This window comes from Paenibacillus endophyticus (assembly GCF_014192395.1).
GTDB lineage: Bacteria > Bacillota > Bacilli > Paenibacillales > Paenibacillaceae > Pristimantibacillus > Pristimantibacillus endophyticus.
Genome location: NZ_JACHXW010000006.1, coordinates 1 through 57,671 on the forward strand (window position 1 = coordinate 1; position 57,671 = coordinate 57,671).

The 57,671-nt window shown below is 49.7% G+C and carries 36 protein-coding genes, 5 tRNA genes, 1 rRNA gene and 1 riboswitch (1 of these 43 running past the window's edge); of the genes, 35 read left to right on the plus strand and 7 right to left on the minus strand.

Features of this window, described 5'->3' with window-relative positions:
- The 14 genes from FHS16_RS11615 to FHS16_RS11680 all read left to right on the plus strand — a co-directional run.
- Nucleotides 1–91, plus strand: a 23S ribosomal RNA gene (locus FHS16_RS11615); the annotation flags it as partial.
- A 174-nt stretch (nucleotides 92–265) separates the two neighbouring features.
- Nucleotides 266–342 (plus strand) — tRNA-Met (locus tag FHS16_RS11620).
- 41 nt (nucleotides 343–383) lie between these two features.
- A tRNA-Asp gene (locus FHS16_RS11625) sits at nucleotides 384–460 on the plus strand.
- A gap of 30 nt (nucleotides 461–490) precedes the next feature.
- Nucleotides 491–565, plus strand: a tRNA-Gln gene (locus FHS16_RS11630).
- Nucleotides 566–597: 32 nt separating this feature from the next.
- Nucleotides 598–677, plus strand: a tRNA-Leu gene (locus FHS16_RS11635).
- Nucleotides 678–1,030: 353 nt separating this feature from the next.
- Nucleotides 1,031–5,173 (plus strand): fibronectin type III domain-containing protein, encoded by a 4,143-nt coding sequence (locus FHS16_RS32830; protein WP_183562177.1) that lies wholly within the window; start codon nucleotides 1,031–1,033, stop codon nucleotides 5,171–5,173.
- A 179-nt stretch (nucleotides 5,174–5,352) separates the two neighbouring features.
- Entirely contained in the window at nucleotides 5,353–7,389 is a 2,037-nt protein-coding gene (locus tag FHS16_RS11645; RefSeq protein ID WP_183562179.1) for a beta-galactosidase, read from the plus strand.
- Nucleotides 7,390–7,548: 159 nt separating this feature from the next.
- Entirely contained in the window at nucleotides 7,549–8,514 is a 966-nt protein-coding gene (locus FHS16_RS11650; RefSeq protein WP_183562181.1) for an ABC transporter permease, read from the plus strand.
- 39 nt (nucleotides 8,515–8,553) lie between these two features.
- The gene (locus tag FHS16_RS11655) at nucleotides 8,554–9,438 is read left to right on the plus strand and encodes a carbohydrate ABC transporter permease (RefSeq protein WP_183562183.1); all 885 of its coding nucleotides are present in this window, start codon (nucleotides 8,554–8,556) and stop codon (nucleotides 9,436–9,438) included.
- Nucleotides 9,439–9,507: 69 nt separating this feature from the next.
- Complete coding sequence (locus FHS16_RS11660; protein ID WP_183562185.1) at nucleotides 9,508–11,241, plus strand: extracellular solute-binding protein; 1,734 nt, start codon at nucleotides 9,508–9,510, stop codon at nucleotides 11,239–11,241.
- Nucleotides 11,242–11,353: 112 nt separating this feature from the next.
- Entirely contained in the window at nucleotides 11,354–13,138 is a 1,785-nt protein-coding gene (locus FHS16_RS11665) for a sensor histidine kinase (RefSeq protein WP_183562187.1), read from the plus strand.
- Nucleotides 13,131–14,729, plus strand: coding sequence for a response regulator (locus FHS16_RS11670; RefSeq protein ID WP_183562189.1), 1,599 nt, complete (start codon nucleotides 13,131–13,133; stop codon nucleotides 14,727–14,729). The genes FHS16_RS11665 and FHS16_RS11670 overlap by 8 nt, the downstream gene beginning before the upstream one ends.
- A 145-nt stretch (nucleotides 14,730–14,874) precedes the next feature.
- Nucleotides 14,875–14,949: transfer RNA gene (locus tag FHS16_RS11675), tRNA-Gly, on the plus strand.
- Nucleotides 14,950–15,019: 70 nt separating this feature from the next.
- The gene (locus tag FHS16_RS11680; protein WP_183562191.1) at nucleotides 15,020–15,619 is read left to right on the plus strand and encodes a P-loop nucleotide/nucleoside kinase family protein; all 600 of its coding nucleotides are present in this window, start codon (nucleotides 15,020–15,022) and stop codon (nucleotides 15,617–15,619) included.
- Nucleotides 15,620–15,626: 7 nt separating this feature from the next.
- Here the strand turns inward: FHS16_RS11680 and FHS16_RS11685 are convergent, their stop codons facing one another.
- Both FHS16_RS11685 and FHS16_RS11690 read right to left on the minus strand, forming a co-directional pair.
- Nucleotides 15,627–17,012: a DUF5808 domain-containing protein gene (locus FHS16_RS11685; RefSeq protein WP_183562193.1), complete on the minus strand. Its 1,386-nt coding sequence runs from the start codon at nucleotides 17,010–17,012 to the stop codon at nucleotides 15,627–15,629.
- A 10-nt stretch (nucleotides 17,013–17,022) separates the two neighbouring features.
- Nucleotides 17,023–17,418: a GntR family transcriptional regulator gene (locus tag FHS16_RS11690; protein WP_183562195.1), complete on the minus strand. Its 396-nt coding sequence runs from the start codon at nucleotides 17,416–17,418 to the stop codon at nucleotides 17,023–17,025.
- 189 nt (nucleotides 17,419–17,607) lie between these two features.
- Here FHS16_RS11690 and FHS16_RS11695 point away from each other — a divergent pair, with 189 nt between their 5' ends.
- From FHS16_RS11695 to FHS16_RS11710, 4 genes are all read left to right on the plus strand, one after another.
- Nucleotides 17,608–18,594 (plus strand): Gfo/Idh/MocA family protein, encoded by a 987-nt coding sequence (locus FHS16_RS11695; RefSeq protein WP_183562197.1) that lies wholly within the window; start codon nucleotides 17,608–17,610, stop codon nucleotides 18,592–18,594.
- A gap of 102 nt (nucleotides 18,595–18,696) precedes the next feature.
- Nucleotides 18,697–19,461, plus strand: a complete 765-nt coding sequence (locus tag FHS16_RS11700) for an NUDIX hydrolase (RefSeq protein WP_183562199.1) — start codon at nucleotides 18,697–18,699, stop codon at nucleotides 19,459–19,461.
- Nucleotides 19,462–19,484: 23 nt separating this feature from the next.
- Nucleotides 19,485–20,294, plus strand: a complete 810-nt coding sequence (locus FHS16_RS11705) for a phosphoribosyltransferase family protein (RefSeq protein ID WP_183562201.1) — start codon at nucleotides 19,485–19,487, stop codon at nucleotides 20,292–20,294.
- A gap of 1 nt (nucleotide 20,295) precedes the next feature.
- Nucleotides 20,296–21,780: a nicotinate phosphoribosyltransferase gene (locus FHS16_RS11710; protein ID WP_183562203.1), complete on the plus strand. Its 1,485-nt coding sequence runs from the start codon at nucleotides 20,296–20,298 to the stop codon at nucleotides 21,778–21,780.
- 144 nt (nucleotides 21,781–21,924) lie between these two features.
- Here FHS16_RS11710 and FHS16_RS11715 read toward each other — a convergent pair whose 3' ends face one another.
- Nucleotides 21,925–22,281, minus strand: a complete 357-nt coding sequence (locus FHS16_RS11715) for a VOC family protein (RefSeq protein WP_183562697.1) — start codon at nucleotides 22,279–22,281, stop codon at nucleotides 21,925–21,927.
- 414 nt (nucleotides 22,282–22,695) lie between these two features.
- On the opposite strand from FHS16_RS11715, the gene FHS16_RS11720 reads away from it, so the two are divergent.
- The 7 genes from FHS16_RS11720 to FHS16_RS11750 all read left to right on the plus strand — a co-directional run bounded on the left by FHS16_RS11720 (nucleotide 22,696) and on the right by FHS16_RS11750 (nucleotide 34,354).
- A complete protein-coding gene (locus FHS16_RS11720) occupies nucleotides 22,696–24,114 on the plus strand; it encodes an RtcB family protein (RefSeq protein WP_183562205.1) in 1,419 nt (472 codons plus the stop codon).
- Between the two features lie 457 nt (nucleotides 24,115–24,571).
- The gene (locus FHS16_RS11725) at nucleotides 24,572–25,354 is read left to right on the plus strand and encodes a nucleotidyltransferase domain-containing protein (protein WP_183562207.1); all 783 of its coding nucleotides are present in this window, start codon (nucleotides 24,572–24,574) and stop codon (nucleotides 25,352–25,354) included.
- A 45-nt stretch (nucleotides 25,355–25,399) separates the two neighbouring features.
- Complete coding sequence (locus FHS16_RS11730) at nucleotides 25,400–26,665, plus strand: class I SAM-dependent methyltransferase (protein ID WP_183562209.1); 1,266 nt, start codon at nucleotides 25,400–25,402, stop codon at nucleotides 26,663–26,665.
- A 5-nt stretch (nucleotides 26,666–26,670) separates the two neighbouring features.
- A complete protein-coding gene (locus tag FHS16_RS11735; RefSeq protein WP_183562211.1) occupies nucleotides 26,671–29,256 on the plus strand; it encodes a metallophosphoesterase in 2,586 nt (861 codons plus the stop codon).
- A gap of 207 nt (nucleotides 29,257–29,463) precedes the next feature.
- A riboswitch (cyclic di-GMP riboswitch) is annotated at nucleotides 29,464–29,549 on the plus strand.
- 82 nt (nucleotides 29,550–29,631) lie between these two features.
- Nucleotides 29,632–32,535: an EAL domain-containing protein gene (locus tag FHS16_RS11740; protein WP_183562213.1), complete on the plus strand. Its 2,904-nt coding sequence runs from the start codon at nucleotides 29,632–29,634 to the stop codon at nucleotides 32,533–32,535.
- Nucleotides 32,536–32,668: 133 nt separating this feature from the next.
- Nucleotides 32,669–33,478, plus strand: a complete 810-nt coding sequence (gene speD / locus FHS16_RS11745; protein WP_183562215.1) for an adenosylmethionine decarboxylase — start codon at nucleotides 32,669–32,671, stop codon at nucleotides 33,476–33,478.
- A gap of 6 nt (nucleotides 33,479–33,484) precedes the next feature.
- The gene (locus FHS16_RS11750; RefSeq protein ID WP_183562217.1) at nucleotides 33,485–34,354 is read left to right on the plus strand and encodes an SDR family oxidoreductase; all 870 of its coding nucleotides are present in this window, start codon (nucleotides 33,485–33,487) and stop codon (nucleotides 34,352–34,354) included.
- A 7-nt stretch (nucleotides 34,355–34,361) separates the two neighbouring features.
- Here FHS16_RS11750 and FHS16_RS11755 read toward each other — a convergent pair whose 3' ends face one another.
- Nucleotides 34,362–35,246, minus strand: coding sequence for an SDR family oxidoreductase (locus FHS16_RS11755; RefSeq protein WP_183562219.1), 885 nt, complete (start codon nucleotides 35,244–35,246; stop codon nucleotides 34,362–34,364).
- Between the two features lie 146 nt (nucleotides 35,247–35,392).
- Between FHS16_RS11755 and FHS16_RS11760 the strand changes: the two genes are divergently transcribed.
- The gene (locus FHS16_RS11760) at nucleotides 35,393–36,376 is read left to right on the plus strand and encodes a helix-turn-helix transcriptional regulator (protein ID WP_183562222.1); all 984 of its coding nucleotides are present in this window, start codon (nucleotides 35,393–35,395) and stop codon (nucleotides 36,374–36,376) included.
- Here FHS16_RS11760 and FHS16_RS11765 read toward each other — a convergent pair.
- Nucleotides 36,373–38,634 carry a helix-turn-helix domain-containing protein gene (locus FHS16_RS11765; RefSeq protein WP_183562224.1) on the minus strand — a complete coding sequence of 754 codons (2,262 nt, stop codon included), beginning with the start codon at nucleotides 38,632–38,634 and terminating at the stop codon, nucleotides 36,373–36,375. The two genes, FHS16_RS11760 and FHS16_RS11765, sit on opposite strands and share 4 nt — an antisense overlap.
- 300 nt (nucleotides 38,635–38,934) lie before the next feature.
- On the opposite strand from FHS16_RS11765, the gene FHS16_RS11770 reads away from it, so the two are divergent.
- The 7 genes from FHS16_RS11770 (at nucleotide 38,935) to FHS16_RS11800 (ending at nucleotide 53,361) form a co-directional block, all read left to right on the plus strand.
- Nucleotides 38,935–40,539, plus strand: a complete 1,605-nt coding sequence (locus FHS16_RS11770) for an extracellular solute-binding protein (RefSeq protein WP_183562226.1) — start codon at nucleotides 38,935–38,937, stop codon at nucleotides 40,537–40,539.
- A gap of 35 nt (nucleotides 40,540–40,574) precedes the next feature.
- A complete protein-coding gene (locus tag FHS16_RS32435; protein ID WP_183562228.1) occupies nucleotides 40,575–47,081 on the plus strand; it encodes an S-layer homology domain-containing protein in 6,507 nt (2,168 codons plus the stop codon).
- Nucleotides 47,082–47,236: 155 nt separating this feature from the next.
- Complete coding sequence (locus FHS16_RS11780; RefSeq protein WP_183562230.1) at nucleotides 47,237–48,466, plus strand: aminopeptidase; 1,230 nt, start codon at nucleotides 47,237–47,239, stop codon at nucleotides 48,464–48,466.
- Between the two features lie 244 nt (nucleotides 48,467–48,710).
- A complete protein-coding gene (gene desA / locus FHS16_RS11785; RefSeq protein WP_183562232.1) occupies nucleotides 48,711–49,766 on the plus strand; it encodes a Delta(5) desaturase DesA in 1,056 nt (351 codons plus the stop codon).
- Nucleotides 49,767–49,927: 161 nt separating this feature from the next.
- Nucleotides 49,928–51,046, plus strand: coding sequence for a sensor histidine kinase (locus FHS16_RS11790; protein ID WP_183562234.1), 1,119 nt, complete (start codon nucleotides 49,928–49,930; stop codon nucleotides 51,044–51,046).
- Between the two features lie 27 nt (nucleotides 51,047–51,073).
- Nucleotides 51,074–51,673 (plus strand): response regulator transcription factor, encoded by a 600-nt coding sequence (locus FHS16_RS11795; RefSeq protein WP_183562236.1) that lies wholly within the window; start codon nucleotides 51,074–51,076, stop codon nucleotides 51,671–51,673.
- 245 nt (nucleotides 51,674–51,918) lie between these two features.
- On the plus strand, nucleotides 51,919–53,361 hold the full coding sequence (locus FHS16_RS11800; protein WP_183562239.1) for a nicotinate phosphoribosyltransferase: 1,443 nt from the start codon (nucleotides 51,919–51,921) through the stop codon (nucleotides 53,359–53,361).
- A 363-nt stretch (nucleotides 53,362–53,724) separates the two neighbouring features.
- Here the strand turns inward: FHS16_RS11800 and FHS16_RS11805 are convergent, their stop codons facing one another.
- Nucleotides 53,725–54,582 (minus strand): SDR family NAD(P)-dependent oxidoreductase, encoded by an 858-nt coding sequence (locus FHS16_RS11805; protein ID WP_183562241.1) that lies wholly within the window; start codon nucleotides 54,580–54,582, stop codon nucleotides 53,725–53,727.
- 175 nt (nucleotides 54,583–54,757) lie between these two features.
- On the opposite strand from FHS16_RS11805, the gene FHS16_RS11810 reads away from it, so the two are divergent.
- Nucleotides 54,758–55,246 (plus strand): MerR family transcriptional regulator, encoded by a 489-nt coding sequence (locus FHS16_RS11810; protein ID WP_183562243.1) that lies wholly within the window; start codon nucleotides 54,758–54,760, stop codon nucleotides 55,244–55,246.
- A gap of 968 nt (nucleotides 55,247–56,214) precedes the next feature.
- On the opposite strand, the gene FHS16_RS11815 is transcribed toward FHS16_RS11810, so the two are convergent.
- On the minus strand, nucleotides 56,215–56,526 hold the full coding sequence (locus tag FHS16_RS11815) for a hypothetical protein (RefSeq protein ID WP_183562245.1): 312 nt from the start codon (nucleotides 56,524–56,526) through the stop codon (nucleotides 56,215–56,217).
- 238 nt (nucleotides 56,527–56,764) lie between these two features.
- Here FHS16_RS11815 and FHS16_RS11820 point away from each other — a divergent pair, with 238 nt between their 5' ends.
- Nucleotides 56,765–57,671 carry the 5' portion of an S-layer homology domain-containing protein gene (locus FHS16_RS11820; protein WP_183562247.1) on the plus strand. Its footprint extends 119 nt past the window's final position, so only the first 907 of its 1,026 coding nucleotides appear in the window; its start codon is at nucleotides 56,765–56,767; its stop codon lies off the right edge, out of view.

Here is a 57,671-nt window from a genome sequence, read left to right on the forward strand (position 1 = left end):
CCCCTTGAAGACGACGAGGTTGATAGGTTCGGGGTGGAAGCACAGCAATGTGTGTAGCTGACGAATACTAATCGGTCGAGGGCTTATCCTAAACACGTTTACTCGGGCCCATACATCCGGTAGACAGCAGCAGTAAAGGTTCAGCAACCTTATCTTTCGTATCCAGTTTTCAGGGCGCAAACACCTTGAAGGAATTTACTTGGATCCATGTTGAGGAAACTCAGGAATTAGATGCAGCGTAAATTCAAATATATGCAACAATTGACGCGGGGTGGAGCAGCCCGGTAGCTCGTCGGGCTCATAACCCGAAGGCCGCAGGTTCAAATCCTGCCCCCGCAACCAATCCTTGGTTTCACTTTCGGATTTTATCCGAGCTTACATATGGAGCTGTGGTGTAGTGGCCCAACATGCCTGCCTGTCACGCAGGAGACCGCGGGTTCGAATCCCGTCAGCTCCGCCATTTTAACAAAAGTGAACGAAAAATAGATGTTGGGGATTAGCCAAGCGGTAAGGCAACGGACTTTGACTCCGTCATTCTCAGGTTCGATCCCTGAATCCCCAGCCACTTTCTTTAAAGCGGCTGGTATTTGTAATTGCGCGCGTATGGCGGAATTGGCAGACGCACTAGACTTAGGATCTAACGGGCGACCGTGGGGGTTCAAGTCCCTCTACGCGCATCATACGATGGAAAAGTCCTTGCTGAGCAAGGGCTTTTTTTTTGCTTTTAACCATACACATTGAATGCGCTCGGGATGGTTCTTTAGCGTTTTTTTGCGTTATACGGAGCTATCTTCGATTAGTAGGGCTGAAAAATGAGGTTAGTCAGGTTGTTTTGCCCTCTCATTTACGTGATTATGAAAGCATCAGCTTAGACTTACAGACGGAATATTGGCAAGGCAAGCTGCGCTTAAACGGAAAAGAATAGAGGTGAATTAATGACGGGAACCTAAACGGTTATTCGGTAGTCTCGAAATGACAGCGCATACATTGCAGCAATCGTTTACAACCACTATAGCTATGGGAGGATATCATGAAAACGAACTTTACAAGCAAGCGGTATTTGCTCTTATGTTTTATGTCATTAATGCTATTCGTAACCATTCTGCCAGCAGGATTAGGATTGAATGCGACGACCGTTGCCGCTGCAACGGCCTTTTCGAATGTTTCAGTCAATACGACTACGCCTGCCGTATATGGAAAGTACGAAATCCAGTTTGATTTGAGCAGCACGTATTCCAATCCTTTTAACCCGGATGAGGTGGATGTCAAAGCTTATTTTACGACGCCTACCGGTCAGACGGAGGTTATGCCAGGCTTTTATAACAAAGCGTCCTCACCGAAATGGGCGGTTCGTTACTCGCCGAGACAGATGGGCTCGCACAGCGTCGTCATTCAAGTGACTGACGGGAGCGGAACGGGACAGTCGAGCGTTCTTACGTTCACTGCGGGCAGCGCTGGCACGAATCGCGGCTTCATGGGTACGAGCGGAAGCCGCTTCGTTGACAGCTATGGCAAGCAGTTGACGCTGCTTGGCAGCAACTATGCCTGGAACGCGAATACGATCCTGGATGAGCTGCCTAGGTATAAGGATGCGAAAATGAACATTATGCGTGTATGGTATACGTGCTGGTGGAACAACTATGCGCCGGAATGGGGACCGATCACGACAACACAAAACGGGATTACGATGTCCTATGACGGGATTGGCAAATATCAGCTAGAGAATCAGGCTCGCATGGACGAATTGATTGAGGAAGCCGCAGACAATGACGTGTACATCATGTTGACGCTGAACAGCTTCGGCGATTTCTACTATGATTGGCCGATGAATGCTTACAGCACGGCTAACGGCGGTCCATCGTATTGGACAGAGAACAATACGGACTTTTGGACGAACGCTACGGCAATCAGTTACCAGAAGAAGCTGCTTCGCTATGTGTTCGCAAGATGGGGCTACAGCAGAAGCCTCGGCATGATGGAGTATTGGAATGAGTCGGACAATCGCGTGGATACGAGCGCCGCGAACCGCAGCAGCTGGCATAGCTCCGTCGACACGTATTGGAAGAGCCTCGACTTCTACAATCGTCCGACAACAACGAGCTTTGCATGGAAGGATCATGAGGAGTTCAACCAACCAACCTGGGAAACCTTGAATACGCTGGATACGACAAACTTTCATATGTATGACGGCTCCTCATCGGCGCTGAACAAATGGGAGGCGGAGCTGAAGCATTTTATTGAAGATTTTGACGAAAGACCAGCCTTTGTCGGCGAATACGGCAGTACGCATTCCGATAATTCCTCGGACCCGAATTTGCCTCGCTTTATGCATGACGGCTTATGGGGGCCGATATTCAGAGCCGGAGCCGCAGGGGGCAACCTTTGGTGGATTTTTGAGAACGGCTTCGATATTCCGGCAAGCTACAAAACAATCTATACGGCTTTGGCAAATTTCATCCAACCCGAGGAGCAGCATCTGATCAATATGCCGCATGTGGATTACGGCGCGCAGTCCAACTCCACAAAGGTCGGTGGATATAAAAATGGTGATCGAGCGCTGCTTTGGATAAATGACTCGACCGCTAACCACACGGTAAGCAGTCCGCGAACGGTAAGCGGCATGTCGTTCAATGTACCGGCTATGAATCCGGGTACTTACGATATTTTGTATTACAACACGGTAACAGGTGCCACTATCTCGACGACGACGGCAACCGTGGTGAGCGGAGTAGGCAACCTTGCCTTAAGCGCGATCCCGTCCTTTAACCGCGACATTGCGGTTAAGGCAGTCCGCCAAGGCAGCGAGGTGCCGGATACACAGGCTCCGACGGCTCCCTCAGCTCTTGCCGTACAGGTGAAAACAGACACGACTGTCAGCTTGTCGTGGACGGGTTCGACGGACAACGTAGCCGTGACCGGTTACGACGTTTATAGGGGCGGTGTACTGACAGGCTCTACTTCAGGCGCAACGAGCTTCGTCGTAACAGGCTTGACGGCAAGCACGGCCTATAGCTTCACGGTGAAAGCGAAGGATTTCGCAGGCAATCAATCGGCAGCGAGCAGCGCGCTGAGCGTGACGACAAACGCGCCGCCTCCGCCGGACACGCAAACGCCTACTGTTCCAGGGAGCTTAGCTTCCCCAACAAAGACGGATAAGACCGTCAGCTTAACCTGGAGTGCTTCAAGCGATAATGTAGGCGTTACCGCCTATGACATTTTCCGGGGAGGAACACTCGCTGGCTCCTCAAGCGCAGGGGTGCTAGCTTTCACGGATACAGGATTAACGCCATTAACTTCCTATGTATATACGGTTAAAGCAAGGGATGCGGCAGGGAACAGCTCGGCGGCGAGCAGTGCGCTCACCATTACGACGCTTCCGCTTATCGCTCCAAATTTGCTGCAGAACCCAGGTTTTGATCAGGATGACGGCTGGGGAAGGCCGAACCAATGGACTTGCGAGCAAACCTTTTACTGTACGCGGGATACCTCCGTTAAACGTAACGGTTCAGGCTCCTTCAAGCTAAGCGGCAATTCAGGCGCATGGTTCGGTGTCTATCAGGACGTTGCTGCGAGCGCGGGCAATACCTACACCTTTGAGGGCTATTTGAATATCGCAAGCGCAACGAAAGCAGAAGCAACCATCCGCTTCATGAATAGTACTGGTACGGAATTGTCCAGCCACTCCGTTGCCAATTATAACGGGACAGCGACGACTACTGGATTCGTGCCGATGAGCGGGGCGTTCACGGCACCGGCGAATACGGCTACTGCAAGAGTATACGTATATTTGCGCGACTTAAACGGAACGGTTTATCTGGATGACTTTTATTTGTCGAGCAGTGCAGATGGAGGCTCAGGCGGCGGTGACACGGTTGCGCCTACCGCACCGGCAGGGTTGACTTCACCTTCGAAGACAGCAACTTCCGTAAATTTAAGCTGGACGGCTTCGACAGACAATGTTGGCGTAACGGGTTATGAGGTGTATCGCGGTTCAACGCTTGCCGGCACGACAACGGGCGCTACGACGCTGCAGGTGACGGGCTTAACGGCAAATACCGCTTATAGCTTCACGGTGAAAGCGAAGGACGCGGCAGGCAACCTGTCTGCGGCAAGCAATACGCTTAGCGTGACAACGAATGCGGCCGCGGATACGCAGGCACCAACCGCACCAACAGGGTTAACGTCGCCATCGAAGACGGCAACTTCCGTAAACTTAAGCTGGACCGCATCGACGGACAATGTAGCCGTTACGGGTTATGAGGTGTATCGCGGTTCAACGCTTACCGGCACGACAACGGGCGCCACAACGCTGCAGGTGACGGGATTGACGGCAAATACCGCTTATAGCTTTACGGTGAAAGCGAATGATGCGGCAGGCAACCTGTCTGCGGCAAGCAATACGCTCAGCGTGACAACGAATGCGGCTGCGGATACGCAAGCGCCAAGCGCGCCAACTGGACTGACGGCGCCTTCGAAGACTGACACGACCGTCAATTTAAGCTGGACGGCATCAACGGACAACGTAGGCGTTACGGGCTATGAAGTCTATCGCGGAGCGACGCTCGCCGGTACAACAACAGGTGCCACGACGCTGCAAGTAACCGGCCTAACGGCAAATACCGCTTATAGCTTCACGGTGAAAGCGAAAGATGCGGCAGGCAACCTGTCTGCGGCAAGCAGTGCGCTGAGCATCACGACAAACGCTGCGACAGCGGGCAATCTGCTCATAAATCCAGGCTTTGAGACAGATGACGGCTCAGGGAAGCCTGCGACATGGGTTTATGAGCAGCCTTATTATGTGTCCCGTGACACGAGCGTTAAACAATCAGGAGCGGCATCATTGCGCTTAGACGGATCAACGGGTCCATGGCATGCTTGGTACCAGGATGTAAATGCATCCGCGGGCAGCACGTATGCTTTTAGCGGATCGGTCAATATTGCGGCTAATAACGGATCATCGCTTTATTTCAAGCTGCAATTCCTGAATTCGGCTGGCTCAGTCCTCAGCGAGAGCACGTTAGCAACATACTCGGGTACGACAACCAGCGGCTTCGAGAATGTGAGCGGTACGGCAACGGCTCCAGCGAGCACAGCTAAGGTTAGAGTATATACGTATTTCACGGACATGAGAGGAACGTTCTATTTTGATAACTATTCCTTAACAAGCTCATAGGAAAGAAGCGCCCGGCGAGCCTGTCTCGCTGGGCGCTTTTTAGGTTGCATGCTTTGGTACAAAAGGATGTCTAGTTTGACGGGTCATATTAGCGTTTTCGACGCTTACAACGGTCAAGATCATCCGATATACTGGTCGGTGCGAGCGATAAGAGCAAGGACTTTAAGGAGGATGCAGGCATGTTATTCGGCGCATGTTATTACCCCGAGCATTGGGAGCAGGAGCGTTGGGAGACCGACGCCAGGCTTATGAAGGAGGCAGGCTTTAACGTTGTCCGATTGGCGGAGTTTGCCTGGATTCGCATGGAGCCCGAAGAGGGCAGGTATGAATTCGAATGGCTGGACCAGGCAATCGCGCTATTCGGTCATTATGATATTCAGGTCATCCTCGGAACGCCGACGGCAGGCCCGCCTAAATGGCTGATGGATAAGCATCCCGATATGTATCAGCAGGACTACCAAGGCCATGTCCGCGGGTTCGGAACAAGACGTCATTACTGCGCCAACAATCTGAATTACCAAGGATATACGAACAAGATCGTAACGCGAATGGCAGAGCAATACCGGGAGCATCCAAACGTAATCGGCTGGCAAATCGACAACGAGCTGGGAGCGATTGACACGGCCCGCTGTTACTGCGGCAATTGCAGGTTGGCTTTCATCGCTTGGCTGCAGCAAAGGTATGGGTCATTAGAGCAGTTAAATGAAGAGTGGGGAACGATCTTCTCCAGTCAATCCTATACGAGCTGGGAGCAGCTGCATCTGCCCGCTTATTCGGTGCATCAAGGGCATAATCCGGGCCTGGCGCTTGATTTCAGGCGCTTCAGCTCCGATTCCGTCGTGAAGTATCAGCAGCTGCAGTTGGATATTTTGCGCAGCCTGTGCCCGTCCACGCAGCCGATTACGACGAATATGATGGGCAGCTTCAACGATTTGGATTATTATGATCTCGCCGCTCCGCTGGATATCGTATCGCTGGATATTTATCCGATTATGAAGCGAGTGCCGGAAGAAAGAGCTTTCCGGACGGGGCTTAATCATGACACGATGCGCGGGCTGAAGGGTCAAAACTTTTGGGTGCTGGAGCATCAGAGCGGCGCACCCTGCACCTATGCGATGTCCTCCACGCCAAGGCCGGGCGAGCTTAGAAGATGGACCTACCAGTCCATTGCCCGCGGTGCGGATGCTATCGTTTATTTCCGCTGGCGTACGCTGACGTATGCCTTGGAGGAATTCTGGCATGGCATTCTGCAGCATCACGGAGAGCCCGGCAGACGGTTCGAGGAGGTTAAGCAAGTTGGGCAGGAGCTTCGTGCTATCTCGCCGCTGCTAGCGGGAACGACCGTGAAAGCAAAGGTTGCCATGCTCAAATGCTTCCACAACGAATGGGCATTCGAGCTGCAGCCTCATGCGAGCGGCTATGAATACAAGGAGCATCAGGCACAATATTACCGTTATTTTCATGAGCGGAACATACAGGTGGATATTATTTCGCCAGACGCAAGCTTTGACGGGTATGAGCTGCTCATTATACCGAATCTCATGATGGCACGGGAGGAGGCGACGAAGCGAATCCATGCGTTCACCGAGCGCGGCGGGACGATTGTCATGGACTTCCGGGCAGGTGCCAAGGAATGGAACAACCGGATGCTGCCTCAAAGGCTGCCGGGGTTATATGCTGATTTGCTAGGCATATCCATTGACGATTATGGCATTATCGAGGAGGACCTATCCATTGGCCTGCTTGAATCGGAAGCGGAAGCGGCTGCAGCAAGCGATTCGGCAGCCTATCCGGGCGAAGCGGCGACTTGGTACGACGTTATCGAGCTTAAGGGCGCTGAGCCGCTGCTGCTGTTTGCCAATGATTATTTTGCCGGTCAGCCAGCGGTAACTCGCAATCGTTACGGGCAAGGGACGGCCTATTATCTAGCAACGGAGCTTGATCCTGCTTCCTTGCATGGCTTGTTTCAATCGATATGCGCAGACCTTAACCTCGAACCAGTGCTGCCAGGATTGCCGAGCGGCGTAGAAGCGATTTGCCGTATGCGGGAAGAGGGCGAGCAGAGGTCGGAAGTCATTTTCGTGATCAACCATAGCCGCGTTGACGCTGCTTTTACGCTTGACCGTAGCTATGCAGACGCAATGACGGGTACGGAAATCTCAGGCGTGGTAGTACTGGAGCCGAATGGCGTGCTCGTGCTGTGTTCTACCGGTTAATGGGCTTGAAAAGGGCAGACGCTTGGTTGGTTAACCGTGCGGCTGCTCTTTTTTGTAGGGTGAGGAGAACGTGTTTCTAAGGTTGTTGGGTGGAGGCTCTGCTTGCATAATAAAGATAGATTCACTTCGAAAACGGTTACAAGGAAGGTGCAAAAAAAGATGTCCAAAGCAACCGAGCAGATTAAGCTCGCCTCTTATTTACCTCAAGCAAAGCGGCGCGGCTTCTTCGGAAAGCTAATCAAACAACAGCAGCTGCTCATCATGTCAGTGCCCTTTGTGCTGATCGCGCTCGTATTTTCCTACGGTCCGCTGTGGGGATGGATTATGGCATTCCAGGATTACAAGATTGGCAAAGGGGTGTTAGGCAGCTCTTTCGTAGGCTTCGACAATTTCGTCAAAATTTTTCAAGATGAGCAATTTTATTTCGTGATGCGAAACACGCTGGCGATGAGCTTTATGGGATTGATCGCAAGCTTTGTCGGTTCCATTGTGCTGGCGCTGCTCCTGAATGAGGTAAGGAAAACATTTTTCAAAAGAGCGATCCAAACGATTACGTATATTCCCCATTTCGTATCCTGGGTCGTTATCGCAAACGTCGTGACGTTTTTTCTTTCGCCGGATGGCGGCTTGCTTAACGTGATCATGATGAAGCTTAAGCTGATTAACGAGCCGATCTACTTCATGATCAAGGGGGAGTGGTTCTGGATTATCCATACGCTGGCGAGTTTGTGGAAGGAGCTGGGGTGGAGCACCATTATCTACCTGGCGGTGCTTATGGGACTTAATCCGGAGCATTACGAGGCAGCCGAGATGGATGGCGCCAGCCGGTTCCGCAAAATGTGGCATATCTCGATTCCAGGGCTGATGCCCACGGCGATCCTGCTGCTGACGATGTCTATAGGCTGGGCGATTAACAGCGGATTCGAATCCCAGTTCGTGCTTGGCAATCCGGCAGTCATAGAATATTCGGATGTCATCGATCTTTACGCGCTGCGGTATTCCACCCAGCTAAGCGACTATTCGTACGGCATGGCCATTAATATGTTCAAGTCCGTCATTAGCGTCCTGATGGTTCTGTCGGTTACCTATCTGGCGAAGAAGACGCAGCAGAGCCGATTGTTCTAATCGGAAGCATGGACGGCAGAAGGGAAAGGACGGAGAAGGATGAAAGGAACAACATGGGGTGACCGTCTGTTTGACGGCTTTAACTACACGCTGCTTGCCATACTCGGCTTTATAACGATTTACCCGTTCATCAACCTATTTGCGATCTCGCTCAATGACGCGCTTGATTCGCTAAGGGGAGGCATTTACTTCCTGCCCCGCAAGTTTTCGCTGCTGAACTACCAGATTATTTTTGAGCAGGGAGATTTGCTGAGGGCGACGATTATGTCGGTTACGAGGACCGTAGTTGGTACGGTTTGCGGGGTGCTTGCCACCGTTATGGTATCCTACACGCTTAGCCGCAAGGAATTTGTTCTGCGCAAGCCGCTCAACCTGATTTTGGTATTCACCCTGTTTATCAACGCGGGGCTGCTGCCGAGCTACATGTTAATTGTCAATTTGAATCTGATGAACAATTTCGCGGTTTATATTTTGCCATTGCTGATCAGCGCTTACAACATTATTATCGTGCGAAGCTATTTCGAGCAAATACCGGACGGCATGGTGGAATCGGCCAAAATAGACGGAGCCAGCGATTATCAAATCTTATTCCGGGTCATTATCCCGGTCAGCATGCCGGTCATTGCGACGATTACGCTTTTCATCGCCGTCATGCATTGGAACTCCTGGTTCGACAACTACTTATACACAAGCGGCAATAAGGAGCTTAATTTGCTTCAGCTGGAGCTGATGAAAATATTGCTGACTTCGGTTAACGAGGTTGCCAACTCCTCAAATCCGACGAACAGCGATGCGCTCAAAACGAATCCGGATGCGATTCGGGCGGCCATGACGATTATTGTAACGATGCCGATTTTATTCGTCTATCCGTTCCTGCAGCGTTATTTCGTAAAAGGGATCATGGTAGCTTCGATGAAAGAGTAGCCAGGATATCTAACGGAGCGAAAGCTTCGATGATATAATTACAATCATTAGAATGAGAGGGAGTCTACAATGACAAAACGCGGGACAAAGAAAACGCTTACCGTAAGCATGGTCATGATTCTAATCGCTGTCATTTTTGCAGGCTGCAGCGGCAACAACGGCAATAACAACGCTCCAACCAACTCAGCGGCTTCACCGGCTGCAACGAACGGTGAGGCAGCAGCGGAAGAAACGCCGGCCGCTCCGGATTTGACGCCGGTAGAATTCACGATTAACACATCGGATGACCAATTGAAATGGGATACGCCAATCAATAAAAAAATTACGGAAAAGACAGGCGTAACCTTCAAGTACGATCTAACGGTCGGCGATCAATTCCAGCGATGGGATCTATGGCTTGCAAGCAAGGATTATCCGGACATTATCGTGCTTGATCCCAAATATACGCTTCGCTATAAGGAAGCCGGCGCCATTATTCCTCTAAATGACTTAATAGAGAAATACGGCCCGAATATTAAAGAGAAGTTTGGCGATAAATTCAATTTGCTGAAGGACGAGAATGGCGACATTTATTCCCTATATTCCGTGCTTCTTGCCAAGGAAGCGCCAGCGGATGCAACGGGGAACTTCATCGTGCAATACGATGTGCTGAAGGAAGCCGGTTATCCGGAGATCAAAACCTTCGACCAGCTCTATGAGGTAATTAAGGCATACAAAACGAAGCATCCGCAGGTGGACGGCAAAGATACAATCGGCTTTGGCGCTTACATGAACGGCTGGGTTATGAAGCATGCGTTCAACAACCCGATCATCTGGGGCAGCGGCCTTGCCGATCACGGGAACTACACCATTTCGGACAGCGGCGAAGTCGATTACAACCCAGTCTCCGAGGCAACGAAAACGTATTATCAGTTCCTTAATAAGCTGAACAACGAGGGAATGCTGGATAAAGAATCGTTCTCGATGGATGAAAAGGCGTTCCAGGCGAAGGCTGCGCAGGGCAGAATCCTTGCAGCATATTCGCCAAACTGGCTGCTTGGCGATGCAGAGAAGTCGCTGCGCGCAGCGGGGCAACCGGAGAGAGCCTATGCGCATATTCCAATCTACTTCAACGAAAACGTCGTTGATCACTCGAACTCCAGCACGCCAACGAGCGCGGGCAATTATCAGTGGACGATTTCCAGCAAGACAAAAAATCCAGAGCGCATCATTCAAATGATCGATTACTTGTTCTCGGACGAGGCACAGGTTCTGACGCAATGGGGAATCGAGGGTGAAGATTACTCGGTTGTTGACGGCAAAAGAACAGTGAATCCTGAGCTTGTAACAAAGCGCCAAACGGATGCCAACATCGACTACGACAGAGGGTTCAAAAGCGTAGGTACGGGCAACACCTTCTGGTTCGGCGTCGGACATGGCGCTAAACTGGCTGATGGCGACTATTCGACACCGCTTACCAAGGATGTCGTGGAGCTTGGCTATGATGACATGACGAAGGAAGTGCTTGCGAAATACGGGAAGCAGGTATGGGCTGACTTCTTGGCACCAGTCGAGTATGTGCCGGGCTTCTTATGGCAGCTTACTCCTCCAGAGGCTACGAAAGTAGAAGAACAGAAGATGGACGACACTTGGCGGAAAAACATCCCGAAAATCATCTTATCCAAGGATGCGGCAGCATTTGAGAAGTCGTGGAGCCAAATGGTTACCGAGATCGACAAGGCCGGCGTCAAAAAGGTAAATGAGGCGTATACGAAGCTTTGGAAGGAATTTATCGAAAAGTATAATCAAAATATAGCCGGCTAACGGCGCGAAGCCGTACTCCTTGTCGACTCACTTCGACAAGGAGTATTGGCGTCTACGGCGAATCTGTCAGTTATACGTGTTGCCATTATGCAGATGCGGGGTCGATACAGAGATGAAGATCCGAACGAAGCTAATCTTATCCCATTTGTTGGTGGTGCTTTTTCTGCTCGGATCACTTGGCTATGTGCTTGTAAAGCGCAGCACCGATCTGGTCTTCGAGACGATAACGGAAAACAACCTGCTTTCTTTATCGCAAGTCAGCTCCAACCTTGACAATAAGCTGACTTCGTATGAAGAAATTACGAATACGCTATTTCTGAACCGTGCGCTAGATGAAATAACGGAAACGAGATTTGAGGATAATATAACCGCGTACCAGCAATATTTCGATTACTACCAGCCCTTCGTATCGGCAGTCCAGACAACGAAGGACATTCATCATTTTTATCTGTATTCGGACAATCCTACGTTTCTTTTCTCGAACGTATTTCTAATTGATGAAACGATCAAAGAAAAAGGCTGGTACAAGGAAGCGCTGAACAGCCAAATCGGTGGTTATTGGACCGGTGCGTATTTGTCCTCTTATGACAATATTCGCTTATTCAGTTACAAGAAGCGCTTGAACAACTTCGTAGCGGACTCGCCTAAGGTGGTTTCGATCGAAATCAAGCTGAAGGTGCTCTACGATTTGGTGAGCGAGGAAAGCAAGACGAAGCGTTATGTATTTGCACTGGCTGACGGCAGCGTATTAATGGATACGGTAAGAGACGGCTCGCTGAGCCATATTCAATCGCTTGCTTATGCGGACCGTTTCATGGCGAGCGATAGCGGGAGCTTTATCTATAAAGAAAAGGCCACCGGAAACACGTACCAGATTTTGTTCAAGACGCTGGATTCGCATAATTCGGTTCGCGGTATGAAGGTTATTTCCTATATCCCCATCAACGATGTGATGCCTAAGGTTGAGCAGCTGCGGTCGATGGCAGTCGCGCTTTATTTGATTGCCTTCGGTTTAACGGCATTGTTTATATCGGCGATATCAGTTGGTATGACTAGGCGCCTAACGGAGCTGTCGATGAAGATGAAGCGGGTTCATAAGGATAACTTCGAGTCCTTCGTCGTCGTGAAAGGCAAGGATGAGGTCGCGCAGCTTGGCGAAATGTTCAATATGATGGTGCGCAGGCTTGGCCAGCTGATCAGCGAGGTTTATCAATCGGAGATCGACCGGAAGGAGCAGGCTTACCGGACGAAGGAGGTAGAGCTGTACGCGCTGCAAACTCAGATCAACCCTCACTTCTTGTTTAATGTGCTGAACATGATACGGGGGAAATTATTGATTATCGGCGAGCGAGACACGGCCAAGGTCGTCGGGCTCTTGGCGAAATCGTTCCGCATGATGCTCAAAAACGGCGGTCAGATGATTAAGCTTGCGGATGAAACGGAATTCGTCGATAACTATTTGCAAATACAGCAATACCGGTTCGGCCATAAGTTCACGTATACGATCGATATTCCGCCCGAATATCATGCGCTCCTTATTCCGAAGCTCATTATTCAGCCGCTGGTAGAAAATGCGATCTCGCATGGCGTTGAGCTGAATCCGGAGCAATCGCGCATTTGGATTACAGGCGAGAAGTCAGGTGAGTGCTTGCAGCTTGCGATCGGCGACGACGGACTGGGCATGTCCGAAGATCGGCTTGCCGAAATCATGAACTGGCTGGATGAGGATTCATTGGCAACAGATCGGAACATCGGCATTCGAAATGTGCATGCCCGGCTGAAATATTTGTACGGCGACGAGTATGGCTTGAAGATAGCCAGCCAGGCGGGGTCAGGTACCACGGTAACTATTCTTATTCCACTAGGCCAAGACAACGGAGGCGAGAGGCATGCTTGAGGTATTGATTGTGGATGATGAGCCGCTTGCACGCGAATCCTTGAAGTATTTAATCGATTGGGAGGAGCATGGCTTCGCCATTACGGCAGAGGCGGAGGACGGTGTGCGCGCTCTGGAGCTGATTCGGGAACGGCATTTCTCGCTTGTGCTGACGGATATTCGAATGCCGAGAATGAGCGGGCTGCAGTTCATCGAACAGTTGCAGGAGTGCTCCGAAGCGAAGGTCATTATTCTGAGCGGCTACGAGGACTTTGATTTCGTAAGGCAGGGGCTGAAGCTCGGCGTGACCGATTATTTGCTGAAGCCGGTGGATGAGGTGGAGCTGATTCATGTGCTGCAGCGCGTTGTCGGCGTCATTAAGGAGCGTGAGCGCATGAAGCGGCGCGAGCAGCTCGGACTTACCGTGCTTAGGGATCAATTCCTGCGCAAGTTGGCGCATGGGCAAGCAGGCGGACAAGAGCTTGGCGAGCAGTCGGAGCTGCTGGGCTTGGAGCTGGGAGGCTCCTGCTGCTGCCTGCTGCTGGAGCTCGACTTTTTATCAGGGGAAGGAAAAGAGATTTCCGAGCAAGATATGGAGCTGAAGCGCTACGCGATCCGGAATATTGCAGAGGAGCTGTGCTCGGGGAGCGGTTATCTCTTCGAGGAATCAGAGGAGCGCTTCGGTATTTTCTTGATGGGGGACGGCGGCAACGTGGAGAGCGGCAAGGCCCGTCAGCTTGCGGAGGCTCTCGCGGCGGCAGCTAAGCAATATGCCAAGGAGACCGTTACGATTGGGATTGGGGAATGGGTCCAAGCTGCGGGCCGGCTGGCGGATTCCTATTCTGGCGCGGAAGCTGCGCTGGACGGAAAGTTTCTCATAGGCGGAGACACGATCCTGACAGGCCGCGCTGACAGGGATGGCATGAAGCAGCAGGATACCGGCAAGCTGCGGGAGGACTTGCTGGAAGCCGTGAGAAGCAACCGCGAAGAGGCGTTGATGGATGCGCTTGCGGTGTTGTGGGATAGCTTCCGAGCAGGCGGGAGCAATGCCGGCGGCGGCGCTTCGGCCGGCGCAGGAGACCATGCGCGTATGACGGTGCTGGAGCTGCTCGTTCAGCTGCTTCAGGTGGTGAAGACATCGGGGGCAAGCTCGGATACGCTGTTTAATTACGAGCTCGGTGATTATGAACGGGTGATGAGGGCCAAAACGATTGACGAGCTATATGCAATTACGGCAAGCAAATGCATAGGCGTGCTGGAGCTGCTCCGCCAGATGAAGGAGCTTCAGCCCCACCATGTCGTGACAGAGGTTAAGAAAATCGTACAGCAGGAATATCACACGAATATTAGCCTGCGCTCCGTCGCGCAGAAGGTATATTTGAATCCCAATTATCTTGGGAAGGTGTTCAAAGCGGGCATGGACCAGTCTTTCAATGATTATTTGCTTCATGTGCGCATGGAGAAGGCGAAGCAGCTGCTGCTCGGCTCGAACAAGAAGGTATATGAGATTGCGCAAGAGATCGGCTATGGCGAGCTGGATTGGTTTTATAAGCGCTTCAAAGCCTATGTGGGCATTAGTGCGGGCGAGTATCGGGGGAAGAGCGGACGTTAGGGGCGGAATGCATAGGGCTCAAGGATAGGCATACGACTAAAAATAATCTATATTAGAAAAAAAACTTGCTTTTTTCACTATGAAATGTTATTTTATTTCTTGTCGCCGAAATGCTAAACGCAGATTGACGTACATAAAATAACATGCGGAAGTGGCTCAGCGGTAGAGCATCGCCTTGCCAAGGCGAGGGTCGCGGGTTCGATTCCCGTCTTCCGCTCCATACGAAAACATCCGAAACACCTTGCGCTGCAAGGTGTTTTTTTGTTATGTATAAAGAGACAGGAGGCAGGATGATGCGTAAACTTGTATTTTTTGTTGGCGGAGCTGGTGCGGGCAAGACGACTTTGGCGAAAACATTGGCAAGGAAGCGAGAGGTTGCCGTGATTGACATGGATACGGTGCTGCGCCCTGCTGCGGTTGCCCTTATGACCCAAGCCGGTCTTGATCCAAGCGACCGGGATTCCGACAGCTACAAAGCGTTATGCCGAGATCTCGGGTATCGCCTGACGATGGATGCGGCGCTTGAGAACATCGCGAATGAAGTAGATATGTTCGTCGTCGGTCCGTTCACGAAAGAAACGGAGGCCTCGGATTGGATCGAGCAAGAGCTCTCGGCAATCGGGGCCTCCGTGTCGGATGTGGACGTGCGGGTCGTGTTCGTGCAGCTGCGCGATGACCGGCTTCACCATGAACGAATTAAGCAAAGGGGTTTGGAGCTGGATCAATACAAGCTGGACAACTGGACGGCATTCAGCCGCGCACTGGTCAAGCGGGAATTGAAATGGCCGATTGCGTCGTCTTCCGTGCTGTATTTCGACAATTCCGAGACCCTGACCGCGGAGAAGCTAACGGCGCTGGAGCAGTTTGTATTCGGCGAAGGCGCTTCTTAAGCGTAGACTATTGCGGCAATCGCGCCTGCAGCATGCGGAACAATGCTTCTGTCTTGGCAGCTTCCTTGTCGTTGAATATAACGGCAAGTCCATCCAGCTCGATGTGAATGTACGGCGGCGTATTTTTGAATACATAAAGCTTGGCTGCGCCAAGCTTCTCCAAGGAGAAATTTCCGCGCGCATATTCGGCTGTCGCCGTACCATTGGTTCGGAAGCCGCTCGGAAGCTCCTGCTCAAGCGTGATGCTTTTGACGTCGCTTAAATTGAAGCTGTAATCGTAAAGCGGGTAGTCAATGGCTACGACTCCGGTATCTGATACCGCTATGGCAGGCGAGGTCTGATCAGAATGTACGGCAAATGCAGCGAGCGGAATGATAATCACTAGTGCGAATAGGATACTCCCGTACTGGATCCATTTGCCGCCCCGCGTAGCCATGTTGACGGTCGTGCCCATGCCCATGCGTTTTGGAACCATCACGGATGGGTCTTCTGGATTATAGTACGTCGAGCCGTTTATCCAGTAGCCGTCATCATCGGTCAGAATCGACTCACCGTCCGTATCCGCTAGGTTTTCCTCTAATGCGCGCACTTTGTTGTGCACGAAAAAGATGCTGCCCAGCGGAATCAAGGAAACCATGACGATGCCAATCATCCACTGGGTGAAGGTAAGGGAGCTTCCACTAGAGAGTATCATATAAGCGACAAAGGCATTAATGCTCTCAAATACAGCCAGCAGGGGCCAAAGCATGGACCAGTAGCGCCGCGCCGCACGGTTGATAGCAGCATTAATATCGTGATTTTCGCTGTAAACCTTCGTTTTCATTTGGCCAAAGGCTGTAAAAATGACATACAGAACGACACTCATAGCGAGCGAGGCAATCCCGGTCATTCGGAGGAGACGGTCGTGGTTGGACAAGGAAATGAGAATAGGCATGAAGGAAAGAAGAGCTGGAATGATGAACCAATAAGGAGAGACGAGCTTCGATTTCTTGAGCTGCGTAATTGTGGCATCGATGCGGATCGTCCGCTTCTCGCCGACTAACCAATCATTCTCGCGCTTGATCCGGCTAGCTTTACGGTGAATGCTGTTGAAGGGCAGCTTTGATGTATACAGAAAAGCGGCGATCCAAACAAATAGATAAATAAGCGACAACGAGAAATAGCTGCCAAGCACAAAAAACGGCGCTAGCGTCAGAAGTGCAATAACGGCGTAAAGTGTGTAGTTTCTTTTGTATTCCGCTTGAAGCTGCTTGATACTGTTGTCCTTAAGTCCCTGCTTGGGAAGTGTGACACCGAACAGGAGCTGATTGCTAGGCACGGCTTGCTTCAGATACATGACAATGATGCTGATATAAACGATAACAACTGGGATAATGAGAAAAAGATTGCTCATAGTTGGTCTCCTATTCTAGCAGGGGATGATGTTTGCTGGCTGCTGCCGTGAAAATGGTCGAGCAAATCTGCATAAATTCCTCTTGCCCGACTCCCTTTAAGCTGGCCTCCGAGATGACGAGCTGCAATTCACGCTCAAGCTTCCGGTTGAAATCCTGTTGTTTGGTCCAGAGGGTGCTTACCTTGGCGCCATGACGGCGGTCAATCGATATGTAACCTTCGTTTTTTAGAATGGCGTATGCTTTGTTCACCGTCATGGCGTTGACTCCCAAATCATCGGCAAGCTGCCTGACGGATGGCAAGCGTTCTCCATATGCAAGTCCGCCTACGCCAATACCGATGATGATTTGGTTGCGGAGCTGTACGTAAATCGGTATGTCGCTGTTATAGTCGAGCTTCAGTATCATCGGATCACCCCTGTCTACAAAGTATTATTTGTATTATGAATGTTAATACAATTAAAGCCATTAGTCAAAAATGATTGGCGGGCTTTGGACAGGCGGTGCTTCGAATCGCTATAATAGGCAGAAGCGGATCCAGATCCGAAACCCACACAAAAAAGAAATAACCAATAAAACCGTCAAGGAGAGAACAGAATGATTAGATTCGGCATAATCGGCACGAACTGGATTACGGAGACATTTATTAATGCGGCACGCGAGGTAGAGGATTTCTCGCTTACAGCTGTTTTTTCGCGCTCGGCAGAAACAGCGGCTGCATTCGCGCAGAAGCATCAGATTGCAGCCGAATTCACGGATATCGTTGAAATGGCAACCAGTGGACTGATTGATGCCGTGTACATAGCAAGCCCTAACTCGTTCCATGCGGCTCACGCAATTACTTGCATGGAGCACGGTATTCATGTGCTCTGCGAGAAGCCGATCGCTTCGAACGCACACGAGCTGCGCCGGATGGTTGCCGCAGCTAAGGAAAACGGAGTATTGCTAATGGAGGCGCTTAAGTCTACCTTCCTTCCCGGATTTCAAGCGATTCAAGAAAATGTGAGCAAGCTGGGTGAGATCCGCCGCTACTTCGCCAGCTATTGCCAATATTCGTCTAGATATGATGCGTACAAATCGGGAACGGTGCTTAATGCGTTTAATCCCGTTTTCTCGAATGGAGCGCTCATGGATCTGGGGATTTATTGCTTGTATCCGCTTGTTGCGCTATTCGGGAAACCCGATGTCGTCAAAGCGACTGGGGTCATGCTTGAATCCGGCGTAGACGGGGAGGGCAGCATCGTGCTGCAATACGGAAGCATGGATGCGGTCATTATGTACTCGAAGATTACCCATTCATCCTTGCCGTCCGAGATCCAAGGAGAGAGCGGAAGCATCGTGATTGATAAGATCAGCGAGCCAGGCAATGTTCAAATCCAGTACCGGGACGGAACGAGCGAGGACATCTCGCGGGAATCAAATAGCAAATCCATGTACTATGAGGCGAAAGCGTTTATCGAGCTCATCCAATCCGGCCGTACGGAATCTGACGTGAATACGTTTGAGAATTCATTGATCACACTGGAAATCATGGATGAGGCACGGAAGCAAATCGGTCTTGTTTATCCAGCGGATTCCCTATGACAAATGGCCTATTTTAGGCAAAAGGATTGACAATGATTTTTAATAATGTCATTATGATAATATCAAATCGAAACAATACATCTGATCAGGAGAGCGACAACCATGGTCGAGAATGAATCCAATTATTCAGCCGCTAATTACAGAACGCCGGATGGCGCTCCGGCTGATATCGTCATCTTTACGATCGTCTCTACCGAGAAGCAGTCGGCTAAGAAAGCACTGCCAACCCGCGAGCTGCATGTCATGCTGATCCAGCGGAACATCTGGCCCTTCGAAGGACAATGGGCGCTGCCAGGCGGATTCACGCAGGAGAACGAGACCGTCTACGAATGCGCGAAGCGCGAGCTTCAGGAAGAAACATCGATCGAAGACGTGCACATCGAATATTTCAATGTGTACAGCACGCCTGGCCGCGATCCGCGGGGCTGGATTATCTCGCATGCATTCCTTGCGCTGGTCAATGAAAAGCTTCTGGCGCACAGGGCGGCGGCCGTTGATGCTTCGGATGTACGGCTGTTTACCGTAGAGGAAGCGCTGCGGATGGATCTTGCTTTTGACCATAAACAGATTCTATCCGACGCTCTGGAGGGCATACGGAAGAAAATGCTGACGACGACGATCGCGAGGGAGTTCCTGCCTGAGGAGTTTACGCTGAGCGAGCTGTATCAGGTTATACAGACGGTGGTTCAAGATTTCGAGGAGCCGAACTTCATTCGCAAGCTGACCTCGACCAAAAGCCGCAGCACAATTATCGAGGAAGCGGCGGACGAGAACGGATTGCCGAAACAATCGAAGCAATATTCGCAGCGTGCTGCGCAGTTGTACCGGTTCACGAAGGAAGAGCCCCAGTTGTCTATCTACAGCTGAACGCTAACGAGGAGAGTGAAGGCATGCTGAAGTTTAATGGAGTGGAGCTAGGTCTAAAGCAATTCCCGAACGGGGAGACATTGATTAACGGCGATGAAATTTTAATGCATATGGCGGAATTCAATACGATCGTGTGGAAGTACGAGGACGACGGCGATCTCATTAAGCTGATGTTTGTCAAAAGCTACCTCGATGACCGAAGAGTCAGATGTACGCTTACGATCTATTATATGCCTTACAGCCGGATGGATCGCATAGAGGGGACCTCTGCCTTCACGCTGAAATATACGGCTGCCTTCATCAATCAATTGAACTTTGAATCGGTTACGGTGATCGAGCCGCATTCGGATGTGACGCTTGCGCTTATTGACCGCAGCATCGGCAAATATCCGACGATTCAACTGCTGGAGCAGGTGGCGGCTGAGGTAGGCTTTGATGCCGGGCAGGACTATCTGTTCTTCCCGGATGCGGGGGCTCAGAAGCGGTACAGCAAGGTAGAGGGGTATAAGCAGCTGGTAGGCTTCAAGGCGAGAGATTTCCAGACGGGACAGATCACGAGTCTCGAGGTTGTAGGCAACGTGGAGCGGAAGGGTTTCACAGCCATTATTGTCGATGATCTTTGCTCGTATGGCGGTACCTTCATGCTTAGCGCAGAGAAGCTGAAAGCGATTGGAGCATCGCATATCTACTTGCTGGTCGCACACTGCGAGAATTCGATTTACAAAGGAAAAATACTAGAATCGGATCTCATCGATAAAGTATTCACGACCGATACGATACTCAGTCAAGCCGGGCATGAAAAAATTCGCATATACGAAATGGGAGGCCTATAAAATGACTAAAACTTTCGTTTATCCAGCAACGCTGCTATGTGACTTCTACAAGGTTAGCCACAAAAACCAGTATCCAAAGGGAACGGAGCTTGTCTATTCGACCTGGACCGCGCGCACAAGCCGGTTGGAAGGTATCAATGAGGTCGTCGCTTTCGGCTTCCAATCGTTCATTAAGCAATATTTGATTGCCTACTTCAATGAGAATTTCTTTGCCCGGGCCAAAGAAGACGTTGCCGCCGAATACAAACGGCTGATCCAATACGCACTTGGCGAAGCGAACCCGGATGCCTCGCATATCGAGGAGCTGCATGATCTTGGTTATTTGCCAATTCGAATCAAAGCGATCAAAGAAGGCACATTAGTGCCCGTAAGAGTTCCGATGCTGACGATCGAGAACACGAACCCTGCTTTCTTCTGGCTGACGAACTATCTGGAAACGCTGATGTCATGCCAATTGTGGATGCCGGCTACCAGTGCGACGCTTGCTTTCGAATACCGCAAAATATTGGAGGCTTATGCGCTTCAGACAAACGGGGACAGTACGGGCGTACCCTTCCAAGGACATGATTTCTCGATGCGGGGCATGGGGGCGCTCGAATCGGCGCTTGGCAGCAGCGCAGGGCATCTCTTATCGTTCACGGGCACCGATACGATTCCGGCTATTATTTATTTGGAAAACTATTATAATGCTAACATTGAGAACGAATTGGTAGGCACCTCGATTCCGGCGACGGAGCACAGCGTCATGTGCGCGCATGGACGTGACGAGATGGCGTCGTACCGCTATTTGATCAAAGAGGTGTATCCAAACGGCTTTGTCTCGATCGTATCGGACACTTGGGATTTATGGACGGTGCTGGACGTCGTTATCCGCGGCCTGAAGGATGATATTATGAGCAGGGACGGCAAGGTGGTCATCCGTCCGGACAGCGGAGACCCGGTTAACATCATTTGCGGCGATCCGAACGGGGAAAGCGAGTTCGAGCGCAAAGGCGTCATCGAGATTTTATGGGATATTTTTGGCGGAACCGTTACGGAGAAAGGCTACAAGCAGCTTGACAGCCACATCGGAGCTATCTATGGCGATGCGATTACGATCTCGCGCTGCAGAGAGATCTGCGAGAGGCTGGCTGCCAAAGGCTTCGCCTCGACGAATATGGTATTCGGCATCGGATCGTTCACGTACCAATACAACACCCGCGACACCTTCGGCTTTGCTTTGAAATCGACATTCACGATCGTTGAAGGCGAAGAACGCAAAATTTATAAGGACCCTAAAACCGATAACGGCGTGAAAAAATCGCAAACGGGACTAGTGCTGGTTACCGAGCAGGACGGGAAGCTTGCGTTCACCGATAACTTAAGCGTAGCGGAATATGAAGCGCGCAAAGCGGAGGATCAGCTCGAGGTTGTATTCGAGGACGGGAAGCTGGTTCAGGATTTGACGCTGGCCGAGGTACGCGCGAACTTATTGGCTCATTTATAAAATAGAGTTAGGCAATTGAAAGAAAAGGGCAATGAAAACAGCGACAGCCAAGGGCATGAAAGAAGCCGGGGGCTGTCGCTGTTTGCTTATTGCAGAAAGCTCAATTGCAGAAAGCTCAATTGCAGAAAGCTCAAAAGTGCGAAATTAACATTTGCAGACCATAAGCATGTTTCCGTCAGGGTCTTTAAAATTAAAATAGTGGCCATGCTCAATGTCGGATGCCAGCTCAACCCCTTTGTCCTTCATGAATTGAAATGCTGCTTGAATATCCTCGGTATTGAAATGGAACATCGGCGTTCTTGCAAAGGTGTCGTCCGTATAGATTTTACTGTCCAATACGAGGTTTTGCCCATCGTTATTCAGTGGTATGCAGCATAAATGCCCTGCAATAATTTCGAATACAGGCTCTAGTCCGAGTATGCCGCAATACCATTCTCTCGCCTTATGAATATCGCTGACTACAACAAAGATAGCACTCACCTTGTTTAGAATAGGGTTAATTGGATTCACGCTCCTTTTTAATTCAGGTATATTTTACCATAAATTAAGCTCCCTCGGTGAAGGAGAATATGTAGTCTCGATCGGAGGCCAATCCTATTTTCACAAAAAGGATTGACACATGCCGGGTATTGGGAATATTATGATGTAAATCAAATGAAAGGAGGCCGATGACAATGTTCCCATTCCAACTAGAACCATACAATTTAGAATTAAGCAGTCTAGAACAAAGCATTTCAGAACAAAACACAGCTTCATATCGCAAGTCCATTGCATCGGCCTCTGCGGGGCCTATGCCTGTTTTCAAATCTGCTGCATGCTGCGGCATTTAGGAAGCGAAGGCGCAAGTAAAGCCATGGACATTACAGGTCCATGGCTTTTTTGTGTTCATTTGATTATTGAGGAGATTAATCGTTTATGAAAGAAACCTATTACCAAAACGTACAGCTGCCATCGGGGCAGGTACACGTATATGCAGGACCCGAGCTATTCGCGTCCTTAGACTATAAAGTATTTGAAATGGCGAACAACAATTTGCAAATTCCGAATCAGGTGTATATGAGCTACACGCCGGACGTTCATGTCGGCATTGGAACCTGCATTGGCACGACAGCGGTATGGAATGCGAGCGACGGCTTCGTATCCCCTTCCATCGTCGGCAGCGATATTGGGTGCGGGATGCGGGTGCAGCTCACGAGCCTGCACAAGGATGATCTGAAGGAGGTTAAGCTGCGTCGGAAGCTGGTTCGGGCGATCGAGAAGCATTTGCCTGTCGAGGAGCATGCCAGAGGCCACTTCTCGGATATAAGGCTGGAGCATGTCGTCAAAAAGGGGCTGCACGGCTTGCCGAAGAAATATATCCCGGATGCGTACACGCCGCGCAAAGCGACGTCGCTGACCCATGTGGAGAGCAGCAGATTCGATTTCGACGAGGATGTGCTGGATATATTCCCGGAGATGGTCTGGCACCGCGCGCATCGACAGCTGGGTACGCTCGGCGGCGGCAATCATTTCGTCGAAATCCAAGCGATCGAGATCGCGGAGGAGAATCGGGAGATCGCCGAGGCTTGGGGATTGTACGACGGCCAAGTCGTCATTATGATTCATTCCGGCTCCCGCGCCTGGGGGGGCGCGGTCAGCCAATACTGCGGTACCGATATTGCCAAAATGATGCGGCAAGAGGGGATCGGCACCGCTGATCCCAAGCTGCTCTATGCGCCGCTCTCCCATCCGCTCGGGCAAACGTACGTGAATCTCATGTACTCCGCATTGAATTATGCGGTAGTGAACCGTCACTTGATTGCTTATGCGGTTCGCGAGGCAGGCAAGGATATATTCGGACCGAAGTTCGAGCTGCGCACGCTGTATGATCTTATGCATAATTATGCTTGGGAAGAGCAGATGGATGAACGATCGTATTTCGTACACCGCAAAGGGGCGACTAGAGCGCTGCCCGCCGGCCATCCGGACAATCCGGAGGCGTACCGGGCAACCGGGCATCCCGCGCTTATACCAGGCTCGATGGGAACATCCTCCTACATTATGGTCGGCAGCCCGGAGGGGAAAGCGAATCATTACTCGATCTGCCACGGAGCGGGACGCATTCGTTCTCGAAACGCCACGAAGCAGCTAGTATCGGTAGAAGAGGTAGCGGCTGCGATGCGGGTAGGGACGGAGGATGAAATCGTGGTGAATCAGCGCTCGATGGAGTCGCTTGTGGATGAATCGCCGCAGGCGTATAAGGATGTTGATCAAATTATTGAGAGCGTGGTAGGCGCCGGACTTGCGCGGGTCGTTGCGAAGTGCAGACCGCTCGCAGCCGTAAAAGGAAAGTAAAATAAAGGAAAATAGGGGGTGCGGGGAGAATGCTAAATCAACATCTAAGTGAGCGGTTATTCAACGAGAGTCAGGAATTAAGCAATAACATTGCAGCACAAGAACATAGCCCTACCCGCCGAACCCGCGATCTTAAATGATGGGAGGGCATGCGCATGCAGCGCGAAGAGCTGCGGCGCTGCCTATCCTTGCCTTAAGACCATGGACGAATGCGTCCATGGTCTTTTTTTGGAATCGAGGAAGGTATAGCCTTAGGCTTAGACTATAAGTTTTCTATATTTCCCGGAATGAAGCGTGCCGCTCCGCCAAAGAAGGCGATAGCCGTTTCACCGTGACGTATAGGAAAGGATATGAGATTGAACATCCTTTCTCTATACGTTTCGCCGAAACAATGGCGTCTATTGAAGGACGCCGTCAGGCGCTTCATCATCTTAGCATAATGAAAGGAGCAATACTTATGACGAGCATACATAGCGAGATCCTGCTGGAGCTGGGCAGCATAGAGCAGAAGGAGCAGGTCCGAATCTTATATGCCTGCGAATCTGGCAGCAGAGCATGGGGCTTTCCATCCAAGGACAGCGATTATGATGTCCGGTTTATTTATGTAAGACCGATCGAATGGTATTTATCGATTTTTGATAAAAGAGACGTAATTGAGCGGCCGATCAACGACATGCTGGATATCAGTGGCTGGGACCTCAGAAAGGCGCTGAACTTGTTCCGCAAATCGAACCCTCCACTCATGGAATGGCTGCAATCACCGATTCCTTATTACACGAAATATACGGTTGCGGAGCAGCTGCGAGGCATCTCGCCGCTGACGTTTTCGCCAAAGTCATGTTTATATCATTACCTTAATATGGCGAAGGGCAACTATAGAGAGTACCTGCAGGGCGAGCAAGTTAAGATCAAGAAATATTTTTATGTGCTGCGGCCCATTCTAGCCTGCGGCTGGATCGAAACCTATCAATCGATGCCGCCTATCGCGTTCGACGAATTGGCCCAGGCGCTTATTCCGAGAGGAAGCGAGCTGTGGTTCACGGTCGAGCAGCTATTGCGTCGCAAAAAGGCTGGCGAGGAGCTTGATTATGAGCCGCGCCTGCATCCGATCAATGCTTATTTGGAGGAACGCATCGGCTATTACGAACAATTCGCGCCGCAGCTGAAGCAAGGCGAAGGAGCGCGAGACGAGCAGCTCGATCATTTGTTCCGCAGCGCATTAGACGAGGTATGGCGTTAATGATTAAGGCCGTTATTTTATTTTATAGGCAAGGGGAAGGTCAAAATGGCAATCGTGCAATTGAAATCAACGAATCCGAACTTTTCGTTCGTCATTCGAAAGAATCCGCATTCCGGCATGCTGCTTCGCGCCGTTCGCAAAGGAATGGCATACGGCTGGTATACGGACGAAGCAACCTTCAACGTATATTTCAAGGACGCTGACAATGACGTATCTTACAAGCAGCATAAAGAGGATCAATTCGAATACCTCAATGTGTCCAGATATAATACGCCGCTATTCGTACTTGGAGCGATCAATGAGTTTTTTGCGTCGCCGCTTAAGGCACAGCATACGAGCGATACAGAGCAGTATGAGCATATGTTCCATATCAATATGATTCATATTCAGATGCTTCGCTATATTGATTTTTTTGAGCGGCATTTGCCGGACTATTCGTTTGAAGCGGTGCACCTGGCAAGCAAAAGCTACTCGCTAACGGTTAAGACCAGCAGGCCGCTCTATGAGCTGATGCATGTCGTCAGCGTCCTTTGCTTGTTCCTATCGATGTTCAGCGAGGAGTTTATCGATATTTCCGATGATATTCTCGTCAAATATGTGAAAAGCATTCAAATTATCGATGCGCCTTTTTATATTCGCAGCTTGTTTGCCCGTCATTTCTTGGCATCGCGGGATCGGTTCAAGAAGTACAAAGCCGAGCTTGAAAAAACGGACCGCTATGCGATACAGCTAGCTTTCGGCGGGACAGCGCAGCAGCGGAGAAGCTATATCGGAAGCGTGCTCCCGTTCAATAAGTCGATTCTCGACGTCGGCTGCGGCGAAGGCTTCTATGCCATTCCGTTTGCGGCGAAGACGGAGGCCAGCTATTACGCCATCGACATTGAAGAGCCGCTGCTCGAGATCGTTCAGCGCAAAGCAAAGGCAAAGGAGCTGGACAACATTGTCACGTTCCCGTCTTTCGACCGCTTTCTTGAGGCGTATAACGGCGAGCAGGTGGACGTGGTTCTAACCGAGGTCATTGAGCATATGAGCTTGGATGAAGCCGGAGCGCTCATTCGCCAAATTTGCGAGGGCGTTGACTTTGACCGTTTCGTACTGACGACTCCGAATGCTGAATTCAACGCTTATTACGAGCTAAGCGACTTCCGGCATGATGACCATAAATGGGAGCTTGGCCGTCCAGCGTTCCAAGCGTGGCTGATCGATGCGGTTAAAGGACAGAATGTGGATTGCCAATTTATCGCAATCGGGGATGGTGTGAACGGCGTGCAAACGACGCAGGGTGCGATACTGGAAAGAAGGAGGGACTAGCTGAGATGGAAATAAGAACGAGAATTCATACGATATTTATGATGATTGGCTCAACGGAATGCGGTAAAACGACGTTCGCGAAAGAAGTACTGATACCGCAATTGCGGTTCCGCGATGAGCATAAAGGCGTGAACGCCAATGTGCAATATATTTCCTCGGACAGCTTGCGTCAGGAGCTGCTGGGCGCGGATTACGATAAATACGATCAAGTGATGCTTGAGGCGAGCGACCAAGCCTTTAAGCTGCTGTTCGAGAAGCTGCGCCTCGTGACGAGCTTTCCGATCAACGCGGAATTTGTTGTGGTCGATACGACGGGATTGGCGGAGGATTTCCGTGCCAGAGTAAGGGAAGTTGCAAAGGATAACAACTACAATCTGGAGGTTATTCTATTCGACTACCGGAAGCGGGATGATTATTATGCCTCGGACCGCTCGAAGAAGCTGATAACGAGCCATATCAACCGTCTGCGCAAGGAGGTGCTCGGTTCGCTGTCACGGGAGAAGTACGCCAAAATTCATAAGGTTCGCGCCAAGGACTTCTTTCTTCCAGGCGAAGGCACTGCGAATGCGGAGTATAAGGTTGTAGTCGAGGATACAGATGACTATTTGTCCACGATTCTCCCGCTTGATCAAAAAACGATTATCGTAGGCGATGTCCACGAATGCGTGGATGAGCTGAAGGCGCTGCTTATAAGCTACGGATTTCAATATGACGGGGACCATTTAATTGAAACGGGCAGAGCAGGCGGAACGAAAATACTGCTGGTCGGCGACTGGATTGACAAAGGGAACCAAACGAAGGAAATCATTGATTTCCTATATGTGAACAAAGAACGGTTTCTGTTCGTACTGGGCAACCATGAGAATTTTGTATATAAGTATATGCGTGGCGAAATAAAGGGAGTCGAGGAGGAGCTGCTGCATGCGTACTTCGACTCTACCGAGGTGCTGAAGGCTGATGAACAGCTGCTCGCTCGCTTTAATGAGCTTGCAGCGCTGTCGCAGCCCTTTTATCGAATGATTGGCATAAACGGCCCGTCCTACTATGTTACGCATGCGCCATGCGAGAACAAATACATTGGGAAGCTGGATACGAACTCCGTCAGGCATCAGCGGAATTTCCGAATCGACCGTTCTGCGCCGCTTGAGGAGCAGCTTCATTTCCTGAAGCGTGACGCGGCGGCTAACCAGCCTTATCATGTATTTGGACATATCGCAGCCAAAAATACGTTCCGGTTAAAAAACAAAATCCACATCGATTCCGGAGCGGTGCACGGGAACCTGCTTACATCGGTTACGTTTGCTGGTAAGCCTTATTTCAAATCGCAGAAATCGGTCCATTCCAGTATGACGGAAGAGCTGCCGACGCTCTTTAAGGAAGACCGCAAAGTTTCTCTGCACGAGCTCGGCGAGGAGGAGGTTCGCAGGCTGACCTATTGCTCCGGCAACAAAATCAACTTTATATCCGGAACCATGGCGCCGGCCGACAAGGATGAAGCCGCGCAGGAGCTCGAGTCGCTGCGCAAGGGCTTGGATTATTTCAAGGAGCGGGGTGCCAAAGAAGTTGTTCTGCAGCCGAAATATATGGGATCACGCTGCAATATTTATCTGCATGAGGATATAGAGCAATGCTTTGCAGTGAGCCGAAATGGCTACAAAATAAGCAAGCTGGACTTGGCGGCGGTATATGGCAAGCTGCTTGAGCGATTCCGAAAGTATATGATGGAGAACGAGATCACGCTGCTGCTGCTGGACGGTGAACTGCTGCCTTGGCAAGCGCTCGGCGAAGGGCTCATCATGAAGCAATTCAAACCGATTGAGAAAGCGCTTGAGACCGAGCTTTCCTTCTTAAAGGAGAATGGGTTTGAGGAAGCGTTCACAAAGCTGGCTTCCGACTACAAAGAAAGCGGCTTCGAGAAGGATCAGCACCATCTCTCCAAAGCGGCGCTGAATGAGAAGTACGGGCTGCACGTCTATCAGAATTACAAGCATGTTCATGAGATTATGGAGAAGCATGTTCCGCTTGACGAGCATCTTAGCGCCCATGAGACTTACAAGATACAGCTGGAGCTGTATGCGGAGATAGGCGAGCTTGAATACAAACCGTTTGCATTGCTCAAAATCGTCCATGCAGACGGCAGCGAGTCGCTGCCGGACTGGCCTGTCTCAGAGATGTACCGTTTTCTTTCGGATGATCCATACATTTCGATTACGCTGGATGATCCAGGCAGCTACGAGCGGGCCGACCAATATTTCCGCACGCTGACGGTTGAGAATCATATGGAAGGCGTCGTCATTAAGCCGGAGCTCCCAATCCCTTATACGGTCCCTTATATGAAGGTACGCAATAAGGACTATATGTCGATCATCTATGGCTACGATTATCGCTTCCCTCATAAATACAGCAAGCTGATTAAACAGAAAAACATTGCGATGAAGCTTCGCACTTCTTTGAATGAATACCGGCTCGGGCAGCGCATGCTGGCTGTTTCCTTCTCAGACATCGCACCAGACAATGAGCCGTACCGGGCTGCAGTCGCCAATCTCTTGTTCGAGGTAGCGAAAGAAAAGGAAATCGATCCGCGTCTATAAAGCGAGAACCTCCCTATCAAGGGAGGTTTTTTTAAAATATAGGAAAGTAATCCTTAAGCTGTACATTCTCTATATTTCTCGGAATGAAACGCGCCGTGCCTCCAAAGGACGGCTATAGCCGTTTCAACTTATGGAATCATAAATATTTATGCCTATTTGATATGGTATATATCAGAATTGTATGAAATAATCATATAAGTAGAAAGTCCTAGATAATAGCAAAGTTGCTGAAAGGCAATGACGCAAAGCCAACAGACCTAAAGGAAATGTCCAAAGGTGGCTGGGTTGCCAAAGGGAATAGCGATTATATGAATAAATCCTCTTCCTGCACATCAGGTTACCGCAAACGTTATACATAGGAAGGGATATTTAGCTATGGAATTTACTATCAAACGATTTAATAGCAGCAGCAGCTTTGATGCCGTTCAAAAAGCAGCGAATCTAGGATACTGGGAGTACGACCATGCCAGCAAACTGGCATCATGGTCGAGCTATATGTTTGACATATACGGGTTGGATAGCGAAATTTCAATGACGCAGGAAGACCTTTTTAAGCGGGTGTATCCGGAGGACCGTGAGCGCGCTGAACGAACCCTTTATGAAGCGTTTGATGCAAAGACAGAGAGCGTTCAAGAGTACCGCATCATTCGCCCAAGCGGCGAGGTGCGATATATTATTGAGACGCTTTCATTTATATGGGATAAAGACCATGACCTTAAATTAACAGTAGGAACCATTCAGGATGTAACTGATAATAAGAAGTTGCAGCATGAGCTGAACGTGGAGAAGCAGTATTATAAGTCTATATTCGATAACAATCCGGATGCGATATTTTCATTTGATTTAAAGGGACAGTTCCTGTCCTGCAACGGAGCCCTGGAGCTCATGTTCAACTGCTCGAGAGCAGAGGTTCTGCAGGGGGGATTCCATCGTTTCGTGGAAGAGAGCAGTCTGGAGAAGACGATCTGGCATTTCGAGGAAACGATGAGAACGCTTACTCCCCAAAACTACGATACAACCGGTATAACCGAAAAAGGTGAATTAATCGAGGTAAATGTGACGAATATCCCGATAATCGTCGACGGAGAGCTGATCGGCATTTATGGGATAGCTAAGGATATTACGCAAAAAAAAGTAATTGAAAGATCGTTGTCAGACGCAGAGCTTAAGTATCAGAGTATACTGGAGCAGTCCATTGTAGGCATCTTCGTTGCGCATGAGGATAGCTTTGCATATGCGAACGAACAGCTGAACCAGATGCTGGGATACGACACTTTAGTCGGCCTTGAAGTGGAAAAGGTGATCCATCCGGATGAGCGTGAATCTGTGATCAGCAGAGTCATGCAGCTTGCTGAAGGACAATCCATTGCAAACTTTCGGCACCGGGCGCTAAAGAAGGACGGAGCCGTTATAGACTGCGAGGTGCATTATAACCGCGTGTCCCACTCGGAGGAGAAAGCGGTCGTCGGCATCGTCCTGGACGTCACGGATCGGAACAAGGCGGAAGAGCTGAACCATTTCTTAGCTTATCATGACTATTTGACAGAGCTGCCGAATCGCCGGAAATTCGAGGAGCAGCTGGACAAGCAGCTCCGGGTAAGCGAATATTTCAAGCAAAAGCTGGCGATCATGCTCATCGATCTGGATCGCTTTAAATATGTGAACGATACGCTGGGGCATTCGATTGGCGATTCATTGCTTAAGCAAATCGCAATGAGGCTAAGCCGAATAAGCGGAGGAGAGCATGAAGCTTTCCGGCTCGGCGGTGATGAGTTCGCGTTAATTATTTCAAATGTAAAGCAGCAGGTTGATTTATCGAATAAAGCTGACCAAGTAATTCAACTCATCAAGGAGCCTTTTTTCGTTGAGAACTATGAGCTCAACGTTACCGCAAGCATTGGCATCAGCCAATCGCCATTTGACGGCTCCTCCGTGGAAGACTTAATGAAAAACGCGGACGCTGCGCTTTATTTTGCCAAATCCCGCGGGAGGGATCAGTCGCAGTTTTACTCCTCCTCTTTGAATGTCCAATCCTTCAAGCTATTCTCGCTTAGCAATGATTTGCGCAAAGCGCTGGACAAGGGGGAGCTGTTCCTGGATTACATGCCCCGCGTTCATGCGCAATCGATGCAGATCGTCGGGGTTGAGGCGTTGCTGCGATGGAACCACCCGGATTGGGGCTTAGTGTCGCCGGCTGAATTTATTCCCATTGCCGAGGAGACAGGGTTAATCGTACCGATTGGGGAGTGGGTGCTGCGCGAGGCGTGCATGCAGAATAAACGTTGGCAGCGGATGGGCCTTCCGCCGATAACGGTGTCAGTTAACTTCTCCGTGCAACAGCTGCTGAGGCACAATATCTTGCAAACAATCGACCAGATTGTCAAGGAATCCGGCCTGTCGCCGGATAGGCTGGAGATTGAAATTACGGAGAGCTCATTTATTAGCAATGAGAAGGTCGTGACGGATCTGCTGCTTGAGCTGAGGAAAAGAAACATAAAGGTGTCGCTTGACGATTTCGGAACAGGCTACTCGTCTCTTTATTTGTTGAAGCGCTTGGCGCTCCATACGATCAAAATCGACAGGTCGTTCGTTGAAGAAATGCTGACCGGATCACATAATAAAAGCATTATCGAATGCATCATTCGGCTCGCAGGGGAGCTGAACATGCAGGTGGTAGCGGAAGGCGTAGAAAACAAAGCGCAGTTCGAGTGCTTGCGGCAGATGCGCTGCGATGAGATTCAAGGCTTTTACTTTAGTCGCCCCGTAGAGCCGGATAGCATCGTGCAGCTGTTAAAAAACAGGACGCTGCTGCAGCCAGCCGCGGTACAGGAAAAAAAACAGCCGGAGGTTAATCGCAGAAAGTATTTCCGGATTGAACTAAACCACTGCCTATTGGCAGAAATGACGATTACGATGTTCAAGGGAAGAAACGTGAGGCTTGGAAGCACGGAGGTGCTTGTCAGCAATATCGGACCGGGCGGCCTCAAGTTTATGGTAGGGGTCAAGCTTCCCGTCAATAGCGACATACTCTTGATGTTCAAGAGCCAGATTGGCAATCAGGACTACGTATTGTACGGTTATATTGTGTGGTACAACGAGCCGGAGAGCGACATTTATGAATATGGCGTACAGTTCCAGATGAAAGAAAAGGAGTCGAGCGAGCTCGTTCAAGCCCTTCATCATTTGGCGATCAAGCAGCGCGACGGCATCATGCCCCAGACGCAAATCTATGTCGGCGATCCGATTGCACGAATCAAGGAATTAAAAAAACTGCAGTAAGAACAGTAGAAAAGCATTTCGCGCCAGGCATTAGCCGGCTGTGAAATGCTTTTTTTATTGCAAAAAACCGTTTGGCCGCATCGGTCTTTGGGTAAAAGGAAATAGTAGTTATTGAAAAGGGGGGAATGTTCGCTTGAAACTAACGCCGGAGCAGCGAATACAACTGCATGGCTTCAATAACTTAACGAAGTCACTCAGCTTTAATATGTATGATGTCTGTTATACAAGAACGAAGGAAGAACGCAAGGCTTATATCGCCTATATTGACGAACAATACAACTCGGATCGCCTGACCAAAATATTGAATACGGTGTCCGATATTATTGGAGCGCATGTCCTTAACATTGCCAAGCAAGACTATGAGCCGCAGGGCGCGAGCGTGACCTTGCTGGTCTCCGAGGGGCCTGTCATCGGCGGGCCGAATGAGTCGTTCGAGGAATCGCCTGGGCCGCTGCCTGATTCAGTTGTCATGCATTTGGATAAAAGCCATATAACGGTCCATACGTACCCGGAGTATCATCCAAACGAAGGTATAAGCACCTTCCGGGCTGATATTGATGTATCGACCTGCGGAGAGATTTCACCGCTTAAAGCGCTGAACTATTTGATCCATTCCTTCGACACGGACATTATGACGCTTGACTACCGGGTGCGCGGCTTCACGCGCGACATTAATGGGCATAAGCTGTTTATAGACCATGATATCAATTCGATTCAGAACTACATACCGAAGGAAGAATGCCTTTTGTATGACATGATTGACGTTAATATTTATCAAGAAAATGTTTTTCATACGAAATGCAAGCTGAAGCAGTTCGATCTGAACAATTATTTGTTCGGTTATACGAAGGACTCCTTGACCAAGAAGGAGCAAGAGGAAATTACGCAAAGACTGAAAACCGAAATGGACGAAATCTTTTACGGAAAAAATATAAGGAGCTGATCAGTTATGCCTAATCCTGCATCGAAGAGCCAAGTGAATCCGCCCCAGCACCAAAACCGCCAACCCGGTATCGAATCCGAAATGAATCCGCTTCCCGTGTATGAATCCGAATCCTATAAAGCGGCAGGCAAGCTTAAAGGGAAAACGGCAATCATTACAGGAGGAGACAGCGGTATCGGCCGTGCTGTAGCGGTCGCGTACGCGAAAGAGGGAGCCGACGTTGCCATCGTGTATTTGAATGAGCATGGTGATGCCGAGAAAACGAAGGAAGTCGTCGAGAAGGCTGGCGTGAAATGCCTGCTGATCGCCGGCGACGTTGGAGATGAAGCGTTCTGCAAGAGCGTGATTGAGCAGACCATCAGCGAGTTCGGCAAGCTGGATATTCTCGTCAACAATGCAGCGGAGCAGCATGTGCAGCAGAAGCTGGAGGACATTACCTCCGAGCAGCTGGTGGCCACCTTCCGTACGAACGTATTCAGCATGTTCTACTTAACAATCGTGGCGCTTCCGCATCTGAAGGCTTCGAGCTCGATCATCAACACGGCCTCGATCACCGCGTATCGCGGCAATCCAACGCTGATCGACTATTCGGCAACGAAGGGAGCCATCGTTTCCTTTACGCGTGCGCTGTCCGTCAACGTAGCCGGGCAAGGCATCCGGGTTAACGGAGTCGCTCCCGGCCCGATCTGGACGCCGCTTATTCCCGCGACGTTCGATGATCAGGCCGTGGCGGAATTCGGCTCCGATACGCCGATGAAAAGGCCGGGACAGCCGCATGAGCTAGCGGCTGCCTATGTCTACTTGGCTTGTGATGATTCAAGCTATATGACCGGACAATTCCTGCATATTAATGGCGGAGAGGTCGTTAACGGTTAGCGCAAGTTTACAGGAAGCCATGCTGCTTTGCATAATTTCCCCAGTGCGGCTGTCTGCCGTCGACATCGATGATGCCGAATTCGTCGGACAGCTGCCAGCTTGAGAAAACTTGTCCGGACCTCTCTATGAGGTCTTTTTGCGCTGCAAGCGCGGCGACGCCGCGTCCGACGAAAAAAGGCGTTTCGGATTGGCTGAAGTGCTCGGCGTCCGGCTTGCCGCCGGTCACGGCATCCATCCAATTGGCTTCTTCAACCTCAAAGTGCTCCAGCATCTCTTCAGAACGGAGGAAGCCTGGCGTTACAGCTACCGCAGCGACACCATGAGGCTTCAGGTCGGCCGCCATCGCTGTCGCCAAATGGATAGGCGAAATTTTGGCCAAGCTGTAGAATAAGCTGCCGCGGTAACGGTAGTCAATTCCATCCGTTATTTCTATGATTAAGCCGCTCTTTCTTTTCACCAGCAGAGGTGCTCCGTAATGGCTCGTAATGAGATGGGTCTTCACTGCACGCTCCTGCATGAGCAGACCTTTACTCAGCGAATGTTCCCAGAACGGCGTATTCCATTCTGTTAATTTCTCGCCGCCCCAAATATTGTTGATTAGAATGTCGAGCCGTCCATTCTGCTCTTGATCTATCCGCTCGAATAGAGCCTTTACTTCCGCTTCAACAGAATGATCGACTTGAACGTGTATGCCAATCCCGCCCTTTGCCGTTACAAGCTCGGCGGTTTCCTCGATCGTCTCTGCCCGGTTCAAGTCCGATGCCTGTCCTCGAATGCTCCTGCCTGTGCAATACACGGTGGCTCCCGCTTCGCCCAGACCTGCTGCAATGCCCCGGCCTGCTCCGCGCGTCGCACCGGCAACAATCGCTACTTTCCCTTGCAATGGTTTCATGTTAATCGCTCCTATCCCTTTTCATTTGTTTACTCTTCGCTAGTTTAGCAAACGATATACGACAGCTACTGTCATATATTCATGCTACAATAAAAAATAATAGAATGAGCCATGCTGCACGGGCTGGTTTAAAAGGGGGAAGCGCTATGCGCGCGGGAAGGCTGATCGCAATCGTGCTGCTCATGCAAAATAACGGCAAGCTGACCTCGAAGGCGCTGGCCGAGAGGCTGGAGGTGTCCGAACGGACGATTATCCGCGATATGGAATCATTATGTGAGGCGGGCGTACCGGTTTATGCGGAGCGGGGCTTGCATGGAGGCTGGGTGCTGGACGGCGGCTACCGGACTCAGTTGACCGGGATGCATCCGGATGAGCTTATCTCCGTGCTTGTTGCCAGTTCAACGTCGCTGCTGGGCGATCTCGGCATATCACAGCAGTATGAAGCGGCGGTGCAGAAGCTGCTGGCCGCTGCTCCCGATGCCGTGAGCAGAGGAGCGGCGTTAGTTAGACAGAAAATCCATATCGACGGAGCAGGCTGGCATCAGCTTGAGGAATCGCAGCCGTTCCTGCCGCTTGTTCAGGAAGCGGTATGGGAAGAGCGGCTGCTGCATATTCGTTATCAGCGTGGAGAGGGCGTCACTGAGCGTACGATCCGCCCGCTTGGGCTGGTTGCCAAGCGGAATATTTGGTATGTCGTTGGAGAGGCAGCCGGGGAGAGAAAAACGTACCGCATCTCTAAGCTGCACGGCGCCGAAATGCTCGAGGAGCGCTTCGAGCGCCCGGAGGGCTTTGATCTCGCTGGCTATTGGGAGCAATCGATCGGCGCGTTCAAGCAAAGCTTGCCTAAGTATCCCGCTGTTATTGCTCTAAGCGATCCGTCTGTGCTTGCGCGGCTTGCCAAGGAACGGTATGTCACCATAACGGAAACAAGCCTTGCCGGAGAGCCGGCAGGCTGGCTATCCGCGCATGTACAATTCCAAGGGGAACAATCTGCGGAGGAAATCATCCTAAGCTACGGCTCGCGCATGAGGGTGATATGGCCTGATGAGCTGCGCGAGCGAGTGACCAAGGAGCTGCATGCCGCGCTGGATGCGTATACCGTACACGAAACCCTGCGGATCACGGATTAGCCGATTTTCCGCTCCAGTACGGATTGCTTGCGGAATTCGCTAGGGGCAACGCCTGTTCCTTTCTTGAACATGCGATTGAACGACGTAACGTTGTGATAGCCGACTTGGCGGCTAATATCATTAATATTTAAGGTCGTGCCTGTGAGCAGCTCCTTCGCCTTGGATACTCTCAAGCTGTTGAGATGCTCGCTGAAGTTGGTACCCGTCTTCTCTTTAATATAAGCGGATAAATACGCGCTCGACATGTTCAGCGTATGGGCCAAATAATCAAGAGAAAGCTCCTCCGCGAATTGCTTCTCTATAATTTCCATCACTCTAGCCGCGATGGGATCGAAGGTGTCGGCCCTATTCTCAATCATTAGCACAGCAGCAGCTTCGAGAAGGCGGCTGAGCACTTCCTTATAATCTGAGAGCGTACAGCATGCGGCAAGCTTGTAATGGAGCGGCTTGATGGCCCAAGACTGGCTCGCATCCAATTGCATGGCTCCAAGCGAAGCAGCTACCTTCTCGAAGACGAGTGAAGAAAAAGCATCATAGTGCAGGGCAGCAGCTCCGGCTGTGTACATGTCTTCCAATATGCTGTCGATCAGCATGAACGCAGCAACCCCTTGACCGCCTTGTATCGCTGTGATGAGCTCTTGCTCCTGCAACAGCGATAACCGAGGTGGATCGGGCAGTTCTCTCGGTTCCTGAATAAGCTGCGTCTCATCAAGCAATTTCGCTTGCTTCGACAGCATTTGAACCTGCTCATAAGCATAACCGAGTTGGGAAGGATGCTCGAATCTCGCACTGACTGCAATCGTTACCAAGCAATAATGTTTGCATTGATCCAGCATCCCCTTCATCTTCTCCAGCATGGCCTCGATTTCCACGCCTCTGCTCTCTTTAATAACCGTCAATATATAATTTTTCTCCATTTGAAACGTGTGGGAGGATGGGCAATGCTCTTGCGCGATATGCCGAATATGTTCACGGATGGCTAGTGTTGCATTCTCGGGCCTTAAGTTGAGCACGCTGAGCATAGAGCCTCGGAAGCGCAGCTCGTAAAGCACAACCGTATAGGATTCATTCATCGCCAAAAGCTGCTCCAGCTCCACGATATCCTCATTGATGTTTTTCAATTGGCTCATATAACCGAAGTTGGTTAACAGCGTACGCTGTTTGGCCATTTTGGCTTGAACTTCCTCGCGTTCCTTCAACAGCTCTTTAATATTCCGATCTATAAAAGCATATTCCTCGATAGGGCTAGGCTGCTTATCCTGACGCCTGTTAGAAAAAACATCAACTAGCTGCTTGACTGGCAGCTCCAGCCGCTTGCTGAACAGAATGGATGCGGCGATCCCGACGATCAGCATTAGGGCAAGAACGATTGCGGCAGTGAAGTTCCACTCACTGAGCTGCGAGGTAATCGCTTGGGAAGGAACGCGTGTGAAATAGTGCAGCCCGCTGGAATCGCTTGTCCGAAACCAATATTGCCTGTTTATCAGCGTATGGCTTTCTCCCTCGCCAAATGCAGGAATCGAGCCTGCATCTAGTTCTGCATCCGAGCTATAGAGCAGCAGTCCGTCCTTGCTTGTTATAGCAAAAGCCCTGCTGCGCGCATCGCCAAACAAAGCCTGCAGCGTTTTCTCCATATCCAGCATGGCGATGATCTGGTATTGGCTTCCCAGCGTCTTATAGACATACGGCATCAACGTGCTGCCTTGAGGCAGCTCGACAGAGCGGTTATAGCGCACAGCGGGCAAGAGGGTGAGCGTGTTGTCCGTGAGAAGCTGATTTTGCCAGTATGTATACGTATAAATCGAGCTTTGATAGGCTCTGCCCAACATATCCTCCGCACTGCTGCTGCCTTCCTGATCAATCGCGAAGGCGTTGCCGCCAAAGTGGAGGATCAGGCTCTCCAAATAGAAAAGCGGATCATTCGCTTCGTTACGAAGCTGCGATGAGATTTTTTTGGCGGTCAAATAATCGGTTCCCGCTTCTCCGAACAAACGAATTTGACGGTTGAAGCTTTGAACGTCTACCTCCTTATACTTGCTGTAAAGCAAGGATTGCAATCTGGAGAAATGATTGGCGTAACGCTCTGCCGAATGCTGCAGCAGCATGCGGTTTGATGCGATTATTTCTTCCTCCAGCTTTGTTTTAAAGAAAAAAAAGCTAACGCCATTAAACAGTGAAAACAAAACAATGATACATATAAAGAACAGCAGGCTGGTAACAAAGAGAGAACGGGACGGAAACAAACGTCTGAAGGCCATAGCTTTCAGCTCCTTTCGGCATGAGGTCGGATCGATGATGTCAGGACTAGGTTCACTCTTTATGTTACTTCACGCAAGCGGGGGAGCGGTATGTTCGGTATGTTGTTTTTTTGTAAATAGAGCTTGTAGAACGCGAAGAAATAGGGCTGTTCCTGCCCGATTTCCCCATGTTAATGCGATTTCATAAGAAGGGGAAACATTCTTAAAAATCGATGATTCACAAAAAATACGCGCCGTTATAAGATCGGGCTGCAACATGAACCGAAGTAACGGGGTGAGATGAGAAGAGGATAACAACAGATGAAAAGAGCTTATAAATATGCAGCGGCCGCATGGATTTTAATGACAGTGCTGCTGGCCAGCTGCAATGCCAAGGCTGATCCTGCGACAGGCGATACGGAGCGTGCCGCAGTGCAGCCGGGCATGCCGATTGTGGGCGAACCGATTTCGCTTAGGTTTTTTACGGGCAAGTCGCCGAGTAACGGAGATCCGTTTGAGGATATTCTCGTGTGGAAGAATTACGCCAAGCTTACGAATATGAATATTCGGTTTGAGCTTGTCCCGTTCGATGTGCTGACGGAGAAACGGGCGCTTTCGCTGGGAGGTGACAACCTTCCGGATGGCTTCTACTCTGCGCGGCTAACGCCGGAGGAGCTTGCCTCATACGGAAAGCGAGGCATACTTATTCCGCTCGATGATCTGATTGAGGACTATGCGCCAAACTTTAAAGCGCTGCTGGAAAAGTATCCGATGCTGCGCAAAGGACTTGTCATGCCGGATGGGCTTATCTATTCGTTTCCGTCCTTCTACGATCCCGAATTTTTATCCATGCAGATTGGTACGCCGCTTTGGGTGAACAAACAATGGCTGGACGAGCTCGGCATGGCGGAGCCCCAAACGACGGAGCAATTCCGGTCTTATTTGCTGGCGGTTAAAGGGGCTGATTTGAACGGCAACGGCAAGCGCGATGAAATTCCTTATAGCGGAGTTGGGGTCGGTACGCTGATCAATCAGCTAAAGGGAGCTTGGGGACTGGGCAATCGCGGCTTAGGACATAAGTTCGTTGACGTAGATCCCCTTACGCAGCAGCTGCGGTTTACGAAAGCTTTGCCCGGATACAAAGAGATGCTGCAATATATCCATGGCTTAAAAAAAGATGGATTATTGGACAAGGAAATTTTCTCGATTAAAGAGAACGCGCTGAATGCGAAAGGGAAAGAGGGTCTACTCGGTGCAATGATCGTGCCTAACCCGGCAGCCGTTATGGGCAGGGACGAATATATCGGCCTCGGCGCGCTTCAAGGACCATACGGGGATCGCCTGTATACGCAAATGAAGGTGCCTCTCGTTCATCCAGGCGCATTTGCCGTAACGAGCGCGAATAGATATCCCGAAGCCACTGTGCGCTGGATGGATTATTTCTTTGGCGAGGAGGGAGCCGCCCTTTTCTTTATGGGAGAGGAAGGCGTAACCTATGCCAAGGATGAAAAAGGACAGCTCCAATTTCTGCCCTTTATTACGGATAATCCAGACGGATTAACGATGGATCAAACGTTGATGCCCTATGTGACTTGGCTCGGAGGCAGCTATCCCGGCTTTGTGCGCCAGTCTTATTTTAGAGGATCGGAATCGATGAAAGGTTCGCTAATGGCAGCGGAGAAGGCAAGGCCGGATGCGGTTGCGGAAGTTTGGGGCAAATTCAGCTTCACCAAGGATGATGAGCTGTTCATGTTAACGGTCGGTGCCGATTTGGAAGCCTATATTAGCGATATGGAGCTGAAATTCATAAATGGCAGCGTACCGTTTGCGGAGTGGGACAGCTATCTATCCACGTTGGATACGATGGGCGTCCGTGAGTATATGCACATTTATGAGCAGGCGTACGAGAGGTACGTCCATGATTAAAGAAAGCAAACGAAATAGGGGAGTGTGTTAGTCAAGTGAAAGTCAAATTCAGACCGTTGCGCAAGTGGGTATCCACCGTAACCTTAATGACCATGTTATTCGGGGCCATAGCCCAGCAGGGCTACGCGGATGAGGGCGCCATAAATCCATCGAACACGGCAGCAGCAGCAGCTGCTCTGCCGGCATTAATGATCACAGAGCTCGTGCCCGACTCCAAAAATGTGGGCGGCAACGACGCGTATGAGTTCATCGAGGTATATAACAATACGGATGAACCGATTGATTTCAATCAATACAATCTGGTGTACCACTATTACAACACATCTAACGTTGAGCAAAATATACCGTGGACGCTGTCGACGGATCAAGAAGTCATCATTCCTGCTCATAAGCCAATCGTGATGTGGGTGAAGGGGAAACCAATTTATGAGCTGAATCCGGCCCTCGCGGTCAGCCAGTTCAACGCCAATTACGGCTCCGCCTTGGAGGACGGCGTTCATTTGTTCGAAGTTAAAACCGAAGGCGGCTTGCACAACAGCGCGCCGAGAGACTTGATCATCAAGGATAAGAGCGATAACGTCATTTCGATCGCTTCCTACCAGACTGACGATCAGACGAAAGAAAATATGGGCATCCATTATTCATATCCTGTAGATGGAACGCCGAATATGGTGATGATGCCGGGAGCGGGGACCAAGGCGGCAACGCCTGGTGTTATCGATCCGGCTCAAGTGCCGGGTGAGCCAAGCTTGCCTCCCGTTATTACGCACACCCCGCTGACGAACGCTTCATTTGAAGAGGACTTGACGGTTGCAGCCGGCATCTCCCAGTCTTCCGGGAAAGCAGTCACGGCAAGCGTGTATTACAAGAAGGGGGCAGATGCAGCCTTCACGGTACTTCCGATGACGGAATCAAACGGCAGCTTTCAAGCGGTAATTCCGAAAGAGCAGCTGACCGTTTCCCCTTTAAGTTATTACATCGAAGCGTCAGACGGCCTTGAGACGGCAAAGACGCTTACGTATGAGGTTGTCGTGCGTACGGACAGCTTTGATTTCAGCAAGGTTCCGCCTCTCTTCATTACGGAGCTGCTGCCTGACAGCACGAACGTGCAAGGCCAAAGCAGCGATGCCTTTGAGTTCATTGAGGTGTATAACAACACGGACAAAACAGTGGATTTCAACGATTACAGCTTGGCTTACCGCTATCCCGACAAAGGTCCCGGCAGCGATGTTGCTTGGGCGCTTGAAACGGCTGACGAGGTTAACATTCCATCGCGCGAATCGATCGTGCTGTGGATTCAGACGAGCTTGAACGGCAGCTATACGGCAAGTGATTTCAATACGCTGTTCGGAACCTCGCTTGTGCTGAACGATAACCTGTTCCGCACAAGAGCCTACGACGGCATGGCCAATGGTTCGGCCAGGGATTTGGTCATCAAGGACAGCAATGGTCTTGATCTCTCTATTGCATCCTATCAGAAAGATGCGCAAACCGTGTCGGACAAAGGCATTTTCTATGCGTATCCGATCGATGGCGGCAAAAATATGCGCATGCAGGATTTGCCTGGAACGCTTGCTGCTACGCCTGGAACTACTGAATCTTCACAGGTGCCTGCCCAAACGGTAACCTTGCCGGAAATGCCGAACGCCGCCCCAGCGGTAACCGGGACGAGCTATGCCAAGGTAAGCGGCGGCATCGAGGTAACGGCAGCGATTACGGATGAGAAGCCGGCAGCGCTTCAAGCGACGATCTATTACAAGACGGCGCCTTCGCTTGCCTTCACAGCTGCACCGCTCGTTTATTCTAGCGGCAGCTACAAGGCGCTCATTCTGGATGCAGCGATTACAGACGCAACAATGGTTTATTATATCGAGGCGAGCGACGGCTCCCATTCGATTCGTTCGGGAGAATATCCGGTAACGGTTCACCTCGATAAATTCGATCCGCAGAAAGCGCCGGTGCTTCTATTAACCGAGCTTGTGCCGGATTCCACAAATATGAATGGCGGTGATGGCTACGAATTCGCCGAGGTGTATAACAATACCGATCAGCCTATCCAGCTGAAGGACTATAAAATCCGTTATCGTTACACCGATTCGGGTCCCTCGGCAGACGTCATCTGGCCATCCTCCAAAGAGGATGCGGTAATTCCAGCGGGCGGAACGGTCGTGTTTTGGGTCATTAACAGCGGTAATACGGCGGCAACCGCAGCCAATTTCAATTCGAACTATGGCGGAACGCAGCTTGTGGAAGGCGTGAATTTGTTCAAGCTTTACAGTGATGGCATGGCTAACGCCGGCAAACGCGCGATGGTCATATCGACGAACAGCGGCATCGAGGTTACTGCGGCCTATTACGATAATGACGAGGAGACGAAACCGGACAAGGGCATTTTTTATAAGTATCCAGCGGACGGCACGACTACGATGATTAAGTACAGCCCTGGCAGGGGCGCTGCTACACCGGGCAGCCTTGTACAAGGACAAGCGCCAGCGGTGCCGGTGCATATAACCGCAGACGTTACGCCGCCATCGATTGCGGACTTAACGGATAAATCGGAGATTGACCAATCCAAAAGTCTGGCAATCGCGGTTGACGCGAAGGATGAGCAATTGGTCAAAACGGTGCTCCTGTATTATAAATCCGACATCCAGAGCGAATATACACCGGTCTATTTGACGAAAAGCTACGATGATGGCCTATATCATCATATGCTGTTCTCTCCGGATCTCATTGGCCGGAAGCATATCACGTATTATTACGAGGTTTCCGACGGGATCAATACGGTGTCGTCGCAGCCGAAGCAGGTTGCTATTCTTGGCGGCGCTGACCGCTCGGAGCTTCGTCTTAACGCAGCGGACGGCGAGGTTGTGGCAGGCACCAAAATTTTGCGCGGAACGAGCGAAGCGGCTGCAGCCGATGAGCTTACGCTCGCTATAGACGGGAAGCCTTTAACAGAGGGCACGTACAATGCGGTTGAACGCGATGCTTTCTTCGCCTTCGAGGTTCAAGGCGTCAATTATTATTTCAAAAATGCGGTCGTACAGGGAACGGAGATATTGAATACGTTCCTTGACCCGATTCCGACTTGGTCAACGCTCACGGTTCCGATTTCGGCCGATCGGCTGAAGCAGGGCGAGAATATCCTGTCTATTTATGCAGGCTCCAAATCCGGACCGTTCGACAACCGTCCAGAGGAGAATAAGGACGATTTCGAGGTGCGCAACGTAAGGCTGGTGCTTGCGGACGGTACGGAAATTTATGACCCCGCGTTCGCGAATAAATCGACTTCGCTCAAAATGGGCGACAGTGCGGGCAAACATGAATTCATTGATTTCAAATTGGCGATTCCAAGCGAGAAGCTGAACTCCAAGGCATACGTATGGCAAACGAAGGGAATGGCGGATGGCGAGCACACGCTCACGTTAAGCCATGGTACGTTAGGGACCATTACCAGCAAGGTGAAGGTTGATAATACCGCGCCTGTCATTGACCCTTCCCTTGAAGAAGGAAAGGATTATAGAGGCAGCTTCGTCATCGATGCAGCCATCAACGATCCGATTGCCGGAGTGAAGTCATCCCATGCGCTGCTTGACGGCGTGTCGATCACACTGCCGTATGCGACCTCGTCGGCGAAGCTTAACCCGGGCTCGCACAGCTTCAAGGTTGAAGCAGCGGATATGGCGGGCAATCAGGCAGAAGCGGAGATTCATTTCACGGTGCCAGACGAGAACCCGCTTGGTCCGGAGCTGGTAGCGCCTGTTCAGGATGCTGCCAATCTTGGCGGTTCCGTTAAGCTGTCGGTCAAGGTGAAGGATCCGCTGGGAGACAGCATGAAGGTAACGTTCTTCCAAGGATTCAAATATGATGCGAATGCTAGTGCAGGTTTCAACGCCTACAGCAACGCAGCGGACGTAGAGCCTCCGAAGGAATTGGCGCCTGCTGGCGAAAAGGCGTTTACGGTCGAAGACTACAAGGCAATCAGCCAGACTGACGGTCAATATAAGATAGACGATTCAATGGAGCAATTCCCCTACCAGCGTTTCGCGATTACGCTTGATCCGTCGGTGAAGGATACGGATCTCGTCGCAATCAACTGGACAGGGAAATCGCTGGAAGGCCGCTTGGTCAGCCTATATGCATGGAATCCAGACGCGAAGAAATGGGAAATGCTCGACACGACCGTGGCGGGGAACGCGGATTTTGAGCTTCGCGCTGAGGTGGCAGCCGGCCAATACCGCGATGGGAACAGCATCCAAGTAATGGTGCAGGACCAGGTTCAGGAATCGGATGACCCTTATGATTTCTCTTTTGTATGGATGTCCGATACGCAGTATTACTCCGAAACGTATTTCCAATATTATCGCGATAATGTGGCATGGATTCGGGATCATATGGATGAAAACAAAATTAAATACGTCATTCATACCGGGGATATCGTAGACGAATCGGATAAGGAGTACCAGTGGAAGGAAGCGGACAAAAACATGAAGGTGCTTGATGATGCCAAGATTCCATACGGCGTATTGGCAGGCAATCATGACGTTGACCATCAGAAGGGCTCCTATGTGGACTATTGGAAATGGTTCGGCGAGGATCGCTTCAAGGATCAGCCTACCTTTGGCGGCTCTTACCAGAACAATATGGGCCATTATGATCTCGTATCCGCAGGGGGCAACGATTTCATTATCGTTTATATGGGCTGGGGCCTTGGCGATACCGAGATCGATTGGATGGATAAGATCGTGAAGCAATATCCGAACCGGAAAGCGATTCTGGCATTCCACGAATATTTGCTTGTTTCCGGCAACCGGGCTCCGATTGCGGACAAGGTGTATGAGCGCGTCGTTCTGCCTAACAAGAACGTATTCGCTACCTTGTCAGGTCATTACCACGACGCGGAGCTGAAGCTCGATGCGATTGACGATGACGGGGACGGCAAAACGGATCGTAATGTCTACCAGATGCTTGCTGATTACCAAGGCGCGGAAGACGGCGGTTTGGGTTACATCAGGCTCATGCAATTCGATATGAAGAACAACAAGATGCATATGAAAACCTATTCGCCTACGCTTGACGATTACAATTACTACGATCCGAAGGAGTTCCCTGGCAAGGACGAGTTTTCCGTGGACTTGGATTTGGGCGCTTCCAACAAACGTGTCGCAACCGATTATTTCGGGGTGCGGGTGTATACAGCCAATCAAATTGGAGACAAGGTTCAAGCCGAAAGCGGCCAAGAGGCTTCGGGCATATGGAACGGGCTGAACGAGAACCGCGAATACGAGTGGTTCGCATTGGCCGAGGATGAATTTGGTGGAGCGGGACGCTCGGATATTTGGCGCTTCCATACGGGAGAAGCTGATACGACGCCAATGACACCGCCGGTCAAAGGGGTGATTGAGCTTACAGCCAGCAAATCTGGCGAGTACAAGCTCGATGCGAACGTGATCAAAACGGCAATTGAAGGTGCAGCAGCGGGAGCATCCATTGAAGTGAGACTAGTTGGCGCGAACGAAGCCGGAGGGAACGGGCTTGTGATGAGCGGAGAAGGTATCCGCGCCTTGCAGCAAAGCAATCACCCGCTTCGCATCGCTATGCACGCGGTCACGCTGGATATTCCGACAGATGCGCTGCCGGAAACAGCGACAGCAGCAGATTCCGTGGAATGGTTTGTGAATGAGAGGCAGACGGACGCGACAACAACTGCGGTTTCCAGTGCAGCCAGCCAGGAAAAAAGCTTTAAAGAAACAGGGCTTGTCTATACGTTGGAGCTGAAAACGAGCAGTGGCTCAGGAAGCCCGTCAGTAATTCATAGCTTTAATAAGCCGATTAAAGTAACGAGAACACTTTCGGCGGAAGAGCTTGCAGCTCTCGATCTCGATTATGCCGGCGTGTATGATTTGAACAACGGACAAGCATCCTATGTCCCGGGCTCGTTCAATGGAAATGAGGTAACGTTCGAAACCGATCATTTCTCTATGTATTCGATTTTTGAATACAAGAAATCATTTGCGGACACGGCTGGGCATTGGTCAGAGGCCTATGTTTCCAAACTGGCGGCAAGGCATGCCATAACCGGCATGGACGCGGAGCATTTTGCGCCAGGGAAAGCCATTACACGCGCAGACTTTGCTGTCATTGCAGTGAAAGCATTAGGTTACCTTGACGTCAAGGCAGTATCCGGTCCATTCTCGGATATTTCCTCCGACAGCTATTATGCCGGTTATGTGGCAAAGGCTGCAGAGTTTGGCCTAGTGAAAGGCTATGATGGCGCCTTCCGACCGCAGGCTACGATCTCGCGCGAGGAAGCGGCAGCAATCATCGTTCGGTTATATGAACGCTTGAATGGCGCACAAACACCTTCGTCAAATGGTCAAGCTTTTGCCGATATCGCAAAAGCTTCGCCATGGGCACGAGCGTCGATTGAAGATGCGCAGTCACTCGGGCTTCTGGAGGGTAAAGGCGGCAACCTATTCGCTCCAAAAGCAACGGTAACGCGTGCTGAGATTGCGAAGCTGATTTGGACGGCTATTCAATAGCTGCCTGTACATTAACGAAGATCGCTCTCCGATTAAGGGGAGCGGTCTTTGTTTTATTCATAATCCCTTATTTGACTGTAGGCTTGTATTTTCGATACAATTTAGGGGACAACAAGTAAAGCCTAGAAGCAGGATTGAAGGGAGAATGCGAATTTATGAGCGGTTTTGAACATCATTTAGAAACATACGCACAATTAATTGTGAAAATAGGCGTTAACGTACAGCAAGGCCAAGAGGTATTCGTAACGGGGGCAGTCGATCAGGCCGTTTTAGTCAGGTTAATAGCTGCGAAAGCGTATGAGGCGGGAGCGAGCAACGTACATGTCGATTGGATGGACGATTCCTTATCGCGCTTGAAATACGAGAAGGCTGCCGAGGACGTATTCACTAGATTTCCCGAGTGGGAAACAGGCAAGCGCAATTCCTTCGTGGAACGCGGGGCGGCCTTTATTTCAATCGTTTCTTCAAGCCCCGATCTGCTGAAGGGGATCGATTCGAGCCGCATCTCAAGCTTCCAGAAAGCATCCGGCCAAGGGTTGAAGGAATTCCGCAGAGCGATCCAATCGGACAAAGTAAGCTGGACGGTTGTAGCGGCTGCCGGCAAGGAGTGGGCGGCAAAGGTATTCCCGGAGTCAGGCGATGAAGCGGTCGAGAAGCTATGGACAGCGATCTTTGAATCCGTGAGGCTTCATGCGGACGATCCGGTGAAAGCATGGGAAGAGCACAATGCGAATCTACATAGCAAAGGCGAGACGCTTAACCAGAACCATTTTCAAAAATTGCATTACACGGCGCCCGGCACCGATCTGACGATCAAATTGCCCGAGAAGCACATCTGGGTCGCAGCCGGCAGCACGAACGTGAACAACATCCCGTTCATGGCCAATATGCCGACCGAGGAAGTATTCACGGTGCCGCTCAAAACCGGCGTGAACGGCTATGTATCCAGCACCAAGCCTCTTAGCTACGGCGGCAACATCATCGATCGTTTCAAGTTGACGTTCGAGGAAGGCCGCATCGTTAAGGTAGAAGCCGAGGAAGGCCAAGAGATTTTGCAGAAGCTGGTCGATATCGATGAGGGCTCGCACTATCTAGGCGAAGTCGCGCTAGTGCCGCATGAGTCGCCGATTTCGAAGTCCAACATTCTATTCTACAATACGTTGTTCGACGAGAACGCATCGAATCATCTTGCAATCGGAAGCGGCTATGCGTTTAATATTGAAGGCGGCAAAACGATGTCTCCTGAAGAGCTTGAAGCTAGCGGCGTCAATTCAAGCATCACGCATAACGATTTCATGATCGGTTCCGCGGACATGGATATCGACGGTATTAAGATCGACGGCACAGTCGTTCCGATTTTCCGCAAAGGAAATTGGGCTATTTAATAAAGCGTAAACGGCATTGAGTTATTCAAAAGAGGCGAGGTCCTCTTTTGAATAGCTTTTTTTCTTTTTAGTAGGAGCACATACATATATCTGGTTGGTTTTCAGCGTTATATATGACATTTGTCATACAAACAAATGACACTTATGACTGTGAACGCATGACGCTTTTCTTTACAATAAAGTTAGAATACTGCGATAGACGCCACGGACACTCCTAAGCGTCATATTGAGGAGGAAGAATGCGATGACAGAGCTGAAGCACGCTCACCTGAAGAAAGAAGTTGCCCCATTTGAAAAAACGGATTTGAAGTCCAGCATCAGACAGCTTATCAACACGTTAGTGCCTCTGGTTCTGCTCTGGTTTGCTGCTTACTATAGTCTCTCGATTTCGTATTGGCTTACGGCACCGCTCGTGCTGCTTACATCAGGTTTTGTCATCCGTACCTTCATTATCTTCCATGACTGCTGTCACGGCTCTTTCTTTAAAAGTAAAAAAGCGAATGACATTTTTGGGACAATTACAGGCGTTATCACGCTCGTTCCTTATAGACAGTGGAAAAACTCGCATTCCATCCATCACGCAACAAGCAGCAACCTCGACAAACGAGGTACTGGCGACCTATGGATTCTGACAGTAGAGGAATACGCGGCTTCGCCGTTTATGCGCCGCTTTGCTTACCGCATGTACCGTCACCCGCTTGTTATGTTCGGACTTGGTCCAATCGGCGTTTTCCTTATCCAATACCGTTTCAACATAAAGGGCGCTAGACGCAAGGAACGCATGAATACTTATTTGACGAATGCATCAATCGTAGGCTTATATGCGCTTCTGATTTGGGCAATTGGCTGGCAGTCCTTCCTTCTCGTGCAAGGACCGGTGTTCTTCGTATCAGGCTTGCTGGGCATTTGGCTGTTCTATGTACAGCATCAGTTCGAGGATTCCTACTTTGAGCATGAAGATGAATGGAGCTACGTGAACGCAGCCGTTGACGGAAGCTCATACTATAAGCTGCCTAAAGTGCTGCAATGGATTACAGGCAACATCGGTTTCCACCATGTCCACCATTTAAGCCCTAAGGTTCCTAACTACAATCTGGAGAAAGCGCATAATGCGACGCCTCCGCTTCATAAAGCAACGACGATTACGATAAGCGAAAGCTTGGAGTCGCTGCAATTCCGCTTGTGGGACGAAACGGACAAGAAATTCGTCAGCTTTAAAGGCATTAAGCATCGCCTTCGGAAGGTACAATCGGCTTCCGATAAGCTTAAAGCCACTCAGCCAAGCTTGAAATTCAAATAACGTTTGCCCAATAGACGACCATGAAGCCACGCCCTCACAGGCTGGCTTCTCGTATGTAAACCGATAAGTAAAATAAATACGTGTTGTGATGTATGTGATAAAATGGTACTATGCTCGCTCCTTGCAGCTCGATTCGGCTTTAACACAAAGGATGAACGACGATGAACAAATGGTATCAAATCTTTCATAAAAATACAGGCTTGAGCCCGTATGTGTGGGTCGTATTCTGTATTTTGCCTTTCTATTTTATATTCCGCTCATCCACTCCTTATCAGGCTGTATCGGGCATCATTATGATTATTTTGTTTTTTATATGCTACCGGCTCTCCTTTGTATCCAAAGGCTGGCTCGTATATTTCTGGACGAGTGTGCAGATTGTCATATCGATTGCGATGACTTTGTTGTTCAGCTACGTCTATTTTTCGATTTTCTTAGCTTTTTTTATCGGGAATATTCAGAATAGGGCTGGATTTTTTACTTTGTATGCGATCCATATCGTCAGCACGTTCATTACGGTCAATTATGGCTTTGCTACACAAAACTCTTTGTTTTTCACGCAGTTTCCGTTTATTCTCATCAGCTTGATCGTGGTCATCCTGCTGCCTTTCAATACCTACAACAAAAACAAGCAAGGCCAGCTGGAAGGACAGCTTGAGGATGCCAACAAACGGATATCGGAGCTCGTCAAGCTGGAAGAAAGGCAACGGATCGCGCGCGATCTGCATGATACGCTCGGACAGAAGCTTTCCTTGATCGGCTTGAAAAGCGATTTAGCCGGGAAGCTGATGCTTAAAAACCCCGCTCAAGCGCAGGAGGAAATCAACGACGTTCGCCAGACGGCTAGAACCGCACTTAAGGAAGTTCGGGAAATGGTTACCCAAATGCGAGGCACGCGTATCGAAGACGAGATGTTTCGGATCAAGCAGATACTGAAAGCAGCCGAAATCGAATTTGAATTCGAAGGGAATATCAAGCTGGGCACGACGGATTTATTAACCGAGAATGTGCTCAGCATGTGCTTGAAGGAAGCTGTTACGAATGTAGTCAAACATAGCGAAGCCTCTACCTGTACCGTTACGATTCAGTCCTCACGCGCAGAACTGCTCCTCATGGTGAAGGACAATGGGGTAGGTATTCCCGAATCGGCCCGCAACTACGGTGGGCATGGTCTTCAAGGCATGAAGGAACGTTTGGAATTCGTGAACGGCAGCTTGGATATCGTTAACGAAGACGGTGCAACGCTAGTCATTAAAATACCTAATGTGATTAAACAAATCTAATGCAATTGGAGAGAGGGGATGGAGGGTATGATTAGAATCGTCATTGCTGAGGATCAACGCATGCTGCTTGGCGCTCTCGCTTCCTTGCTTGATTTGGAAGAGGATATGAAGGTCGTCGGAAGAGCGAGTAATGGTGAGGATGCTGTCAACCTAGTCCATCAGCATAAACCGGATATTTGCATTATGGATATCGAGATGCCTGCCAAAACAGGGCTTGATGCCGCGGAGGAGCTGAAGGGGGAAGACTGCAAGGTAATCATTCTGACCACCTTTGCACGATCCGGCTATTTCGAACGTGCGCTCAAAGCGGGCGTGAGCGGGTACTTGCTAAAGGACAGCCCGAGCGAAGAGCTGGCTGATTCGATCCGCAGTGTCATGGCTGGCCGGCGCATCTTTGCATCTGAGCTGGTTGACGAAGCCTACGGCCAAGAAAACCCTTTAACGGAACGCGAGAAGGAAGTGCTTGTTCTTGTAGCCGATGGCAAGAATACGAAAGAAATAGCCAGTGAGCTGTTTATCACAACGGGAACGGTACGCAACTATATCTCCGTCATTCTAGACAAGCTCGACGTAAGCAACCGCATTGAGGCAATTACCCGCTTCAAGGAGAAGGGCTGGTTCAAATAACAAGCCTAATCGCAAGAGCAGGCAAGCGATTTCGCGCTATTGAGAGGAGCCATCCAATCTCAGCAGCGCTATTTTTGTTTTAAATTTAGGAAATTATATCCTTAGGCTATCCATTCTCTATATATCTCGGAATGAAACGCGCCGCGCTCTAAAAGGGGACGGCTATTGCCGTTTCTTCTTGTATACAGGTACAAGAGTGAAAGGAATGGGTATTGGAAAGAATAATAGGGAAGGGAGAGATGGGGATGAGCGATACGAATTTAACACTTCATACCGATAAATACCAAATTAATATGATGTATGCACACTGGCTCCAGGGGAGCTTGAACGAGAGAGCGGTATTTGAAGCCTATTTCCGCAAGCTCCCTTTTGGCAATGGCTTCGCTGTTTTTGCTGGGCTGGAAAGAATCGTATCTTATATCCGGGCGCTGTCGTTCGGAGAAGAAGAAATTACATATTTGCGTGCGCAAGAGGAAAATTATAAAGAGGAGTTTCTTGAGGAGCTAAGAAAATTTCGTTTCACCGGCAATCTCTATTCCGTTGAAGAAGGAACGCTTGTATTCGCGAATGAGCCGCTGCTTTGCGTGGAGGCACGCGTATTCGAAGCGCAGCTGGTAGAGACGGCAATCCTGAATATGATGAATTATCAGACCTTAATCGCAACGAAGGCTGCACGGATCAAGCAGGTTGCAGCGAATGATATTTTACTCGAGTTTGGCACAAGACGCGCGCAGGAGGCTGATGCTGCCATTTGGGGAGCAAGAGCCTCCTACATAGCGGGCTTCCATGCCACCTCGAATATGCGTGCGGGGATGATGTTTGGAATACCGGCCAAAGGAACTCACGCCCATTCCTGGGTGCAGGGCCATGACTCGGAGGTAGAGGCGTTCCGTGCGTATGCGGAGTCGCTTCCTGATCATGTAACCTTGCTAGTAGATACCTATAATACGCTCAAAAGCGGTGTTCCTAGCGCGATCCAAATCGCAAGGGAGCTGGAGAAGCAAGGAAAGCGAATGAATGCGATTCGCCTTGATAGCGGGGACCTTGCGTATTTATCGCAGATGGCTAGGAAGATGCTGGATGAAGCCGGTTTTCCTTATGTGCAAATCGTGGCATCCAATGACCTTGATGAGGGCATTATCTCGAATTTAAAGTCGCAAGGAGCCAAGATCGATGTCTGGGGTGTAGGTACCAAGCTCATTACCGCAGCAGACCAGCCATCGCTCGGAGGCGTATACAAGCTTGTCGCGCGCGAGAAAAACGGCGGCTATGAACCGGTAATCAAAATATCAGCGAACCCGGAGAAGGTGTCAACGCCAGGCTTCAAATCGCTTTACCGGATCATTAACAAGGAGACGGGCAAAGCGGAGGCGGATTATATTGCGCTGAAGGATGAACAGCATATCGCAAAGGGAGAGCGAATTAAGCTCTTTGATCCGATTCACCCTTATATTCATAAATATATTGAGCATTATGAGGCGCTTCCGTTATTAAAACCGATCTTTATTGACGGAGAACTTGCATACGAGCTGCCGGGCTTGGAGCAAATTAGAGATTATCATCTCAAACAATTCGAATGGTTTTGGCCGCAATATTTGCGCAAGCTGAATGCGGAGGCTTACCGGGTTAATCTGAGCGAAGCATTGTGGGAGCTGAAACGTGAGCTTATACAGCAGCATCAGCTGTAGTGATGCAAAAAGAACGTAGAAAGAGGTCTTCCTGAGTTAGAGTATATTCAATGGAATAAAAGTCTTACTAAATTTAAAGCGGTCTTTCATTCAGATGGGATTGTTGGCGACTATAACTATAGATACAGTATTGAAGCTGAGATGACTAAGAAGGTTAATGATTGGTCTATTCCTTCATCTAATTATTTCGATGGTACAAGGATATATTATCCTTAATCATTACCTGGTCAACCGCTAGCCTAGTCATTAGTGGATAGGCATTAAACTAATGGAGAACTATAGCTCCATAATCACCAGGACGAGGCTGCCGACATAAATCGGCAGCCTTGTTGAGCTAAAGGGCAGGTTAATACAGCCGTAAGTTTAAATATTACGTTGCAAAAATTCGTGTTCATAAATCGCTTGAATTCTTTCCAAAACGTTCCGCGCCTGGTCTTTAAATTTTAATCCCGCAACCTGACCTTTCAGCAAATACACGCCAGTTTTATTCCGGTGTTCCCCGAGAGCCCCTTCATACAGCTTGTTGGCGCCGTGAGTAGGCGGTGAGAAAAATAGCTTCATTAATACTCCAACCAAAAAGGGCAGTCCGGATTGTTTCCCTTTTCTTAGCGTATTGTTGCTACCTGGGTCAACGCTGCGGATCTTGATGTCGTCCTTGGCAAGCTGCGTCGCGATGGCCTGAGTCCACAGCGAAAGAGCTAGTTTTGAGGTGGCGTAAGGACCAAGCAGCTTGCGGAAGGTTTTGGGACGTTCCAGGATATCGATAGTAAACTCTTTCGTAAATTTTAGCGCTGAAGATGAGGTGTTGATCACCGTTTTTAAGCGACCAATTTTCAGGAGTTCCTTCAACTCCATCAGAATAATATATGGAACGACCGTCAACAGCTCATAATGCTTCTCGCGCCCTTGTTTCGAATGGCTAAGCTTGGGAAAGGACCCTCCGGCGTTATTGAACAAAATATCGATCCGCTGCTCCTTGCTTTTGATCTCTTCCAAAGTACGTCTCAAGCTGGCATAATCGGCAAGATCATCTGTTTTATAAATTCGAAGCGATCCACTCTTGACCGCATGTTGGATGCTCATATCGTCTGTCGGAAAGTCGGAACGGTTCAAAGCAACCACCTGCCAGTCCTCCGACAGCAATTTCCGGGTTAATTCCAACCCGATCCCGGCGCTTGCGCCTGTAATCAATGCAATATGTTCACTTGGGTTCTTGTTCATTGTGCATCTCCTCCTGATATCGGGATATTTACCCTGATAGCGTATATTCTATAAGTTGAAGTCGACTCCAAGTCAAGGCGCGAAAACAAAGTTTATTCCTAAGGATAAAAGACTTGACTTGGAGCCAGCTCCAAGATGTATAATGCACAAAAAACAATCTCCGGGAGGGAACAGGATGAAGGAAGAGCAATCCTATACGATAAAGCAAACCGCTGAGCAAACCGGAATTACTGAGGATACGATCCGTTATTACGAAAAGATCGCGCTGCTACCTCGTGCAGAGCGGAAGGACAACGGGCACCGCATCTACCGACAGGAGGATATCAATACGATCCAGCTGATAGCATGCCTGAAAAAAACGGGGATGCCGCTAGAGGAAATGCGGCCTTTTTTGGCAGTCTCCGCCGATACAGATCCCGCGGAATATCCCGAACTGGTGGAACTTTTAACGAGCCACCGGAAAAATATTCTCAGCCAAATCGCCTCGTTGCAGCAGGTCGTCGATTTTATCGACATGAAGTTGGAGGAGGGGAGATACCGATGGGACTGCTCGGATGTAGATCTAGACGGCTTATTAGAGAAAAGGATGGGAGAACCGAAACCAAAGTCCGTCTCTCCCGTTGAGATGAGTTATTTTTCCGTGTCGGCCAAAGCGGGCAGATAAGCTCGCAATAAGCGGCTGCTTCCTCGCATAAACTGCTGCAGTCCGTTGCGCTAACGAGGAACGTTAGTTAAACTCACCATGGAGCAGTTGCAGTCTGCAACTGCTCCATTTTTTCATTTTGCTAACTGGCAGGTTAGCTCAGTGCCATTTTGTAAATTACAGATGTAACTTTCGTTATTAATAACGAGGAACGTCTTATAGGTTTTATAATAACTAATAAAAGAATACGAGGGATAAGTTGTGAATAAAAAAGGATATTTATTTGTTGTTTTATCTTTATCTTTAACATTATCGACCGTAACTGCCTGTGATTCAACAAGTTCAACTCAAAAGAATGCGTCTAATCCAAAGTCTGGTGTATTAGCAAGTCCGCAAATACAACCCTTACTATCTCTTTAAGCGACGAAGAGAATAAACCCTCGCACTATATTGCTTCTGGAGGCGCAACTGTACAGCAACCTTTTTCTGTAAATCCGGGATTTGTACATATAAAACTTCTAATGATGAACAATAGTAGCCATGAAGTCAATGTTAGTTTAACGCACTTAGATACTAGTAAACTGTATTTCGCTAGAACAATTGCTGCTGGGGAATATTTGGATTGAATAAATTTTATTGAAGGTTTCGAACAAGGCATGCTTATTGGAGGCTACCTACTTCAATGGAGTGGTGAAGGTTATTGTGTTGACGGTGAAGTATGGGGGTCAGCTGGTTCAGATCCGGACGATATTGTTCCATCATCTTATTGAACTTACGGAGAACGTTAGTTCAATGAAACAGCGACAGTCTTGGACTTTATTTTCTCGTCCTTGGCTGTCGCTGTTTCAATTCTGAGGTCAGTCTAAAACTTACTTTATGAAGTCTGACGATATTACAATCGATAATACGCTTGAAATAAAGACATCCAGTCTAATACTTTATTATCTACCGACAGCTAAAGTGCGAATGCTCGGCTCGCTCAGATTTTTTCAAGAGCAGGAACCAGTCTCCTTGAACTCGACAATGACTCCTCCGCTTATTCCTTCGGATGAATAGCCAGCTTCTTCGCGCAGTTTTTTAGCCTCAGCTTCCGACACTTCAATTGCGACAGTCTTATGGGGAATCGAGCACCCATCCACGATAAGCTGACTATCCGAAGATTGAATTTCTATAGGATAAGCGTCTTCCTGCACGCTGGGCGGATAGATGTATACCCGATCGCCTTGAACGCTGATAAACTGGCTAGCCAACAAGTATATCCCTGTAATAATGCCGACGAAACCGATTAATCGGTATTTCACGAAAATTCCTCCTTCCGTGTTTCCAGTATACATATAATAAACGCAATTCATAACCAGAGGTTGCTGGCTGCCCCTTTTGATCGATAGCGATAGAAAGCCAAAGAAAGGCCAATATGAAATGAACACATCATCTTGCGATTACAAGAGGAGCATTGAAAATTGTCGAAAATGAAGGTATTTCCAGAAGGGCTGTAGAATGGTATATGAGTATCAATACCATATTCTCGGAGGTAACCAAATGAAAAGAACGAAGAAGGCTTTATTTGTAATGATGACCGTTTGTTTGATGTCACTGTCATTCATTATGCCGGCTGCAGCGGCAGAAGTTACAAAGGACAAGTACACCTATTCGGTATCCAAAAGCTTAGGCGAAGTGGATGAGGTCATCACGATTGAGGATTTAGGCGAGCTTTATGAGGATATGGAAGTAACATCGACGATTGTACCGGATAAAGCAGTGCTTACGTTTACGGCGAAAGCAACGACTAGTGCAGTCGTATTAGGCTACAGCCTAGAGAAGGGAATTCTCGTTTCCGAATCTCTTCCTTGGACGATAAAAGGCAAGAAAGAGCTTGTGAACAGCCTTGCAGCCAATACAACGGGAACGGTAGCCTTTGAATACGGCTTGCCGTATTATGAGTTGTTCCTATTTGATGAGACGACTGGTGACCAAACGAGTTATTTCTTCAAAATCGACAAAGGTAATGCTGTAGGCGACCAACCTGACGCATGGGCCAAAACAGAGGTAGATGCAGCTATTGCGGGCGGCCTCGTTCCAGAAGGACTGCAAAGCTACTATAAACAGCAAATCTCGCGTGCGGACTTCGCGAAGCTTATCGTTAATTTGCTTGAGGTTACGACTGGCAATACGATCGATGCGATTCTGGAAGAGAATGAAGTTAGCTTGAGCGATAACCCTTTCACGGATACGACGATCAAACAAGTCATCGCGGCTAATCTCATGGGAATCGTTAACGGTAAAGGAAACGGAAAGTTTGATCCTTACGGCAGTATCACAAGGCAAGAAGCGGCTGTTATGCTCACGAATACGGTGGATGTGTTCGGTTTTGACATCACTGGCGATGCGTCGACTTTTGCGGACAATAAGGAAATCGCCAGCTGGGCAAAGCCTAGCGTTGATTTTG

Coding starts and splice junctions, on each gene's coding strand:
- FHS16_RS11665 (WP_183562187.1), top strand. CDS start 11,354: ATGAAGATCCGAACGAAGCTAATCTTATCCCATTTGTTGGTGGTGCTT.
- FHS16_RS11740 (WP_183562213.1), top strand. CDS start 29,632: ATGGAATTTACTATCAAACGATTTAATAGCAGCAGCAGCTTTGATGCC.
- FHS16_RS11695 (WP_183562197.1), top strand. CDS start 17,608: ATGATTAGATTCGGCATAATCGGCACGAACTGGATTACGGAGACATTT.
- FHS16_RS11765 (WP_183562224.1), bottom strand. CDS start 38,634: ATGGCCTTCAGACGTTTGTTTCCGTCCCGTTCTCTCTTTGTTACCAGC.
- FHS16_RS11755 (WP_183562219.1), bottom strand. CDS start 35,246: ATGAAACCATTGCAAGGGAAAGTAGCGATTGTTGCCGGTGCGACGCGC.
- FHS16_RS11655 (WP_183562183.1), top strand. CDS start 8,554: ATGAAAGGAACAACATGGGGTGACCGTCTGTTTGACGGCTTTAACTAC.
- FHS16_RS11750 (WP_183562217.1), top strand. CDS start 33,485: ATGCCTAATCCTGCATCGAAGAGCCAAGTGAATCCGCCCCAGCACCAA.
- FHS16_RS11805 (WP_183562241.1), bottom strand. CDS start 54,582: ATGAACAAGAACCCAAGTGAACATATTGCATTGATTACAGGCGCAAGC.
- FHS16_RS11725 (WP_183562207.1), top strand. CDS start 24,572: ATGACGAGCATACATAGCGAGATCCTGCTGGAGCTGGGCAGCATAGAG.
- FHS16_RS11650 (WP_183562181.1), top strand. CDS start 7,549: ATGTCCAAAGCAACCGAGCAGATTAAGCTCGCCTCTTATTTACCTCAA.
- FHS16_RS11645 (WP_183562179.1), top strand. CDS start 5,353: ATGTTATTCGGCGCATGTTATTACCCCGAGCATTGGGAGCAGGAGCGT.
- FHS16_RS11710 (WP_183562203.1), top strand. CDS start 20,296: ATGACTAAAACTTTCGTTTATCCAGCAACGCTGCTATGTGACTTCTAC.
- FHS16_RS11690 (WP_183562195.1), bottom strand. CDS start 17,418: ATGATACTGAAGCTCGACTATAACAGCGACATACCGATTTACGTACAG.
- FHS16_RS11705 (WP_183562201.1), top strand. CDS start 19,485: ATGCTGAAGTTTAATGGAGTGGAGCTAGGTCTAAAGCAATTCCCGAAC.
- desA (WP_183562232.1), top strand. CDS start 48,711: ATGACAGAGCTGAAGCACGCTCACCTGAAGAAAGAAGTTGCCCCATTT.
- FHS16_RS11770 (WP_183562226.1), top strand. CDS start 38,935: ATGAAAAGAGCTTATAAATATGCAGCGGCCGCATGGATTTTAATGACA.
- FHS16_RS11680 (WP_183562191.1), top strand. CDS start 15,020: ATGATGCGTAAACTTGTATTTTTTGTTGGCGGAGCTGGTGCGGGCAAG.
- FHS16_RS11720 (WP_183562205.1), top strand. CDS start 22,696: ATGAAAGAAACCTATTACCAAAACGTACAGCTGCCATCGGGGCAGGTA.
- FHS16_RS11790 (WP_183562234.1), top strand. CDS start 49,928: ATGAACAAATGGTATCAAATCTTTCATAAAAATACAGGCTTGAGCCCG.
- FHS16_RS11660 (WP_183562185.1), top strand. CDS start 9,508: ATGACAAAACGCGGGACAAAGAAAACGCTTACCGTAAGCATGGTCATG.
- FHS16_RS11685 (WP_183562193.1), bottom strand. CDS start 17,012: ATGAGCAATCTTTTTCTCATTATCCCAGTTGTTATCGTTTATATCAGC.
- FHS16_RS32830 (WP_183562177.1), top strand. CDS start 1,031: ATGAAAACGAACTTTACAAGCAAGCGGTATTTGCTCTTATGTTTTATG.
- FHS16_RS11800 (WP_183562239.1), top strand. CDS start 51,919: ATGAGCGATACGAATTTAACACTTCATACCGATAAATACCAAATTAAT.
- FHS16_RS11735 (WP_183562211.1), top strand. CDS start 26,671: ATGGAAATAAGAACGAGAATTCATACGATATTTATGATGATTGGCTCA.
- FHS16_RS11760 (WP_183562222.1), top strand. CDS start 35,393: ATGCGCGCGGGAAGGCTGATCGCAATCGTGCTGCTCATGCAAAATAAC.
- FHS16_RS11780 (WP_183562230.1), top strand. CDS start 47,237: ATGAGCGGTTTTGAACATCATTTAGAAACATACGCACAATTAATTGTG.
- FHS16_RS11795 (WP_183562236.1), top strand. CDS start 51,074: ATGATTAGAATCGTCATTGCTGAGGATCAACGCATGCTGCTTGGCGCT.
- FHS16_RS11670 (WP_183562189.1), top strand. CDS start 13,131: ATGCTTGAGGTATTGATTGTGGATGATGAGCCGCTTGCACGCGAATCC.
- FHS16_RS11730 (WP_183562209.1), top strand. CDS start 25,400: ATGGCAATCGTGCAATTGAAATCAACGAATCCGAACTTTTCGTTCGTC.
- FHS16_RS11810 (WP_183562243.1), top strand. CDS start 54,758: ATGAAGGAAGAGCAATCCTATACGATAAAGCAAACCGCTGAGCAAACC.
- FHS16_RS11700 (WP_183562199.1), top strand. CDS start 18,697: ATGGTCGAGAATGAATCCAATTATTCAGCCGCTAATTACAGAACGCCG.